Genomic DNA, 50,052 nt, shown 5'->3' on the forward strand with positions numbered 1-50,052 from the left:
ACGGCGCCCCCGCCGCCGAGCAGGAGGGCGCACCGGTCGAGGAGGTGGCTCCCGCTCAGGAGGCGGCCCCCGCCGCGGACGGGGCCGGCTCCGCCGCCGAGGGGGTGCCGGCCGACGCGCCCGCCCCCGACCAGTCCGAGGCCGCCGCCGCCGTCGACCCCGCGGTCGACCCGGCCAGCGCCCCCGAGACGCTGACCGACACCCCCGACGAGCCCACCGGCGAGGCCGCTGCCGAGCCTGCGGCCGAGGCGCCGGCGGAGGCGTCCGAGCCCCGCCGCCGAGGCCGCTGCGGCCCCGGCCCCGGCCCCGTCCGGCGGCTCGCCGCGCCCGCGCCCCGCGCCGGGCCCCAAGGGCGGCCGTCGCGGCCCCAAGCCGCACGCCCCGTCGGTGCGCCCCGCCGTCCGTCCTGCGTCCGACCCCACCCCGTGGGGCCGCATGGGACGCCGAGGGCGTCGTCTGGGTCCGCACCGCCGAGGGCGAGCGCCAGGTCGGCACCGTGGTCGACGCCTCCGAGGCCGACGCGCTGGCCCACTACGGCCGCGAGTTCGACGCGCTGGTCGCGCAGGTCGACATCGCCGAGCAGCGCCTGATGTCCGCCGAGGTGGCTCCGGGTGAGGTCGTGGGCCAGCTCCGCGCCCTGCGCGGCACCCTCGCCGACGTCCAGGCCGTGGGTGACCTCGAGGGCCTGGCCCAGCGCACCCGCGACCTCGAGGCCGTGGCCGCGGCCCGCCGCGAGGAGGCCGACGCCGCCCGCTCCGCCGCCCGCGAGGCCGGGCTCGCCTCGCGCACCGCGATCGTGGAGGAGGCCGAGCAGATCGCGGCCACCGACCCCGAGCGCATGCAGTGGCGCCCCAGCGGTGACCGGCTCCGCGAGCTGCTCGACGCGTGGAAGGAGGCGCAGCGCACGCTCCGCCTCGACAAGAAGTCCGAGGACGAGCTGTGGAAGCGCTTCAGCGCCGCCCGCACGACCTTCGACCGCGCACGCCGCGCGTACTTCTCCCAGCTCGAGGACCGCAACGCCGACTCGCGCTCCGTGAAGGAGGCCATCGTCGTCGAGGCGGAGAAGCTCTCCACGTCGACCGAGTGGGGCCCCACCTCCACCGCCTACCGGGTCCTCATGGACCGCTGGAAGGCGGCGGGCCGCGGCTCCCGCAAGGACGACGACGCCCAGTGGGCGCGCTTCCGCGCCGCGCAGGACGTCTTCTTCGCCGCGCGCACCCAGGCCAACGAGGCCGAGGACGAGGAGTTCCGCGGCAACCTCGTGGTCAAGGAGGAGCTGCTGGTCGAGGCGGAGAAGCTGGTCCCCGTGACCGACTTCCGCTCGGCGCGCAAGGCCCTGCGCGACATCGGCGAGCGGTGGGAGGCGGCGGGCAAGGTGCCGCGCGCCGACCTGCAGCGGGTGGAGAAGCGGATGCGCGCCGTCGAGCAGGCCGTCAACGACGCCGAGCGCGCCACCTGGAAGCGCACCAACCCCGAGGTCAAGGCCCGGGCCGACAGCGCGGTGGAGCAGCTGGAGCGCGCGGTCGCCGGCCTCGAGGCCGACCTCGCCGCCGCGCAGGCCAAGGGCGACGCGCGCGCCGAGTCGCAGGCCCAGGCCGCGCTGGAGGCCCGCCGCCTCTGGCTCGACGCCGCCCGCCGCACCGCGGAGGAGACCTCCGCCTGAGCGACCCCGTCGCCGGCTGACCGCCCGCCGGCGCCGCCCGCACCACCCGCTCCTCGGAGCGGGCCTGTGGACGGCGCCAGCGGGCGGTCGCCGTTCCGGGGCAGGCTGGCGCGGTGGTCGCTCCCGCCCTGGCCTGGCTCCTCCCGCCGCCCGCCCGAGGGCTGCCGCTCGACGCGCTCCCCGAGCGCGAGCTGGCGGTGCTCGTGCGCGAGGGCCTGGTGGTGCGCGCGGCCGGCGCGCACCTCCCCGCGGACGCCGCCGGCTGCAGGGCCGCCCGGGCCTCCGTGCTCGCGGGCAGGCTCGAGCCCGGCGACGTCGTGGCGGGGGCCGCGGCGCTGTGGCTCCACGGGGCCGTGGAGGGCTGCGGGGTGGTCGACGTCCTCGTCGCGGGCCGCTCGGGGGGCTCGCGCCGCGACCCCGCGTGGCGGCGCACCCGCACCGCCGCGCTCCCCCGGGCCCAGCGCACCCGCGTCTGCGGCGTCCCGGTGACCACCCTGGAGCGGGCCGCCGCCGACGTCGCGCTGTGGCTGCCTCCCGGTGAGGCCGAGCCGCTGGTCAGCGCGGCGCTCGCCGGGGGCGCCGACGCCGGGCTCGTCCTGCGCGCGCTCGAGGTGGGCCCGCGCCCGGGGCTGCGCCGGGTCCGGCGGCAGCTGCGGGGACGCCTGGGCGCCGGCGGCCCGGCGGGCTCAGGCCTGCCGGCTGCCGGTGATCCGGTAGACGTCGAACACGCCGTCGACGCGGCGCACCGCGTTGAGCACGTGGTCGAGGTGGGTGGCGTCAGCCATCTCGAAGGTGAAGCGCGACACCGCGACCCGGTCGCGCGAGGTGGTGACCTGCGCCGACAGGATGCTGACGTGGTTGTCGGAGAGCACCCGGGTGACGTCGGACAGCAGCCGCGACCTGTCCAGGGCCTCGACCTGGATCTGCACCAGGAAGACGCTCGCCGAGCCCGGGTCCCACTCGACCTCCAGGATGCGGTCGGGCTCGGTGCGCAGGCGACCACGTTGCCGCAGTCCTCCCGGTGCACCGAGACGCCGGCGCCCCGGGTCACGAAGCCGACGATCGAGTCTCCGGGGACCGGGGTGCAGCAGCGGGCGAGCTTGACCCACACGTCGTCGGCGCCCTTGACCACCACGCCGGGGTCGCCGGTGCGCGGGCGGCGGACCGCCGGTGAGGGGGTGGTGGCCTCCGCGATGTCCTCGGTGGCGCCCTCCTCGCCGCCGAGTGCGCTGACCAGCTTCTCCACCACGGACTGCGCCGAGACGTGGCCCTCGCCGACGGCGGCGTACAGCGACGAGACGTCGACGTAGCGCATCTCGTTGGCGAGGCCCAGCAGGCCCTCGTGGCTCATCAGCCGCTGGATCGGCAGGTGCTGCTTGCGCATCGCCTTGGCGATGGCGTCCTTGCCCTGCTCGACGGCCTCCTCGCGGCGCTCCTTGGAGAACCACGCGCGGATCTTGTTGCGCGCCCTCGGGCTCTTGACGAAGGTCAGCCAGTCGCGGCTGGGCCCGGCGCCCTCGACCCGCGAGGTGAAGATCTCCACGACGTCGCCGTTGTCGAGCGCCGACTCCAGCGGCACCAGACGCCCGTTGACGCGGGCGCCCATCGTGCGGTGGCCCACCTCGGTGTGCACCGCGTAGGCGAAGTCGACCGGGGTGGAGCCGGCGGGCAGGCCGATGACCTCGCCCTTGGGGGTGAAGACGAAGACCTGCTGGGCGTTGATCTCGAAGCGGAGGCTGTCGAGGAACTCGCCGGGGTCGGAGGTCTCGGACTGCCAGTCGACCAGCTGCCGCAGCCAGGACATGTCCTCGAGGCTGCCGCCGTCGGCGCCGACGGAGGGCTGGCCCCCGGCCCCGCGGGCGCCGGCGTCCTTGTACTTCCAGTGAGCGGCCACGCCGTACTCGGCGCGGCGGTGCATGTCGTGGGTCCGGATCTGGATCTCCACGGCCTTGCCCTCGGGGCCCACGACCGTCGTGTGCAGCGACTGGTACATGTTGAACTTGGGCATCGCGATGTAGTCCTTGAACCGGCCCGGCACCGGGTTCCAGCGCGCGTGCAGCGCACCGAGGACGGCGTAGCAGTCGCGGACGGTGTCGACCAGGACGCGCAGCCCGACCAGGTCGTAGATGTCGGTGAAGTCGTGGCCCCGGACGATCATCTTCTGGTAGACGGAGTAGTAGTGCTTCGGGCGGCCGGAGACGGTGGCGCGGATCTTGGCGGCCCGCAGGTCGGCGGTGACCTGCTCGCGCACGGTCGCGAGGTACTCCTCGCGGGCGGGGGTGCGCTCGGCGACGAGGCGCACCACCTCCTCGTGCATGCGCGGGTAGAGGGTGGCGAAGGAGATGTCCTCCAGCTCCCACTTGATGGTGTTCATGCCCAGGCGGTGGGCCAGCGGCGCGTAGATCTCGAGCGTCTCGCGGGCCTTCTTCTCGGCCGAGGCCGCGGGCACGAACTTCCAGGTGCGGGCGTTGTGCAGCCGGTCCGCCAACTTGATGACCAGCACGCGGATGTCCTTGGCCATCGCCACGACCATCTTGCGCACGGTCTCGGCCTGGGCCGCGTCGCCGTAGGTGACCTTGTCGAGCTTGGTGACGCCGTCGACGAGGTTGGCCACCTCGTCGCCGAACTCGCGGCGCAGCTCTGCCAGGGCGTAGCCGGTGTCCTCGACGGTGTCGTGGAGCAGCGCCGCGGCCAGCGTCGGCGGGGTCATGCCCAGCTCGGCGAGGATCGTCGCGACGGCGACGGGGTGGGTGATGTACGGGTCGCCGCTCTTGCGGCGCTGCCCGCGGTGGGCCTTCTCGGCGACGACGTAGGCGCGCTCGAGGACGGCGGTGTCGGCGCGGGGGTGGTTGGCCCGCACGGCCTTGAGCAGCGGCTCGATCGCCGCGGGGCTCGTGGGCGGGCGGGTGCCGAGGCGGGCGAGGCGCCGGCGGATGCCGCTGCCCGGGGCAGGGGCTCCGGGCCCGTCTCGTCCGGGGCCTCGCTCGCGCGCGGGCTCGGCACGGTCTGCTCAGCCACGAGTCACCTCCGGTTCCGGTCCGCCGGGGGCCCGTCGGGCCCGCACGAGCGGTCCGGACGATCCTACGGCGCGAGGACCCGGGTGGGACCGCGCCGGGGTCGAGCGGGTCGAGCGGGTGGTGCGGGCCTCAGCCCGGGGGCACCTGCAGGAGCGAGACCACCGGGACGTCCTCCCCGGCGGCGGCCCGCAGCACCGTGCGCCCGCCGAGGGCCGGCAGCTCCATGAGGAAGCCGGCTCCCGCCACGGTCCCGCCCAGCCGCTGCACCAGAGCGCAGGCGGCGGCGGCCGTGCCACCGGTGGCGAGGACGTCGTCGACGACGAGCACCCGGGCGCCCGCGGGCACGGCGTCCTCGTGCGCCTCGATGACGGCCTCGCCGTACTCGAGCGAGTACGCCTGCCGCACCGTGCGCCACGGCAGCTTGCCGGCCTTGCGCAGCGGCACGAACCCGGCGCCGAGGGCGAGGGCCAGCGGGGTGCCGACCACGAAGCCGCGGGCCTCGACCCCGGCCACGAGGTCGACGGGCCCGAGGGTCCGTGCCAGCTCGGCGATGCCGTCGGTCGCGGTGCGCAGCGCGGCCGGGTCGGACAGCAGCGGGGTGATGTCCCAGAAGGTGATGCCGGGTGAGGGGTGGTCCGGCACCGAGCGGAGCAGCCCCGCGAGGTCGGCCGGGGTCACCGGCGGCGGCCGCCGGGACGGCGCGGCTGCTGCCGCTGGCCCCCCGAGGGGCTGCGGGTGCCGCGGCGGGCCGGGCGCTCCAGGACCGCCGTGGTGGTGGCGGCCCCCTCGGTCGCCTCGCCGCCCGGGGCGGTGGCGCTCGCCGCACCCGCGCCCGCGCCCGCGGCCACCGGCACCGAGGAGCCCGTGCGGCGCGACAGCACGCGCTCGCGCTGGCGGGCGATGTCGGGCTCGCGCTCGCGCATCTGCACGTACAGCGGCGGCGCGAGGAAGACCGAGGAGTACGTGCCGGCGATGATGCCGACGAAGAGCGCGAGGGAGATGTCGCGCAGGGTGCCAGCGCCGAGCAGGAACGCACCGATGAAGAGGATCGAGGCGACCGGGAGCAGCGCCACCACCGAGGTGTTGATGGAGCGCACCAGCGTCTGGTTCACCGCGAGGTTCGCGGCCTCGGCGAACGTCCGGTTGCTGCTCGACAGCACGTGCTCGGTGTTCTCGCGGACCTTGTCGAACACCACGACCGTGTCGTACAGCGAGTACCCGAGGATGGTCAGGAAGCCGATCACGGTGGCGGGTGTGACCTCGAAGCCCGACAGCGAGTACACGCCCGCGGTGATGACGACGTCGTGCACCAGGGCGACCAGCGCCGCGGCCGACATCTTCCAGGTGCGGAAGTACAGCCCCAGCACCACCGCGGCCAGGACCACGAAGATCAGCAGTCCGCGGACCGCGTTGGCGGTGACGTCGGCGCCCCAGCTCGGGCCGACGAAGGACGAGGTCACCGACGCGGGCTGCACGCCGTAGCCCTGGGCGAGGGCGGTGGCGACCTGGTCGGTCTGCTCCTGGCTCAGGCGCTCGGTCTGGACGCGGACGGCGTTCTCGCCGACAGAGGAGATGCGCGGGGGCTCGCCGTCGGGCACCACGGAGGTGACGGCCTGCTCGGCCGGCTCCTGGGAGGTGGTGGTGACGTCGGAGACGCGGAACTCCGAGCCACCGCGGAACTCGATGCCGCCGTTGAGGCCCTTGGTGAGCAGCAGGACGACGGAGAGGCCGACGAGCAGTGCGGCGACCACGTACCAGGTGCGGCGGGTGCGCATGACGTCGATCCCGCGCTTGCCGGAGTAGAGGTCGTTGCCGAGCTGGGCGAAGGACGGCATGTCAGCGCTCCTCGCTGGTCGGGCCGGACGGCGTCTGCGGGTCCGCGGAGGGCGGGTCGCCTCCGGCCTCCCGCTGCCGGGCCGCCTCGGCGGCGCGGCGCTCGGCGATGGTGGCGCGGCCGCCGCCGGCGCTCACCGACTGCCGCTCGCGCTCGGGCGCGGCGCTGGTGTCGAGGTCGTCGGCGCCGTGGGCCTCCTCCGCCGGGGCGGAAGCCCGCGACGGGCGCGGCCGGCGCTCGACCGGCGTGCGCACCCGTCCGCGGCCGGCGTAGGCCGGGACCGGGGCCCGGCCGAGCCGCTCGGCGTCGAAGCCCGAGAGCCGGTGACCGCTGGCGAAGAACTTCTTGCGGGCGATGAGCACCAGCACCGGGTGGGTGAAGAGCACCACGACGAGCAGGTCGATGACCGTGGTGAGACCCAGGATGAAGGCGAAGCCCTTGACCCCGCCGACGGCGAGGAAGTACAGCACCGCCGCGGCGAGGAAGTTCACGACGTCGGAGATGATGATCGTCCGCCGGGCGCGGGCCCAGCCGGTCTCCACCGCGGAGGTCAGCGAGCGGCCCTCGCGACCTCGTCGCGGACGCGCTCGAAGAACACGATGAACGAGTCGGCGGTGATGCCGATCGAGACGATGAAGCCCGCGACGCCGGCCAGGCTCAGGCGGTAGCCGTAGCCCCAGCCGAGGAGCACGGTCAGCAGGTAGGAGATCCCGGCGGCCAGGAAGAGGCTCGCGACGGTGACCAGGCCGAGCGCCCGGTACTGCGCCATCGAGTAGACGACCACCAGCACCAGGCCGATGGCACCGGCGAGCAGGCCGCGCTCGAGCTGCTCGGAGCCGAGGACGGCCGAGATGCGCTCGACGGACTGCTGCGTGAAGGAGATCGGCAGGGCGCCGAACTTCAGCTGGTTCGCCAGCGTCCGTCGCGGTCTCCTGGGTGAAGGAGCCGCTGATCTGGGCGTTGCCGTCGGTGATCGGGCTGTTGACGGACGGGGCCGAGACGACGGTGCCGTCGAGCACGATGGCGAACTGGTTGCGGGGGCTCTCGAGGCCGAACAGGCGCGTGGTGGTGGTGCGGAACTCGTCACCGCCCTCGCTGTCGAAGCTCAGGTTGACGACCCACTGGCCGTTGCTCGCCCCGGTGCTCGTGGTGCCGAGGCCGGCGGTCGCGTCGTCGATGTCCGTGCCCTCGACCTCGACCGGGCCGAGCAGGTACTTGGCCGCGCCGTCCGAGGAGCAGGTCGCGATGGGCCCGCTCGGGTCGTCGTCGAGCTCGCGGCCGACCTGCACCGGGTTGCTGCAGTCGAGGGCCTGGAAGGCGGCGCCCAGCTCGGGGGTCACCTGCGACAGGTCGCTCGGGTCGGTGGAGCTCGCCGAGGGCGTCGCGCCGTCGGTGGCGGCCGCCGCGTCGGTGGTGGTCGGCGTCGCCGCGGCGTCCGTCGCCGCCGGGGTGGCTGCGGCCGCGTCGGTCGCGGCGTCGGTCGCAGCGGGCGTCGAGCCGGCCATGAGCGCGCCGGGCAGGCGGCTGCCCTGGGCGCTCTCCGTCGCGGCGGGCGCGGCGGTGTCGGTCGCCGCGGGGGTGGCCGCGTCGGTGGCGCCCTCGGTGGCAGCGGGGGTCGACCCGTCGGTCGCCGCGGGCGTGGCCCCGTCGGTCGTCGCCGGGGTCGCGCCGTCGGTGGCGGCCGGGTCGGCCCCGTCGAGGGAGGCCGCCGGGACGGGCGCGCCGGAGGCGACGGCCAGGACCGGGCGGAAGCGCATCTGCGCCGACTGCGAGACCAGCTCGACGGCACCGGCCTGCTCGCCGGGTCGCCGGGGAGGCTGACGATGATGTTGTTGCCGCCGGAGCTGGTGATCTCCGCCTCGGTCAGGCCCGAGGAGTCGACGCGCTGGCGGATGATCGTGATCGCGTCGGCGATCGTCTGGTCGGTGATCTGGTCACCGCTCTGACCACCGCGCAGCTGCGGCGTCAGGATGATCTGCGTGCCGCCGGCGAGGTCGAGCGCCAGCTTGGGCGTCAGCCCCGCACCGCCCCACTGGACGGCGGCGCCGAGACCGGCGACGAGGGCGACCACCAGGGCCGTCAGCCAGAGCAGCGAGCGCTTGGCGCGGGAGGTGGAGGAGCGGGAACGGGCCAACGGGGTCTCTTCCGGACGGGGGCCGGCGCGGAGCCGGCCAGGATCAGCGCTCGGGGCGCTCCGGCGCCTCGGCGAGCCCCCCGGTCGTCCCGCCGTCAGCGGCGGTGGTCCCGGGGGTGGTGTGGGTGGAGGACGTCGACGCCGCGGACTGCTCCGACGGGTCGGTCACGACGGCGTCCTCGACCTTGCGGGCCCACGGCCGCGCGCGCCCAGGTGGTGCGCACGCCGTCGGCGACCTCGAGGTCGATCGTGGTGTCGCCGACCTCGACGATGCGCGCGTACAGGCCCGAGGTGGTCATGACGCGCTGGCCGACGGCGAGCGTCGACTGCATGTCGGAGACGGCGCGCTGCTGCTTGCGCCCGCGCAGGACGAGCCAGAGCAGGAGCAGGACCGGGAGGAGGAGGATCAAGGCGTCCATCGGCAGCGACCCTACCCGCCGTGGCTGGGCGGTTCCGGGCTTCGGCCGGACTGCCCGGGATCGTCGGCGCCGAGCGCTCCCCCGCCCCAGCCCCCGCCGGGGCGGGCCAGCGGGGGCTCGAGGCCCAGGTGGCGCCACGCGGCCTCGGTGGCCACGCGCCCGCGCGGCGTCCTGCCGATGAGGCCCTCGCGCACCAGGAACGGCTCGACGACCGTCTCCACGGTCTCGCCCTCCTCCCCCACCGCGACGGCCAGCGTCGACAGGCCCACGGGACCGCCGCCGAAGGTGCGGCACAGCGCGCGCAGCACGGCCCTGTCGATGCGGTCGAGCCCCAGCGGGTCGACCTCGTAGACCTCCAGCGCGGCGCGCGCGGCAGCCTCGTCGACCACCCAGCCCGAGGGGTCGGCGGCGGCGCCCCCCGCCCCGGGGCCGCGCACGAGCGTCCAGTCGCGCACGCGCCGGAGCAGGCGGTTGGCGATGCGCGGTGTGCCGCGCGAGCGCCGGGCGACCTCGCGGGCCCCCTCCGAGGTCAGCGGCACGCCGAGCAGCGCCGAGGAGCGGTGCAGCACCCGCTGCAGCTCCTCGGCGGAGTAGAAGTCGAGGTGGGCGGTGAAGCCGAACCTGTCGCGCAGCGGCGCGGGCAGCAGCCCGGCGCGGGTGGTGGCCCCGACCAGGGTGAACGGCGGCAGGTCGAGCGGGATGGCGGTGGCGCCGGGCCCCTTCCCGACCACGACGTCGACGCGGAAGTCCTCCATCGCGACGTAGAGGAGCTCCTCGGCGGGGCGGGCGACCCGGTGGACCTCGTCGACGAAGAGCACGTCGCCCTCCTCCAGCGAGGTCAGGACGGCCGCGAGGTCTCCGGCGTGCTGGATGGCGGGCCCGCTGGTGATGCGCAGGTTGGTGCCCAGCTCGGCGGCGATGATCATCGACAGCGTGGTCTTGCCCAGGCCGGGCGGGCCGGACAGCAGCACGTGGTCGGGCGCCCGGCCGCGCGCCCGGGCGGACTCGAGGACGATCGAGAGCTGGTCGCGGACCACCTGCTGGCCGACGAAGTCGCGCAGGCTCTTGGGGCGCAGGGCGCTCTCGGCGGCGCGCTCGGTCTCGTCGGCACCGGGGCCCACCAGGCGGTGGTCCACGAGGTCGGACGCGGTGTCCGGCCCGTCTCCGGAGAGCTCGCGCGACCCGTCGCCCGGGAGGGAGGGGGCCATCAGTGCCGCCCGAGGTGGCGCAGGGCCGCCCGCAGGGTGGTGGCCAGGTCGGGCTCGCCGCCGTCGGCCGGCGCCGCGGTGCCGCCCTCGCCGGTGACCGCCGCGACGGCGTCCTCCGCCTGCTTCGCGTTGAAGCCGAAGCCGACCAGCGCCTCGACCACCGGCGACGGCGCGGGCCGTGCCGCGGCCGGCGCCGCCGCTGCCGGCTTCCCGGCGCGGCTCGCGGGCAGCTCGTGCGGGGGGCCGAGCCGGTCGGCCAGCTCCAGCACCATCCGCTGCGCGCCCTTGTGCCCGATGCCCGGCACGCGCTTGAGGGCCGTCAGGTCCTCCGCGGCGACGGCGACGCGCAGCTCCTCCGGGGAGTGCACCGCCAGCACGGCGAGCGCCAGCTTGGGGCCGACGCCGGTGACGGTCTGGAGGACCTCGAACACCTCGCGCTCGTCGGACTCGGCGAAGCCGAACAGGGTGAGCGAGTCCTCCCGGACCACCAGGGACGTGTGCAGCAGGGCCTCCTGGCCGCGCCGCAGGTCACCGAGGGTGCGGGGGGTCGCGAGCACGAGCATGCCGACGCCGCCCACCTCGACGACGGCGCCGTCGAGCCGCAGCGACAGGACCGTGCCGCGCACAGAAGCAATCACGGGGCGCAGCCTCGCACGGCCCTCCGACAGCCCCAGCAGCCCCGGGACGCCCGCGCCCTGGACGCCCGCGCGTGACTCTCGGTCATGTCGCTTCACCCGAACGGGCGTGCGACGTGCGAGGCTGGCGGGGTGCGCGTGATGGGTGTCGACCCGGGGCTCACCCGGTGCGGGTGGGGCGTCGTCGACGGCCTGCCCGGTCGGAAGGTGCGCCTGGTCGACGTCGGCGTCGTCCGCACCGACCCCGACCTGCCGCTGGCCCAGCGCCTGCTGCAGGTGGCGGACGGCCTGACCGCCGTCCTGCGCGAGTGCCTGCCCGACTCCGTGGCCGTCGAGCGGGTCTTCGCCCGCAACGACGTCTCCACGATCATGGGCACGGCCCAGGCCAGCGGCATCGCCATGATGCTCGCCGCGCAGCACGGGCTGCCGGTCGACAGCCACACCCCCAGCGAGGTCAAGGCCGCCGTCACCGGCAGCGGCCGCGCCGACAAGGCCCAGGTGACCCTCATGGTCACCCGCATCCTCGGGCTGGCCGAGGCCCCGAGGCCGGCGGACGCCGCCGACGGCCTCGCGCTGGCCATCTGCCACCTGTGGCGCGGCGGCCCGTCGGCCGCCCACGACGAGACCCTGCACCCCACCACCCCGTGGGAGCCCTGACCGGGACCGCCGGCGCCCCCACGGCCGCGCAGACGGCGTGGGCCCGCGCCGCCGCAGCGGCACGGGCCCAGCCGAAGGGGTGGCGCGTCCCCGTCCGGTGAGGCGGGTCGCGCTCCCGGTCTCGAGGAGCCGTCAGGCGTCCTCGAGGACCCCGTCCGGGATGTCGAGGTTGGCGTAGACGTTCTGCACGTCGTCGAGGTCGTCGAGGGCGTCGATGAGCTTGAGCACCGACTGGGCCTTCTCGGCCTCGACCGGCACCTGCATCGACGGGACGAAGGCGGCCTCGGCCGAGTCGTACTCGATGCCGGCCTCCTGCAGCGCGGTGCGCACCGCGACCAGGTCGGTGGCCTCGCTGATGACCTCGTAGGTGTCGCCCAGGCGGTTGACCTCCTCGGCGCCCGCGTCGAGGACCGCGGTGAGCACGTCGTCCTCGTCGAGCTCGCCCGCGGGGACCTCGACGACGCCCTTGCGGGTGAAGAGGTAGGAGACGCTGCCCGGGTCGGCCATGGTGCCGCCGTTGCGGGTGAAGGCCACGCGCACGTCGGAGGCGGCGCGGTTGCGGTTGTCGGTGAGGCACTCGACCAGGACGGCGACGCCGTGGGCGGCGTAGCCCTCGTACATGATCGTCTGGTAGTCGGCCCCGCCGGTCTCGGCGCCCGAGCCGCGCTTCACGGCGCGGTCGATGTTGTCGTTGGGGACCGAGTTCTTCTTCGCCTTGGTGATGGCGTCGTAGAGCGTCGGGTTGCCGGCCGGGTCACCGCCGCCGGTGCGGGCGGCGACCTCGATGTTCTTGATCAGCTTGGCGAAGGCCGAGCTGCGGCGAGCGTCCTTGACGGCCTTCTGGTGCTTCGTGGTAGCCCACTTGGAGTGGCCTGACATCAGCACGTCCCTCTGCGTCGTAGCGGCGGCTGCAGCGCACCGGCGGGTGGCCGGGCGGCGGCAGCGCAGGATCTGCCCAGATCTTACCGCTGGTGGTGCTCCCGGCCCTCCTGAGCACCAGCCGGCGGTCAGCCGGTGATCATGGAGACGAACAGCGCGTGCACCCGGTGGTCGCCGGTGATCTCCGGGTGGAACGACGTCGCCAGCAGGTGCCCCGACCTGACGGCCACGACGCGCCCGCCGCCGGCCCCGCCCGCGCTGGTCGTGGCGAGCACCTCCACGCCGTCGCCGACCTCCTCCACCCAGGGGGCGCGGATGAACGCCGCCCGCACGGGCCCGCCGTCGACGCCGGCGACGGCGAGGTCCTCCTCGAACGACTCCACCTGCCGCCCGAAGGCGTTGCGGCGCACGAGGACGTCGAGCCCGCCGAAGGTGCGCTGGCCGGGGATCCCGTCGACGAGCCGGTCGGCGAGCATGATCAGACCCGCGCACGAGCCGTAGGCGGGCATCCCGCCGGCGATGCGCTCGGTCACCAGCTCGTGCAGCTCGAAGGTGCGGGCCAGCTTGTCGATGACGGTCGACTCCCCGCCGGGGAGCACCAGCGCGTCGACGGCGCGCAGCTCGCTGGGCCGCCGCACCGGCACCGCGCGGGCGCCGGCGGCCTCCAGGGCGCGGGCGTGCTCGCGGACGTCGCCCTGGAGGGCCAGGACTCCGACCAGGGGGGCGGACGCCGAGGGGGTGCTGGTGCTCACGGCCACGATCCTCCCAGCGCGCCCCCGGAGGCAGGATGGGCCCCGTGACGACCACCTCCGCGCAGCCCCGGCCCGACGTCGCCGACCTCGCGCAGCGCGCGGCCGAGCTCGAGGCCGCCGACCCCCTGGGCTCCCTGGCCGACAGGTTCGACCTCCCCGACCACGGCTCGGTCTACCTCGTCGGCAACAGCCTCGGGGCGCTGCCCCGCGCCGTGGCCCCCGCCGTCGCCGACGCCGTCGGCCGCCAGTGGGGCCGGTCGCTCGTCGCGGGGTGGAACACCGAGGGCTGGTGGACGGCGCCGCTGCGCGTCGGCGACCGCGTGGGAGAGCTGGTCGGCGCGGCCCCGGGGCAGGTGGTGGTGGGTGACACCACGAGCGTCCAGCTGCACAAGGCCCACCTCGCGCTGGCCGCGCAGGCGCGCCGCCGCGACCCGGCCCGGCGCGTGGTGGTGGCCGACCCGGGCTCGTTCCCCACCGACCTGTACGTGCTGGCCTCCGACGCCCGGCTCGCCGGGCTCGAGGTGGTGCTCGCCTCCCCGCCCGACGTGCCCGCCGTGCTCGCGGAGCGGGGCGAGGAGGTGGCGCTGGTGACCCTGAGCCAGGTCGACTACCGCACCGGCGAGCTCTGGACCTGCCCGGCCTCACCCGCGCCGCTCACGGCGCCGGCGCCCTGGTGCTGTGGGACCTGTGCCACTCCGCCGGCGTGGTGCCCGCCGGCCTCGACGCCCACGACGTCGACTGCGCCGTGGGCTGCAGCTACAAGTTCCTCAACGGGGGCCCCGGCGCGCCGGCCTGGATCTACGTGGCCCGGCGCCTGCAGGACGGCTTCGCCAACCCGGTGCCGGGGTGGCACTCGGCGGCGCAGCCCTTCGCGATGAGCCCCGAGTACTCCCCCGCCACCGACGCGTCGGTGGCCCGCACCGGGACGCCGCCGGTCCTCAGCCTGCTGGCCCTCGAGGCGGCGCTCACCGCCTACGACGGCGCGGCGGTGGAGGAGGTGCGGGCGCGCTCGCTGTCGCTGACCGGGTTCGCGCTGGAGGCGCTCGACGCGCTCGTGCCCGAGGTCGACGTCGTGACCCCGCGCGCCCCCGAGCGGCGCGCCAGCGCGCTGGCGCTGCGCCACCCCCAGGCGTGGGGGCTCTCCCGCGCCCTGGCCGCGCGCGGCGTCCACGGCGACTTCCGCGCGCCCGACGTCGTGCGCTGGGGCGTGGCACCGCTCTACCTGACGCACGCGGACCTGCTCACCGCCGTCGTCGCCCTGCGCGAGGTGCTGGACGGCGGGGAGCACCTGGCCGCCGAGGCCGGCGACCGGCCGACCGTCACGTGAGCGAGGCCCCTCCCCCGCCGCTGGCGTGGCTGCCCCCCGAGGAGGAGCCGTGGGCGCTGTCGCTGGTGGTGCGCGTCGAGCGCGAGAGCGCCGGTGGGCCGCCCGCCCACACGGACGTGCTGGTGGCGACCGCCCGCGCCGTGGTCGCGCTGCTGGTCGACGAGCGCACGGCTGACCCCGAGGGCGTCTTCCACGACGCCGTGGAGCGGTGGCGGGGCCAGCGGATCCGCAAGATCGGGCGCCGCGCGCGGGGCGCCCGCTGGGACCGGACGGCCGACCTCCCCCACGTCGAGGCCCGCTCCGGGACCGCACAGGTGCGCGCCTTCGCACCCCACCCCCGCGACGACGCCCCGAAGGTCCTCCGCGACCTCCAGGTCGGCGGGCTCGAGCTCACCGACCCCTCCGAGCGTGATCATGGGCGTCCGCCACCCTCGAGCGGTCCGGTGCTCACCGTCCGACTGGCCCCCGGGGTGTCCATGAGCACCGGCAAGGCCGTCGCCCAGGTGGGGCACGCGGCGCAGCTGGCGCTCGAGCGGCTCGACCGCCGCACGGTGCTCGCCTGGCTCGAGGGCGCAGACCCGGACGTCGCCACCGGCCTCGGCGTCCGGGTGGTCGAGGGGGGACCCGTGCTGCCCGCGTCGCGCCGGGTAGACGTCCGCGACGCCGGCTACACCGAGGTGGCCCCCGGGACGGTGACGGTCAGCGCCGGCTTCGAGGGCTGACCGGCGCGGCGGCCCCGCCACACCGCGCCCAGCGCATTTATTGACTGATCGTTCATCTATGAACGATGATGGGCGCATGGCGAGACCCCGCAGCTTCGACGAGGCGGTCGTCGTCGACGCCGCCGCACGGTGCTTCACCGAGCTCGGCTACGCCGCCACCTCCGTCGACGACCTGGTCAGCGCCACCGGCCTGCACCGCGGCAGCCTCTACGGCGCCTTCGGCAGCAAGCGCGGCCTCTTCCTCGCGGCCCTGGCCCGCCACACGGCGCCCGCCGGCGAGCGCGCGCTCGACCTGCTGCTCGTGGCCGCGCTCGAGCTGGCCCCGCACGACGAGGAGGTGCGCGCCGTCGTCGAGCGCTCCTGCGCGGCCCTCGGGGAGAGCGCTGCCACCTCGCTGGGCCACCGCCTCCTCGAACGCGCCGGGGTGCAGAGCGCCGCCCCTCCAGCACCGCAGCCCCACCCGACACCCAGGAGGTCCTGATGGCCCGCATCCGCGTCAGCGACGCACACCTCGAGGTCCGGCTCACCGGCCTCGACGCGCTCTGGGCTCTCCGGCGCGGCCTGACCGTGCCGCTGAGCGCCGTGCGCGGCGCGACGGCCGACCCCGGCGCGGCCGCCGAGCCCAAGGGCGTGCGCGCCCCCGGCCTGCACCTGCCGGGCGTGGCCGCCGTCGGCACGTTCCACCGCGGTGGCGACAAGACGCTCTACGCCGTGCACTCGGGGCGGCGCACCGTGGTGGTGCAGCTCGACCCGGGGCCGGAGACGTCGGGGTTCGCGCGCGCCGTCGTCGAGGTCGCGGACCCCCGAGCCGCCGTCGACGCCGTCAACCGGGCGCTCGCCCGGCGATAGTCGCCCCGCCGCGAGCCCCGCCGCGAGCCCTGCGGCCAGTGATCACGGGCGTCCCGCCACCGATCACGGGGTCCGGTGGGTCCGTGCTGGGCGAACGCCTCCGGCAGACCGTGATCACGTCGTCGGGCGCGCGAGCGCCGCGCTGCCCGGAGCGCGACGACGTCGGCGGCTGACCGCGGTCACCTCCCGCGCTGACCGCGGTCACCTGGCACCCCGGCCTCCTGGACCGAGGCACCGCCAGGTGACCGCGGTCAGGACGGGGACTGACCGCGGTCACCTGGCGACGGGGGGGGCTCGGAGGGCACAGCCCCTGGGCGCCAGGACGACGAACGGCCGGCACCCCTCGCAGGGATGCCGGCCGTTCGTGCGCGAGCCCGGCGCTGGTCAGCGCCGGAGCGTCACCAGCCGCGGGTGGCGAGCCGGTGCGGCTCCGGGATGGCCTCGACGTTCAGGCCGACCATGGCCTCGCCCAGGCCGCGGGAGACCTTGGCGATGACGTCGGCGTCGTCGTGGAAGGTCGTCGCCTGGACGATCGCCTCGGCGCGCTGCTGCGGGTTGCCCGACTTGAAGATGCCCGAGCCCACGAAGACGCCGTCGGCACCGAGCTGCATCATCATCGCGGCGTCGGCCGGGGTGGCGATGCCGCCGGCGGTGAACAGCACGACGGGCAGGCGGCCGGCCTCGGCGACCTCGACGACCAGGTCGTACGGGGCCTGGAGCTCCTTGGCGGCGACGTACAGCTCGTCCTTGCTGAGCGAGGTCAGCCGCTGGATCTCGGCGCGGATCGTGCGCATGTGCGTGGTGGCGTTGGAGACGTCACCCGTGCCGGCCTCGCCCTTGGAGCGGATCATCGCCGCGCCCTCGGTGATGCGGCGCAGCGCCTCGCCCAGGTTGGTGGCGCCGCAGACGAAGGGCGCCGTGAACTTCCACTTGTCGATGTGGTGCGTGTAGTCGGCCGGGGTGAGCACCTCGGACTCGTCGACGTAGTCGACCCCGAGGCTCTGCAGCACCTGCGCCTCGACGAAGTGCCCGATGCGCGCCTTCGCCATGACGGGGATCGAGACCTCGGCCTGGATCGCGTCGACCAGGTCGGGGTCGCTCATGCGGGCCACGCCGCCCTGAGCGCGGATGTCGGCCGGGACGCGCTCGAGGGCCATGACGGCGACGGCGCCGGCGTCCTCGGCGATGCGCGCCTGCTCAGCGGTGACGACGTCCATGATGACGCCGCCCTTGAGCATCTCAGCCATCCCGCGCTTCACGCGGGAGGTGCCCACCTGGGACGGGGAGGTCTGGGAGGTCTCGGACATGGGTCCATCGTAGGCCCGGCCCGGATCGCCCCGATCAGTCGCCGATGTCGCGCTGGTCACCGTCCCAGCCGCCCAGCAGGCCCTCCACCAGCGGCACCAGGCCGTGGGGGTACACGACGGCGCCGGCGGCCTGGGCGGCGGCGAGCTCGGGCAGCGACCACCAGCGGAGCTCGTCGAGGACGTCGCCCTCCAGCGCCGTCCACCCGGCCGTCGAGACGCCCCGCTCCTCGGCCCCGGGCACGACGGCGAGGTAGAAGAGCTCGTCCTGCCGGCAGGTGCGCGCGAGGAAGTCGAAGACGGCGCTGCGGCTGCCGACCGGGCCGACCAGGTGCGCCGGGTCGAGGTCGAGCCCGGTCTCCTCGCGCAGCTCGCGGGCGGCGGCGGCGCGGGGGTCCTCGCCGTCGGCGATCCCGCCGCCGACCGTGAACCACCAGGAGCGCCCGACCTCGTCGGCGTCGTGGCCGCGCACCAGCAGCAGCCGCACCTCCTCCGGCCCGGCACCGCGGGCGGTGTCGACGAGGAGCACCCGGGCGCCGCGGCGGAACCACAGGCCGTCCTCGCCCAGCACCCACTCGTCCGCCGGCTGCTCCGGCGCGTCAGGCTGGTCCGGCTCGTCCTGCTGCTCGCTCACGCAGCTCCCTCCTGGCCGGCGGCGCGCGCACCCCGGCGGTGTCCCGCGCGCGGCCCGAGGGCCGGCGGCTCGTCGTCGACGTCGAAGGTGCGCGGCAGCGGCGCGTGCCCGGCCAGGTGGGCCAGGCGCACCACGGCCCCGCGGCGCACCCGGCGGGCGGCCACCACCGAGTCGTTGGCGAAGCGGCGCGCCAGCACCACCCGGTCGCAGGCCGTGGACAGGTCGGCGAGCAGCTCCTCCACCACCTCGTCGCGGCGGTCGTGGAGCTCCTGCACCGCGCCGGGGGTCAGCACCGCCCGCAGCGCCCGCGAGAGGTCGGACTCGGCCACCTCCCGCTCGACGCGCTCCATCGGCGCGTCCAGCGGGGCGGTCGCCTCGGCGGCGGCGCTGGCGAGCAGCAGGGCGCTGGCCGGGTCGAGCGCCCCCGACGCCGCGAGCGCCTCGGTCGCGGCCGCGCGCCGCAGCAGGGCGGCGTCGAGCGCGGCGCGGGTGGTCTCGACGCGCACGTGCAGCCTGTCGAGGCGGCTGGCGCGCGCCGTCAGCCACCACGCGAGCCCGCCCAGCACGACGACGGCGGCGAGCACCAGGGCGACGTCGCCGGCGGTCACGCGCCCCCCTCGAGGCCCGGTCCGCGCCACTGGGAGAGCAGCCGCCCGGCGGCGGGGTCCGGCGCAGCGGCGGTGGCCGAGGCGCCCTGAGCGGCCACCTGGACCCCCGACAGCACCGTCTCGTAGACGGTCTGCACCTCGTGGGCCACCACCGACCAGTCGTAGCGGCGCACCGCGGCGGAGGCCTCGGCGGCGACGGCGGAGCGGCGGTGGGGCCGGGCGAGCAGCGCGCTGGCGGCCGCCGCGAGGGCGGCCGGGTCGTCGACGGGCACCAGCTCGCCGAGCCGCCCGCTCTCCAGCACCCGCGAGAAGGCGGGCAGCGCGCTGGCGACCACCGCCGTCCCCGCGCTCATGGCCTCCACGAGCACGATGCCGAAGCTCTCCCCCGCGGTCTGCGGGGCCACGTAGAGGTCGACCGACGCCAGCAGCGAGGCCTTGTCGGCCTCGGAGACCGACCCGAGCAGCTCCAGGGCGCCGGCGTGCTCGCCGGCAGCGGCCAGCGCGGCGCGGGGGTCTCCGCTGCCGGCGACGAGCACCCGCAGGCCCGGGTGGTCGGCGCGCAGGGCGGGCAGCGCCCGGGCCAGCACCCCGAAGCCCTTGCGCGGCTCCTCGAAGCGGCCCAGGAAGGCGATGACCGGCGCCCCCGGGCGCCCCTGCCACTCCGGCCGCTGCGGCGCGGTCGCGTACCTGTCGACGTGCACCCCGTTGGGGACGACGACGGCGTCGCCCCCCAGGTGCTCGACCACGCGGCGGCGGGCGTCCTCGCTGACGGCGATCCGCGCCGAGAGCTTCTCCAGGCCCGGCCTGACCAGCGGCAGCGCGGCCTGGAGGGCCCGGGAGCGGATCGAGGCGGTGTGGAAGGTGGCCACCAGGGGCGCGTCGGCCCCGAGCATGGCCAGCAGGGAGATGCTCGGTGTGACGGGCTCGTGCAGGTGGACGACGTCGAAGCGGCCCTCGGCCAGCCAGCGGCGCACGCGGAGCCCGACGACGGGCCCGAAGCTCACCCTCGCCACCGAGCCGTTGTACGAGACGGGCACCGCGCCGCCCGCGGAGACCAGCCACGGCGGCGGGGGCCGGTCGGGGTCGGGCGCCGACTCGGTGAGGGGCGCCAGCACCGAGGCCTCGTGCCCCTCCGCCAGCAGCACCTCGGCGAGGTCGGCGACGTGCGCCTGCACGCCCCCGGGGACGTCGAACGAGTAGGGGCAGACCAGCCCGACCCTCACGGCGCCCCTCCCGCGCCGACGGCCGGGCCGCCGTCGGTGAAGATGCGCTGCAGCGCGTGCCAGTCCTCCGGGTGGGCGCGCACGCCCGCCTCCAGCACCGCCACGCAGGCGCGGGTCATGGCGGGCACCTGCTCGCGGCGGCCCAGCGCGGGGTCGGGGAGCACCTCGGGGTGCACCACGGCCACCGCCGTCCAGGTGCGCCAGGCCCGGCGCCGGCCCGGACGGCCCGGACGGCCCGGACGGCCCGCGGCGGGCTCGTAGTGGACGGTCACGGGGAACAGCGGGGCCCGGACGGTCAGCGCCAGCGCCGCGGGCCCGGCCGCGGCGCGCGAGGCCCGGCCCAGCAGCTCGACGTCGACGCCGCTGCCGGTGAGGTCGCGGTCGGCGAGCAGCGGGACGAACGCCCCCGCGCGCAGCCCGCGGACCAGGGCGGGGAAGCCGCCGCCGCTCCCGCCGACCTCGACGGCCACCGCCTGCAGCCCGAGCCGGGCGCGGAAGGCCAGGAACGCCTCGAAGACCTCCCGGGGCTCCAGGCGCTCGACGGCGGTGATGACGGGGCCGTACCCGGCGCCGCGCTCCCCCCAGTGCGCCGCGGCCCACGCGCCGACCTGGTCCCAGCTGCCGCTGTGCCCCAGGAAGGCGACGGCCCCGCGCCCGGAGGCGAGGGCCTCCACGAGGGGGCCGGCGCCCTCCACGCGCGTGCGCCGGTCCAGCTGCTCAGCGGTCCAGGTGTGCAGGCGGAACGCGTCGCACCAGTAGCGGGCGTAGGACGCCAGCCCCGCCCGGGAGCGGGTCCGCAGCGCCCGGCCGGACTCACCGGTGGCCGCGGCCAGCTGCTCCTCCAGGCGGCGCACCCCGGCGCCGCGCCGCAGCCAGGCCAGGTCGGCGCCGGCCGCGAAGGCCAGGCGGGCCACCACCTCGGGCAGCCGCGGAACGACGGCGAAGGCGGCGCGGTACCCCGCGACCGCGGCGCGCTCGCCCCAGCTCGGCCGGGCCGGGCCAGCGGCCGGGCCAGCGGACGGGTCAGCCACCGGCGGGGACCCGGTCGCGCAGCTGGCTGCGCACCAGGGACAGGCGCTGCACGAGCGTGGTGGCGCTGCCGGCGGCGAGCAGCGCCAGCGCCGCCACGAGCACCCCCTGCGGCAGGAAGAGCCCCGTGAACCCGGTCACGACGAGCGTGACCACGAGGCGCTCGCTGCGCTCGACGATCCCGACGTCGGCACGGGCCCCGACGGCCTCGGCGCGGGCCCGGGCGTAGGACACGACGAACCCCAGCACCAGGTTGGCCAGGGCGAGGACGGCGAGGGCCCGCGCCCCGGAGGTGCCGGCGCCGGAGCCCGTGGCGTACAGCAGCAGCCCGCCGAAGACCGCGGCGTCGCCGAACCTGTCGAGCGTGGAGTCGAGGAAGGCGCCCCACGCGCTCGTGCGCCCCGACAGGCGCGCCATCGTGCCGTCGAGGGCGTCGGTGAAGACGAAGCAGGTGATGGCGATCGTGCCCCAGAAGAGCTCGCCGCGGGGGTAGAGCACCAGCGCGGAGACCACCACCCCGACGGTTCCGGCGACGGTGACGGCGTCGGGGGTGACCCGCAGGCGCAGCAGGAGCAGCGCCACCGGGGTCAGCAGGCGGGTCAGCCCGGCCCGGGCGTAGCGGTTCAGCATGGCGTGGTCGAGGGTAGCCGCGAGAGGACCCCGCGCCCGCCGCGCCGCGACCGTCCGGGTCGCCGGGGCGAGGGGATCAGCCCTGCTGGACCCGGCCCGGCTCCCCCGTGCGGGCCCACGCGTCCGCGAGCTTGGCGCGCGTGTCGCCGAGCAGCTCGGGCAGCGCCTTGGTGCGGCCGACCACGGGCAGGAAGTTGGCGTCGCCGCTCCAGCGGGGCACCACGTGCTGGTGCAGGTGCGCGGCGATGCCGGCGCCGCCCGCCTCGCCCTGGTTCATGCCCAGGTTGAAGCCCGCGGGCCGGCTGACCGCGGAGAGCACCCGCAGGGCGCTCTGGGTCAGGGTCGCGACCTCGGAGGTCTCCTCGGGCGTCAGGTCGACGTACCCCGCGACGTGCCGGTACGGGCAGACCAGCAGGTGCCCGGGGTTGTAGGGTAGAGGTTGAGCACCACGAAGCACGCCTCGCCGCGGGCGACGACGAGCGCGTCGTCGTCGTCCAGCGACGGGGCGCGGCAGAACGGGCAGCCCGACCCGGCGTCGGTGCTCGGCGGCTTGTTCTCGCCGCCGATGTACGCCATGCGGTGGGGGGTCCAGAGCCGCTCGAAGCCGTCGGCCTCCCGGGCGAACCCGGCAGGGTCCTCCGCGCCACCCGGGAGCCCGCCGGAGCCGGGCTCGCTCACACCTGGACCCGGGACCGGACCGCCTCGACGATGCGCTCGACGGCCTCGGCCACCGGCACGCCGTTGTCCTGGCTGCCGTCGCGGTAGCGGAAGGAGACCGCGCCCGCCTCGACGTCGTCGCCGCCCGCGATGAGCACGAACGGCACCTTCGCCTTGGAGTGGGTGCGGATCTTCTTCTGCATGCGGTCGTCGGAGTCGTCGACCTCGGCGCGGATCCCCTGCGCCTTGAGCTGGCGGACGACGTCGTGCAGGTGCGGGGCGAAGTCCTCCGCGACCGGCACGCCGACCACCTGCACGGGCGCGAGCCACGGGGGGAAGGCGCCGGCGTAGTGCTCCACGAGCACGCCGAAGAACCGCTCCAGGGAGCCGAACTTCGCCGAGTGGATCATCACCGGCTGCTGGTGGGAGCCGTCGGCGGCGGTGAACTCCAGGCCGAAGCGGGCCGGCTGGTTGAAGTCGTACTGGATGGTCGACATCTGCCAGGTGCGGCCGATGGCGTCACGCGCCTGGACGGAGATCTTCGGGCCGTAGAAGGCGGCGCCGCCCGGGTCGGGCACGAGCTCCAGGCCGGTGCGCTCGGCGCAGCCGCGCAGCACCTCGGTGGCCTGCTCCCACTCCTCGTCGGAGCCGATGAACTTGTCACCGGAACCGCGGGTGGAGAGCTCCAGGTAGTAGTCGTCCAGGCCGAAGTCCTCCAGCAGCCCGAGCACGAAGCCGAGCAGCTTCTCGACCTCCGCCGGCGCCTGCTCGGGGGTGCAGTAGCTGTGGGAGTCGTCCTGGGTCAGGCCGCGCACGCGGGTGAGGCCGTGGACCACGCCGGACTTCTCGTAGCGGTACACCGACCCGAACTCGAAGAAGCGCAGCGGCAGCTCGCGGTAGGAGCGCCCGCGCGACCTGAAGATCAGGTTGTGCATCGGGCAGTTCATGGCCTTGAGGTAGTACTGCGCGTTCTCGAGCTCCATCGGCGGGAACATCGTGTCGGCGTAGTACGGCAGGTGGCCGGAGGTCTCGAACAGGTGCTGCTTGGAGATGTGGGGCGTGCCGACGTAGTCGAAGCCCTCCTCCACGTGCCGGCGGCGGACGTAGTCCTCCATCTCGCGCTTGATGACGCCGCCGCGCGGGTGGAACACCGCCAGGCCGGAGCCGATCTCGTCGGGGAAGGAGAACAGGTCGAGCTCGGCGCCCAGGCGGCGGTGGTCGCGCCGCTCGGCCTCGGCGAGGCGCTCCAGGTGGGCGCGCAGCTCGTCCTTGGACGGCCACGCGGTGCCGTAGACGCGCTGAAGCTGCTGGTTGGCCTGGTCGCCGCGCCAGTAGGCGGCGGCCGTGCGGGTCAGCTGCCAGCCGTTGGCCAGCAGGCGGGTGCTGGGCACGTGCGGGCCGCGGCAGAGGTCCTTCCAGGCGACCTCGCCGCCGCGGCGGACGTTGTCGTAGATGGTGAGCTCGCCGGCCCCGACCTCGACGGAGGCACCCTCGGCCACCTCGTCACCGGCCTCGGGGCTGCCGGTGCCGCCCTTGAGGCCGATCAGCTCGAGCTTGTAGGGCTCGCCGGCCAGCTCGGCGCGGGCCTCCTCGTCGGTGACGACGCGGCGGGCGAAGGTCTGGCCCTCCTTGACGATGCGCTGCATCTCCTTCTCGAGGGCCTTGAGGTCCTCAGGGGTGAAGGGGACGTCGACGTCGAAGTCGTAGTAGAAGCCGTCGCGCACGGGCGGGCCGATGCCGAGCTTGGCCTGCGGGTGCAGCGACTGGACCGCCTGGGCGAGCACGTGCGCGGTGGAGTGGCGCAGCACGTCGAGCCCGTCGGGGCTGCCGACCTCGACGGCCTCGACGGCGTCGCCGTCGGCGAGCTCGCGAGACAGGTCGCGCAGCTCGGGCGCGCCGCCCGCCGCCGTGGTGCGGACGGCGACGACGTCGCGCCGCCCCTCGTACAGCGCGGCGCCGGTGGTGCCGGCCGCGACCTCGCGCTCGGCACCGTCGACCACCACGCGCAGGACTGCAGGCTCAGACACGGCCAGGACTCTACGGCTCGCCGCCCCACGGCCCTCTGCCAGCCGCCCGTCGACCGCCCGTCAGCCGTCGAGGAGCACGACGTCGTCGCCGACGGCCACCTCACCGGTGACGAGGACGTCGGCGTAGACGCCCAGGCACCGCCGGGGCGTGCGCGTCAGCAGCAGCACCGCTCCGGCCGCGCCGCCAGCGCCGCCGATGCCCAGCCGGCGCCCGACCCACCCGCGCTCGGCGCCGGGCTCCGCGACGGCCGGGTCGAGCGCGATGACGGCGTTGGCCCGGCCCCCCGGGTCGCAGCCGCCGGGCAGGGAGCCGTCGTCCTGGAGGAGGGCCTCGGCCGCGCCCGCGGAGACCAGGTGCACCGGGGCGTCAGGGCGCGCCCGCTCGCCCTCCCCTGCGCCAGAGGCACCGGCGCCGTCGGCGAAGCGGGCGCCGGGCCCCGCCAGGTGCTCGGCGGGCGCCGCGCCGCCGCCCGTGAGGTGCAGCTCGCCGTCGTCGCCGACGGACGCGGTGAGGGCGGCGATCCCGGGGGCGTCACGGCGGTGCACCGGGACCCCCGACGCGTCGACGAGCTGCCAGCGGCGGTCGTGCTCGAGGCCCCCGGCCAGCAGCAGTGCGCGCAGCGGCTGGTCACCAGCAGCGGAGCGGAGGGGGAACCGGCGCAGGAGCGCCACGGTGCCGACGACGACGCCGGACGGGGTCTGCAGCGGCACGGGCGACCTCCTGGAACGCCGACGGGCCGCCCCTCGGTGAGGGACGGCCCGTCGGACCCGGGTGGGCGATACTGGGATCGAACCAGTGACCTCCTCGGTGTGAACGAGGCGCTCTACCGCTGAGCCAATCGCCCGGGTGCTCGAAGAACACTACAGGGCCCCGAGCGGTGCTGTGCGTCAGGGGTCGACGCCGGGGATCCCGTCGAGGAAGGCCTGGGCGCCCGAGGGCAGGACGGTGGGCGGGCCGAGGACGACCAGCCACAGGTAGACGCCGCCGACGACGCAGGCGGCCGTGCCCAGCGTGCCGGCCACGCGGAGCCAGCGCGGCTGGCGCGCGGCCCAGCGCGTGAACCGGTGCAGGGCGAGGCGCGCCCGCTTCAGCAGCCGGTGCGCCCAGACGAACTCGCTCGCGAGGACCGCGAGCCCGGCGAGCACCAGGGGGATGCCCCCGGGGCCGGGCAGCCACCCGGTGGCGGCACCCAGCAGGATCAGGAACGCGCCGACGCAGCCGACCACGACCCGGTACACGCGGTGCTTCTTGGGGTCGGCGCGGATGCGCGCGCGCCACTCCCAGCGGTCGCGACGGGCCGCGACAGAGGATCCGGGGCCCCCGCGCGTCGCCCCCGTGCGCCGCTTCTGCCCACGTCCGCGCCGGTCACCGGGGGTCGCGGAGTCCTCGGGTGCGGGAGGGACCGGCGGCGCGTGCTGCACCCACCTAGGCTACGTCCGGTACGACACGCCGCCTCCGGGTGTTTGATCCGTCCGGGACGCGGGAACAGAGACCACAGGAGACCCGACCGGGTCGAGACGTCGACGGCCGCCAGCCGCCGCCCAACGGGAGGACCACCGTGCCCAGAGGCTCAGCTCACGTCGACGCCGAGGTCGAGCTCCGCCTCGTCGTCCCCGAGTCGGGCAAGGTCCCTGTGGCGGTCCAGTTCGGCTACGGCGTCCACGACCCGTTCGCCGTGACCGCCGCCTTCCGCGGAGACGGCGGCTCCATCGAGTGGGTCTTCGCGCGCGACCTGCTCCGCGAGGGCCTGCGCCGCCCGACCGGTGAGGGCGACGTGCAGGTGTGGCCCGGCGAGGTCGACGGCGTCGAGGTCGTCCTGGTCTCGCTCAGCTCCCCCGATGGCCACGCCGTCCTGGAGGCCGACGCGGCCGACCTGCGCGACTTCCTCGACCGCACCCACGCCCTCGTGCCCGCCGGGGCCGAGAGCCGCCACGTCCACGTCGACGACGAGCTCGCCGAGCTCCTGGGCCGCGCTGTCTAGCTCGAGACCCAGCTACCGCTCGGCGAGGAGGGCGCCACCCCGATGACGGGGTGGCGCCCTCCTCTCGTCTGCCCTCCGGCACTCCCCAGGCGCCACGACCTCCTCGACGATCATGCGCCTGAGCGCCACATCAGCCGCAGACCGGGGGGATACCTGTGCGGCAGACGCCCCATCGATGCGGCGGACGCCCCTTCGACGCGCTCATGGCCCCATTGAGCTGGCCGATGGGGCCACGACTGCACACAAGGGGCCGCGGCGGCGCCGCGCATCTGACGAGCAGCACACCCGACCACTCCCCCAGCGACGATCATGCGCCTGAGCGCCACATCGGCAGCAGACCAGCGGGCGCTTGTGCAGTTGACGCCCCTTCGACGCAGTTCCCGCCCCATCGAGGTCGCCCATGGGGCGGGAACTGCACCGAGGAGTGCCGGCGGCGACCACATGGCGCTCAGGCGCATGATCGTCAGGGGTGGTGGCGCCGGCGGCGTGGCGCGGCAGACGAGCAGCACACGCCCGACCACTCCCCCAGCGACGATCATGCGCCTGAGCGCCACATCGGCAGCAGACCGGGGGGCCACCTGTGCGGCAGACGCCCCATCGACGCGGCGGACGCCCCTTCGACGCGCTCATGGCCCCATCGAGCTGGCCGATGGGGCCACGACTGCACACAAGGGGCCTCGGCGGCGACCACATGGCGCTCAGGCGCATGATCGTCAGGGGTAGTGGCGCCGGCGGCGTGGCGCGGCAGACGAGCAGCACACCCCCGACCACTCCCCCAGCGACGATCACGCACCTGAGCGCCACATCAGCAGCCACCTCGGAGGGGACCTGTGCAGTTGACGCCCCTTTGACGCAGTTCCGGCCCCATCGAGGTCACCCATGGGGCGGGAACTGCACCGAAGAGTGCCGATGACGACACATGGCGCTCAGGCGCTTGATCGTCGCGGGGGTGGGGGCGCGACAGGGCGCCGGGTACGCGAAGACCCCGGTCCGCGAGCGGATCCGGGGTCTCTCTGGTGGGCGATACAGGGTTCGAACCTGTGACCTCTTCCGTGTCAAGGAAGCGCGCTACCACTGCGCCAATCGCCCGAGCTGCACCGAGGTGCTGCAGAGAGGTGGAGACGGGATTCGAACCCGTGTACACGGCTTTGCAGGCCGTTGCCTCGCCTCTCGGCCACTCCACCGAGGAGGCCCTTCACGGGGCCTGAACGGTGCACTGCGAGCGGATGACGGGATTCGAACCCGCGACCCTCACCTTGGCAAGGTGATGCTCTACCACTGAGCCACATCCGCATGTCGACCTCGCGGCCGAACGATGAGAACACTACCGGACCGTCCCGGGCTCCGTCGAACCACCCTCCCCCCGGTGGCCCCCGACCGGCCTCCCACTGGTGGGCGGGCCGTCACCGCGCGGTCGCCCGGCGGTCACCGCCCTCCCCCGCGGAGGGCACCGGGAGGTCTCGCGAGGCGCGCCACCCGCGGCTCGGCCAGGATGACCGTGCTCCTCGACACCGCGGGGACTGCTCGAGAGGACGCCATGCAGGTCTGGCCAGGACGCCCCTACCCCCTGGGGGCCACGTTCGACGGAGCGGGCACCAACTTCGCGCTCTTCTCCGAGGTGGCCAGCAGGGTCGAGCTGTGCCTCGTCGACGAGCAGGGCCGCGAGTCCCGCATCGACATGCCCGAGGTCGACGGCTTCGTGTGGCACGCCTACCTGCCGCGGGTGCAGCCCGGCCAGCGGTACGGGTTCCGGGTGCACGGCCCGTACGACCCGTCCGCCGGGCACCGGTGCAACCCGAGCAAGCTGCTGCTCGACCCGTACGCGAAGGCCATCGACGGCCAGGTCGACGGGCACGAGTCGCTCTTCAGCTACTCCTTCAAGGACCCCTCGCGGCGCAACACCGCGGACAGCGCGCTCCACACGATGCTGAGCGTCGTCGTGAACCCCTACTTCGACTGGGGCACCGACCGCCCGCCGCGGCGCGACTACCACGAGACGGTCATCTACGAGGCGCACGTCAAGGGCCTGACGATGACGCACCCGGGCCTCCCGGAGGAGGTGCGCGGCACCTACGCGGGCATCGGGCACCCGGCGATGGTCGAGCACCTCACCGACCTCGGCGTCACGGCGATCGAGCTGATGCCGGTGCACCAGTTCGTGCAGGACACCCACCTCCAGGAGAAGGGGATGTCCAACTACTGGGGCTACAACACCATCGGCTTCTTCGCGCCCCACAACGCCTACTCCTCGACCGGCACCCGCGGCCAGCAGGTCATGGAGTTCAAGTCGATGGTGCGCACGCTGCACCAGGCCGGCATCGAGGTCATCCTCGACGTCGTCTACAACCACACCGCCGAGGGCAACCAGATGGGCCCGACGCTGTGCTTCCGCGGCATCGACAACGCGGCGTACTACCGCCTGGTCGACTCCGACAAGGCGCACTACTACGACACCACCGGCACCGGGAACAGCCTGCTCATGCGGCACCCCCACGTGCTGCAGCTGATCATGGACTCGCTGCGGTACTGGGTGAACGACATGCACGTCGACGGCTTCCGCTTCGACCTCGCGAGCACCCTGGCGCGCCAGTTCCACGAGGTCGACAGGCTGTCGGCGTTCTTCGACCTGATCCAGCAGGACCCGGTGGTCTCGCAGGTCAAGCTCATCGCCGAGCCCTGGGACGTCGGCGACGGCGGCTACCAGGTCGGCGGGTTCCCCCCGCTGTGGACGGAGTGGAACGGCAAGTACCGCGACACCGTCCGCGACTTCTGGCGCGGCGAGCCCAGCGCGCTGGCGGAGTTCGCCAGCCGCATCTCCGGCTCCTCCGACCTGTACGAGCACAACGGCCGCAAGCCCATCGCGTCCATCAACTTCGTGACGGCGCACGACGGCTTCACCATGCGCGACCTCGTCTCGTACAACGAGAAGCACAACGAGGCCAACGGCGAGGGCGGGCGCGACGGCGAGAGCCACAACCGCTCCTGGAACTGCGGCGTCGAGGGCGAGACCAAGGACAAGGACGTCAACGCCCTGCGCGCGCGCCAGCAGCGCAACATGCTCGCCACGCTGCTGCTCAGCCAGGGCGTGCCGATGATCCTCCACGGCGACGAGCTCGGCCGGACGCAGAAGGGCAACAACAACACCTACTGCCAGGACAGCCGCATCGCCTGGGTCGACTGGAACCTCACCGACGAGCAGCGCTCCCTGCTCGACTTCACCCAGCGGCTCATCGCGCTGAAGATGGACCACCCGGTGTTCCGCCGGCGGCGCTTCTTCGCCGGTGACGCCGCGCACGGCGGCGAGAGCTCCCTGGGCGACATCGCCTGGTTCACCCCCGCCGGGCACCACATGACCCACAGCGACTGGTCGACGGGCTACGCCCGCTCCCTGGGGGTCTTCCTCAACGGCTGGGCGATCCCCGAGCCCGACCCCCGCGGCGAGCAGATCGTCGACGACAGCTTCTACATCATGTTCAACGCCTCCCACGAGGACGTCGCGTTCACGCTGCCCCCGCAGGAGTACGGGCGGGAGTGGACGGTGGTCATCAGCACCGCCGAGGAGCAGACCGTCGAGGTGGAGGTGGCCGGCCGCGGCACCACGCGCGCCGTCCTGGCGCCGCAGGTGCACGCCGCCGGGGCCGAGGTCGTCCTGCCCGGCCGCAGCATGCTCGTCGTGACCCGTCCCTCCGTGGAGGCCCTCCTGTGACCGCCCAGCACCAGACCCAGAGCTCCGCCGGCAGCCAGCAGGCCAGCCAGCAGGCCAGCCAGCAGGCCGGCCAGCAGGCGGGCTCTGCGGAGCAGCACCGCCCCGCCCCCGGCCGGCCGGTGCCGGTGTCGACGTACCGCCTGCAGGTGCGCCCGGAGTTCACCTACGACGACGCGAGCGCCGTCGTCGACCACCTCGACGCCCTCGGGGCCTCGCACGCCTACCTGTCGCCGCTGCTGGAGCCGACGCCCGGGTCCGCGCACGGCTACGACGTCGTCGACCACTCCCGGCTCAACTCCGAGGCGGGGGGGCGCCAGGCCTTCGACGTCCTCGTCGACAGGCTCCACGAGCGCTCGCTGGGCGCGGTCGCCGACGTGGTGCCCAACCACATGGCGGTGCCCACCCCGGCGCGGCTGAACAGCGCGCTGTGGTCGGTCCTGCGCGACGGGCCCGACTCGCCCTTCGCCCGGTGGTTCGACGTCGACTGGTGGGCCTCGGGCCACGCCGTCCTCATGCCCGTGCTGGGCTCGCGCATCGGCCAGGTGCTCGGCTCGGGCGAGCTGGAGCTCGACACGAGCGGCAGCGAGCCCCTGCTGCGCTACTACGACCACGTCTTCCCGGTCCGGCCCGGCACCGAGAGCCTGCCGCTGGCCGAGCTGGTGGACCGGCAGTGGTACCGCCTGGCGCACTGGCGCGTGGCCGACGAGGAGCTGAACTACCGGCGCTTCTTCGACGTCGACACCCTCGCCGCGATCCGCGTGGAGGACCCCGAGGTCTTCGACGCCACGCACGAGCTGCTCCTCGGCCTGATCGAGGAGGGGAAGCTCGACGGCCTGCGCATCGACCACCCCGACGGCCTCGCCGACCCCCGCGGCTACGTGCGCCGCCTGGCCGAGCGCTCCGGCGGCGCGTGGGTCGTCGTGGAGAAGATCCTCGAGGGCGCCGAGGACCTCCCCGACGACTGGCCCGTCGCCGGGACCACCGGCTACGACGCCCTGCTCCGCGTCGGCGGGCTGTTCGTCGACCCGGCCGGGGCGAGCCCCCTGTCGGCGCTGATGGCAGAGGTCACCGGCTCGTCCGAGGGCTTCCCCGCCGTCGTCGAGCAGGCCAAGCGCGAGATGGTCGAGGGCGGCCTGTACGCCGAGGTGCACCGCCTGGTGCAGCTGCTGGTGCAGATGGTCGCCGTCGACGTGCGCCTGCGCGACCACACGAGCGCGCCCTGCGCGACTGCGTGGTCGAGCTGCTCGTCGCCTTCCCCCGGTACCGCGCCTACGTGGTGCCGGGCGAGCCCGCGCCCGCCGAGGCCGTCCGCGTCATGGACGAGGCAGCGGCGCACGCCAGGGCGCACCTGCCCGAGGAGCGCTGGGACACCCTCGCCGTCGTCGTCGACCTGCTGCTGGGCCGGGAGGCCGGCAGCGCCGGCCGGATCGCCGACAGCGACCGCGCCGAGCTGATCATCAGGTTCCAGCAGACCTGCGGACCGGTGATGGCCAAGGGCGTCGAGGACACCGCCTTCTACCGCTGGTTCCGCCTGGCCGGGCTGAACGAGGTCGGTGGCGACCCCGACCGCGTCGGCGTGGCCCCGGAGGAGTTCCACGCCTTCGCCGCCCAGCAGGTGCGCGACTGGCCGCTGGCCATGACGACGCTCACCACGCACGACACCAAGCGCGACGAGGACGTGCGGGCCCGCCTGGCCGTGCTGTCCGAGCTGCCGCTGGAGTTCGCCGAGGCGCTGCGCTCCTGGCGCCGGCTGGCCGCCCCGCACCGCCGCCAGGAGCTCGACGGCCAGACCGAGCACCTCATCTGGCAGACGCTGCTGGGCACCTGGGGCTCCGGCGTCCGCGACGGGCGTCCGGGCGGCCCGATCAGCGGCGAGCGCCTCCTCGCGTACCTCGAGAAGGCGATCCGCGAGGCCAAGCGGCACACGACGTGGACGAACCCCGACGAGGCCTACGAGGACGCCGTGCGCGCCTTCGCCGTCGGCGTGCTGGGCGACGAGGCCGTGCTGGCCGCCGTCGAGGCGTTCAGCGAGCGGATCGCGGGGCCGGTGCGCGTGGGCGTCCTGGGCCAGAAGCTCGTGCAGCTGACGATGCCGGGCGTGCCCGACGTCTACCAGGGCACCGAGGTCGTCTCGCTGTCGCTGGTCGACCCCGACAACCGGCGCCCCGTCGACTACGCCGAGCGGCGCACCCGCCTGGCGCGCCTCGACGCCGGCGCCCGCCCGCAGGACCTCTCCGATGAGAAGCTGCTCGTCACCTCCCGGGCGCTGCGCCTGCGGCGCGAGCACCCGGAGTGGTTCACCGGCACCACCGAGGCCCCGGCCACCTACGCGGCCGTGGCCACCTCGACCGGCAACGCCGTGGCGTTCGGCCGCGGCAGCGCCGCCGTCGACGGCGGGGCGCCGCAGGTGGTCGTCGTGGCCACCCGGCTGGCCGCGTCGCTGGAGCGCCTGGGCGGCTGGGGCCAGCACTCCGTGGTGCTCCCGGAGGTGGTGCGTCCCGACGGCAGCGCCGGCGGGTGGCGCGACGTCATCACCGGTGCGCGCACCCCGGGCGGCTCCGTGCCGCTGGCCTCGCTGCTCCAGACGGTGCCCGTCGCGCTGCTCGTGAGGGACCTGGGGGAGGATGCTGCGCCGTGAGCATGGCCCAGCAGTCCAGTCCCACCAGCGTCGTCGACGGCATCCGCGCCCCATGAGCAGCAAGGACCTCCGCAAGGCGGTCGGCAAGCTGCTCCGCGGCACCCAGCCGCTGCCCATCGTGCAGGCGGGCCACCCCGTCCTGCGCGAGGTGGCGCAGCCCTACGACGGTGAGCTCTCCCCGGAGCTCATGGCCGACCTCGTGGAGGCCATGAAGACCTCCATGCACGCGGCGCCGGGCGTGGGGCTCGCGGCCCCCCAGGTGGGCCTCGGCCTCGCCCTGGCCGTCGTGGAGGACTCCGGCGACGACGAGGACGACCCTCGCGAGCGCACGGACCTGCCCCTTCCGGGTGATCGTCAACCCGGTCTACGAGCCGGTGCTCGTGGACGGCGCGGAGGACCTCGTGGTGTTCGAGGAGGGCTGCCTGTCGGTGGTCGGCTACGAGGCCGAGCGGGCGCGCCACCACAGCGTCCGGGTGACCGGCCAGGACGAGGCGGGGCGCGCCTTCGACGAGGTCCACTCGGGCTGGGCGGCCCGGATCATGCAGCACGAGATCGACCACCTCAGCGGCGTGCTCTACGTCGACGGGGCCGACCCGCGCACGCTCAGCTGGACGGGTCGCGTCTGACCTGCGGGCCCGCCCGCCGGCTGGCATCCTCGGAGTCCACCGGTGATCACTTGACCATCTCTTGACCTCCCGGTGACCGTCCCTTGACCGACCGGTACCGTGGGAGACCTCATGTGGGTGCTGCAGCTGCTCCTCGGGATCGTCGTCGTCCTGGTCATCACCGCCGGCACCGCGTACTTCGTGGCGCAGGAGTTCGCGTACATGACCGTCGACCGCTCGCGCCTCAAGGCGCGGGCGGCCGACGGCGACGCGACCGCTGACCGCGCGCTCGGCGTCACGAGGCAGACCTCGTTCATGCTGTCGGGCGCCCAGCTCGGCATCACCGTCACGGGCCTCCTCGTGGGCTACGTGGCCGAGCCGCTCATCGGCCAGGCCGTGGGCACCGCCCTAGGCGGCGTGTCCGTGCCGCAGGCGGTGGGCGTGGGCATCGGCACCGCGGCCGCGCTGCTGCTGGCCACGGGCCTGCAGATGGTGCTCGGCGAGCTGTTCCCCAAGAACCTCGCCATCGCGCGGCCCGAGCCGGTGGCCCTGTGGCTGGCCCGCTCCACCCGCCTGTACCTGTCGGCGTTCGGCTGGCTGATCCGCATCTTCGACGCCTCGTCGAACCTGCTGCTGAAGGCCCTGCGCATCGAGCCGGTGCACGACGTCGAGCACTCGGCCACGGCCCGCGACCTGGAGCACATCGTGGCCGACTCGCGCCGCAGCGGTGACCTCCCGGAGGAGCTGTCGGTGCTGCTCGACCGCGTCCTCGACTTCCCGCAGCGCGACGCCGACCACGCCATGGTGCCGCGCACCCGCGTCGACACGCTGCAGGCCGACGCGCCCGTCGCCGAGGTGCTGGAGCGCATGGCCACCGGCCACTCCCGCTACCCCGTCGTGAGCGGCACGGGCGCTGACGAGGCCGTGGTCGGCGTCGTCCACCTGACCGACCTGCTGGGCGTCGGCGCCGAGCAGCTGGGCGACCCGGTCCGCGACCACGCGCGCCGCGCGGTGCTCGTGCCGACGACGATGGAGCTGCCCGACGTGGTCGACGCCCTCGCCGCGGCCGGGGAGCACATGGCGGTCGTCCTCGACGAGCACGGCGGCATGGCCGGCGTGCTCACCGCGGAGGACCTCGCCGAGGAGCTCGTCGGCGAGATCGCCGACGAGCACGACGACGCCGCGGCCGAGCCCGTGGTCACGACCTCCGGCGAGGACGGGCCCTGGACCGTCCCGGGCGAGGCGCACCTCGACGAGCTGGAGCGCGCCGTGGGCCGCGACCTGCCCCGGGGCGACTACGAGACGGTCGCCGGGTTCGTCATCGCCCAGCACGGGGCGCTGCCGGCCGTCGGGGACGCGGTGGAGGTCGAGCCGCCGGACGACCCGGCCCGCCCCGACGACGAGCCCGCTCCCCCGGCGCTGCGCTTCGAGGTGCTGGCGGTGCAGCGGCACGTGCCGTCCAGCGTGCGGGTGAGCCAGGTGGCGGAGCAGGACGAGACGACCGAGCGCGAGGAGGTGGCGTCGCTGTGAGCGGTCCCGTGGTGGCCGTGGCGACGGTCGCGCTGATCGGCCTGAGCGCCTTCTTCGTGGCCGTCGAGTTCGCCCTGCTGGCCGCGCGCCGGCACCGGCTCGAGGACATGGCCCAGCACAGCCGCGGCGCCCAGGTGGCGCTGCGCAACTCCTCCGAGCTGACGGTGCTGCTCGCCGGCAGCCAGCTCGGCATCACCGCCTGCACCCTCGGGCTCGGTGCGGTCACCAAGCCCGCCGTCCACTACGCGCTGACCCCGCTGTTCACCGACTGGGGCCTGCCCGGCTGGGCGGCCGACGTGTCGGGCTTCGTGCTGGCGCTGGTCGTCGTCACCTTCCTGCACCTCGTGGTCGGCGAGATGGCCCCGAAGTCGTGGGCGATCGCGCACCCCGAGGAGTCGGCGGTGCTCCTGGCCCGCCCGATGCAGCTGTTCATGCTGCTCACCCGCCCGCTGCTGCGCGCCATGAACGAGACGGCCAACTGGTGCCTGCGCCGGGTCGGCGTCGAGCCGGCCGACCAGGTCGCCTCCGGGCGCTCCCCCGCCGACCTGCGCCAGCTGGTCGAGCACTCCGCGAGCACGGGCGCCCTCGACGCCGCCTACTCCGCCCAGCTCTCGGGCGCCCTCGACATGCAGCGCCTCCAGCTCGCCGAGGTGGTGCGCCCCGGGCGCCCCGCCGCGGTCCCGGCCGGCGCCGCCGTCGCCGACGTGCGGCGCGCCGCGCAGCGCAGCGGGCACCTGCGGATCCTCGTGGGCGACCCGGCCGCGCCGTCCGGCGTGGTGCACGTCCGCGACGTGCTCGCGGAGCCGGTCGAGCGGCCCGTGGCCGACCTCGCCCGCCCGGTGCTGTCGCTGGCGGCGACGACGCCGGTCCACGAGGCCCTCACGACGATGCGCGAGACGCGCAACCACCTCGTCGTGGTCACCGGCGAGGGGGGCGGGGCCGTCGGCGTCGTCACCCTCACCGACCTGCTGCGCCGGCTGTTCCCGCGCGACGCCGCGGCCCCGGTCGCCAGCGCCGCCGCGCCCGCCCCCGCCTGAGGGGCGGCGCCCTGCGCCCTGCCCCGCGTCCCGTGCCCCGCGTCACGGGTGGCGGACGCCCATGATCACGGAGAGGGTGTCAGCCGTGCACCGCTTCGCCGTCTGGGCGCCCTCTGCTGACCGCGTCGAGATCGACGTCCACCTCCCCTCCGGGGTGACCACCCGGTCCCTGGAGCGGGTCGACGACCCGGCCCCCGGCTGGTGGGCCCTGGAGGTGGCCGAGGCCGGGCCCGGCACCGACTACGCCTACCGCGTCGACGGCTCCGACCCCCGGCCCGACCCCCGCAGCGCCCACCAGCCGCACGACGTCCACGGGCCCTCCCGCGTCTTCGACCCGGAGGCCCACACCTGGGGCGACGGCGCCTGGGAGGGCCGCGACGCCCGCGGAGCGGTCGTCTACGAGATGCACGTCGGGACCTTCACGCCGGAGGGCACCCTCGACGCCGCCGTCGACAAGCTGCCGCACCTGGTGGGGCTCGGCGTCGACGTGGTCGAGCTGCTGCCGGTGGCGGCGTTCCCGGGCCGGCGCGGCTGGGGCTACGACGGCGTCGACCTCTACGCCGTGCACGACGCGTACGGCGGCCCGGAGGCGCTGCAGCGCTTCGTCGACGCGGCGCACCAGGCCGGCCTCGGCGTCGCCCTCGACTGCGTGTACAACCACCTGGGCCCGGCGGGGAACTACCTGGGCGAGTTCGGGCCCTACTTCACCGAGGAGCACCACACCCCGTGGGGCGCGGCCGTCAACCTCGACCAGCCCGGGTCCGAGGGGGTGCGGCGGTTCGTCGTCGACAACGCGCTGCGCTGGTTCCGCGACTTCCACGTCGACGCGCTGCGCCTCGACGCCGTCCACGCCCTCGTGGACACCTCCGACGAGCACGTGCTCGCCCAGCTGGCCCACGAGACGGCGCTCCTGTCAGCCGAGGTGGGCCGCCCGCTGACGCTCATCGCCGAGAGCGACCTCAACGACACCGGCATGGTCACCCCGCTCGGGGAGGCCTCGGCCACCGACCTCGCCCCCCGCGGGATGCAGGCCCAGTGGGCCGACGACGTGCACCACGCCCTGCGCTCGGTGATGACCGGCGAGCGCGGCGGCTACTACAAGGACTTCGCCAGCCTCGAGGTGCTCGGGGGCGTGCTGGAGCGGGTCTTCCACCACGCGGGCACCTACAGCCCCTTCCGCGGAAAGACGTGGGGCGCGCCCGTCGACACCGCGCGCTTCGGCGGCCACGCCTTCGTGGCGTACACCACCACGCACGACCAGACCGGCAACCGCGCCACCGGTGACCGCCTCTCCGCGTCGCTGGACGACGCCGCGCTGGCCACCGCGCAGGCCGTCGTCCTCACGAGCGCCTTCACCCCGATGGTCTTCATGGGCGAGGAGTGGGGGGCCACCACGCCGTGGATGTTCTTCACCGACCACGACGCCGAGCTCGGCACCCTGGTGAGCAAGGGCCGCGCCGAGGAGTTCGCCTCCCACGGCTGGGAGGGGGACGTCGAGGTGCCCGACCCGCAGGAGCTCTCGACGTTCGAGCGCTCGCGCCTCGACTGGTCCGAGCCGGAGGGCGGGCGCGGGGCGCGCCACCTGGCGTGGACGCGCGACCTCGTGGCGCTGCGCCGCTCCGAGCCCGACCTCGCCGGTGACGACCTGCGCGCCGTGCGCGCCACGACGAGCGGTGACGCCTCCCTGGAGGGCGGTGACCCGTGGCTGGTGGTGCGCCGCGGCTCGCTGGCGCTGGTGGCGAACCTCGCCGAGACCGCTCAGGAGGTGCCGCTCGACGGCGCCGGCGCCGCCGCCGTGGTGCTGGCGTGGGACCCGGAGAGCACCGGGGTCAGCGACTCCGGCGTCCGCCTGCCCGCCCGCGCGTCCGCCGTCGTCCGCCTCGCCTGACCCCGGGGCCCGACAGGTGGCCAGCGCCCATGATCACGGCGATCATGGGTGCTGGCCACCGCCGGCTCAGGCGGTGGCGCCCTCGCGGGCCAGGGCCGTCAGGCGCGAGACGGCGCGGGCGTACTTCTTGCGGTAGCCGCCGCGCATCAGCTCCTCCGGGAAGAGCTGGTCGAGCGGGGCGCCGGAGGCCACCAGCGGCAGGTCGCGGTCGTACATGCGGTCGCCGAGCACCACCAGGCGCAGCGCCACGCTCTGGTCGGAGATGGGCCGCATCCCGGTCCAGTGCACCGACGTCACGCCGTCGAGCAGGGCCCCGTAGCGGCTCGGGTGCACGGTGGCGAGGTGCCCCGCCAGGGCGTCGAACGCGTCGAGCACGGCCCCCTCGCCGCGCTCCTGCGCCGCCTGCGCGCGCTCGCGCACCTGCTCGTCGGTGGCGGGCGCGGGCGGGGTGGGCAGGCCGCGGTGGCGGTAGTCCTCGCCGTCGACGCGGAAGACGTCGAACCGCGAGGCGACCGCCTGGATCTCGCGGAGGAAGTCCTCCGCGGCGAAGCGCCCCTCGCCGAGGGCGTCCGGGAGGGTGTTGGAGGTGGCCGCCAGCGCCGTCCCGGCGTCGGAGAGCTCGCGCAGCAGGCGGCTCATGAGCACGGTGTCGCCCGGGTCGTCGAGCTCGAACTCGTCGATGCAGACCAGCCGCTTGGCGCTGAGCGCCTCGACGGCCTGGCGGAACCCGAGGGCCCCCGCGAGGTTCGTGTACTCCACGAAGGTGCCGTACGCGGCCGGCGAGGCGGGGCCGTCGACGGCGTGGAAGAGCGAGGTCAGCAGGTGGGTCTTGCCGACGCCGAAGCCGCCGTCGAGGTAGATGCCCTCCTTGCCACCGCCTCCGCCGGAGCCGCCCGAGCGGCCGAAGAGCTTGGCGAGCGCGCCCCCGCCCCCCTTGGCGCCGCCCTTGGAGCTGCTCTTGGCGCCGCTCCACCGGCCGGCGCGGTCGCGCAGCGCCTCGACGGCCTCGGCCTGGGTCGGCTGCGAGGGGTCGGGGCGGTAGGTCTCGAAGCGCGCGGCCGTGAAGTGCGGCGGGGGGACGAGGTCGTCCAGGAGGCGCTGCGGGCTGGGGCGCGGGTCGCGCTCGACGAGCGAGGCGGCGGGGGCGTCGGGCACCGGCCGAGCCTACTGAGCAGAGGGCATCCCGCCTGGTGAGGCTGCCCTGGGTGGTTGGGGCACGCCGGTCTGACCTAATGTCGCGGCATGGCCGTCGCGCACGACACCTCGCCCCGCTCCGCCGAGTACGCCCACCCCGAGCGCCTCGTCAGCACGCAGTGGCTGGCGGAGCACCTCGGTGACGCGGGGCTCGTCGTCGTCGAGAGCGACGAGGACGTGCTGCTCTACGAGACCGGGCACATCCCCGGCGCGGTGAAGGTCGACTGGCACACCGACCTGAACGACCCGGTCACCCGCGACTACGTCGACGGCGCCGGCTTCGCCGCCCTCATGGACGCCAAGGGCATCTCCCGCGACGACACCGTGGTCATCTACGGCGACAAGAACAACTGGTGGGCCGCCTACGCGCTGTGGGTGTTCACCCTCTTCGGCCACGAGGACGTGCGCCTCCTCGACGGCGGCCGCACCGCCTGGGAGGCCGAGGGCCGCGAGTACACCACCGACCCCGCGCCGCAGCCGGCAGCGCCCGCCAGCGGCTACCCGGTGGTCGAGCGCGACGACGCCCCCATCCGCGCCTACAAGGACGACGTGCTCGCCTTCCTGCGCACCGACGCCCCCCAGCTGGTCGACGTCCGCTCCCCCGACGAGTACACCGGCGCCCGCGTGTCGATGCCCGCCTACCCCGACGAGGGCGCCCTGCGCGGCGGCCACATCCCCGCGGCGCAGTCGGTGCCGTGGGCCCGCGCCGTGGCCGAGGACGGCCGCTTCAAGCCCCGCGCCGAGCTCGAGGCGGTCTACGCCGAGGAGAAGGGCCTGAGCGCCGGCGCGCCGACCATCGCGTACTGCCGCATCGGCGAGCGCTCCAGCCACACCTGGTTCGTGCTGAAGCACCTGCTCGGCTTCGAGGACGTGAAGAACTACGACGGCTCCTGGACCGAGTGGGGCAACGCCGTGCGCGTGCCGATCGCCACCGGCGAGGAGCCGGGCACCCCGCCCCGCTGACGGCTGCTAACCGACTGCTGATGAGCCGCACCGACGACCTGCCCCCGGCCCTGGCCGGGATCGTCGACGACTTCGCCGCGCTGACCGAGCCCGACCGGCTCCAGCTGCTGCTGGAGTTCAGCCGCGAGCTGCCCGAGCTGCCGGAGCGCTACGCGGAGCACCCCGAGCTGCTCGAGCCCGTGCCCGAGTGCCAGTCGCCGGTCTTCGTGGTCACCGAGGTCGCCGACGCCTCCTCGGACCCGGGCCGCGCCGTCCGCGTCTTCGCGACGGCGCCGCGCGAGGCCCCCACCACCCGGGGGTTCGCGGGGATCCTGCGCGAGGGCCTGGACGGTCTCCCTGCCGCTGAGCTCCTCGCCGTCCCCGACGACATCAGCGACCGCCTCGGCCTCGCCCGGGCCGTCAGCCCGCTGCGGCTGCGCGGCATGGCCGGGATGCTGGGCCGCATCAAGCGGCAGGTGCGCGAGCGCACCGCCTGACGCCTGACGCCTGACAGCAAGAGCCGGTGCCCCCTCGTCGGGTGGCACCGGCTCTCCGCCGTCTGGTGGCTGCGCGGCCTCAGCGCGCGGCCGCGCCCTGGCGCCGGGCCTGCACGTCGTCGGCGTTGGAGCCCTGCTCGACGTCGTCGTGCGCGCGCTGGCCCGCCGGGTCGCGCAGGTTGCCCGTGGCCCAGGCGCCCGCCCACACCGCGATGCCGCCGATCGCCATGCCGGCGATGTCGTCGACGATGTAGTGCCAGCCGAAGTAGATCGTGGCCGTCACCGTGAGGGCGAAGAACAGCCACATGCCGCGGCGCACCAGCGCCGGCATCCGGACCAGCTGCACGATCAGCGCGGCCGTGAAGACGACCGAGACGTGCAGCGAGGCGAACGCCGCGATGCCCGAGACCGTGCCCGTGACGTCGGGGTCGGCCATGACGATGGAGCGGTTGCGCACCAGCGCCGCCTGCAGGCCCGTCACCTCGGTGCGGGTGAGGTCGGAGAAGTCCCAGGGGAGCGCGTAGAACGGGCCCGACGCCGGGATGAGGTAGTAGCTGGCGGCCCCGAGCGCCCAGTTCAGGCACAGGGCGGTCACGTACCAGAGGCCGTGCGAGAGCTGCCGGGAGAAGATCAGCGCCACCGCCACCGAGACGGGCACGAAGATCAGGTAGCCCATGTACACGGACGACAGCACCTGCGCGGCGACGCCGGTGCCGAGCACGGTGTGCAGCAGCTCGGCGGGGTTGTTGCCCAGCGCCAGGAGCCGGTCGCTCGCCACGAGGGCGAGGTCGTCGGAGCCGTGGTGCACGAACGGCAGGAAGTTCTTGAGGTTCCGGTAGCCCACGTACGTGATGTAGAAGCTGGCCACCGCCACGAGCACCGGCACCAGCCGGCGCCACGGCCACCGGGCCGCGGCCACGTCGCGCACCGACAGCGCCAGGCCGCGCGGCGAGCGCAGCTCCGGGTGCGCCCGCAGGCGCCACGCGGCGCGGGGCAGCACGTCGACCAGGAGGCAGAACCCGACGATGGCGGGCATGCGCACCCAGCCCGGGCCGAGGAAGCCGTCGGGGTCGCGCAGGGGGACGCCCAGCACCAGCGCCCCGATGACGGCGAGCCCGCCGGTCACCGCCGCGGTGCCCGCCGCGAGCAGGAGCACCCGCTGGCGGTAGCGGGCGCTGGGCACCTGCACCGGGGTGGCCAGCGCCGCTGCGGACTCAGCGCTGGACGTGGTGTCGAGGGCCATGGCCCTCATTCTGGCGCAGCCGGAGCCGTCTCGCGTCCACGGAGCGGACACCCGTGCGTCACCTGGTGGACGGCTCCCGCCCGGCGGCCTGCGGCCGGAGCGCGCCGCCTGTGAGACTGCCGGGGTGTCGAGCACCCCCACTCCCCCCGCCGAGCAGCGCCCGCACCAGCCGAAGCGCAACCTGGTCGGCGTCGGCTTCGCCCTGCTGGGCGGGTACTTCGCCTACAACCTGTGGGGCATCCCGATGTCGCTCTGGCTCAAGGTCCCGCTGCTGGCGCTGTTCGCCGCCGTGGCCGTCTACGGCCTCGTCCAGCTGTGGCAGAACCGCCGCCGCTGACGGCTGCCCGAGCCCGTCGGCGAGACCTCAGAGGTGCTCGAGCAGGAACCTCGCGACCTCCCGCTCCCAGCGGTCGGGGTCGGTGTTCCACTCGCGGCAGTGCCCGGCGCCGGGGAACTCCAGCAGGGTCACCAGGTCGGGCCGGGAGTCGGCCAGGCGGCGGCTCGGGCCGACCGGCACCACCGCGTCGGCCTCCCCGTGCAGGAGCAGCAGCGGCACGCGCAGCTCCTCGGCGCGGGTGACCCAGTCGAGCCTGTCGAGGTCGAGCGGCGCCTCGACGCCGAGCGCGGCGCGCGCCAGCGGTGACCCCATGAGCGCGGTGCCCGCCCGCCCCAGCGGCCGCGGCACCCGGTGCAGGCGCGCCTGGTGGTCGAGCACGGTGCGCCAGTCGAGGACGGGCCCGTCGAGGACGACGGCGCGCACCCGGTCGGCGGTCCACGACCGCGACAGGTGCGACAGCACGATCGCCCCGCCCATCGACCAGCCCAGCAGCACGACGTCCCGCGCGCCGGCGTCGAGGGCGTGGAGGACCGCGGCCTCGACGTCGGCCCACTCGGTGTCGCCCAGGCCGTAGCGGCCCGAGGGGCCGCCCGGGGCGTCGGGGTCGTTGCGGTAGCTCGGGACCAGCGCCGGGACGCCGAGGCGGTGCAGCAGCGGCAGCGCCCGCAGGCACTCCTCGCGGGTGCCGCCGCGGCCGTGCACGAGCACCGCCCAGACCCGGCCCTGCTCGCCGGGGCGCTCCCCCGGCGGCTCGCCGGCGTCGTCGCCGGGCGCGGGGTGCACCAGCCAGGCCGGCAGCTCGCCGACCGGGGAGGTCACCACGACGTCGTCGAAGGGCAGCCCCAGGGCGCGGCCCGGGTCGCCGGCGTGGAACCAGCCCGAGAGTCGGCCGGGTCCGGGGCGCAGGACGCCGGCGTCGGTGCCGAGCAGCTCGCGGACGACGGCGCGCCGGCCCCCGCGGCGGACGGGCACCTCCACGCCGACCACGTCGCCGAGGCGGGAGTGGGTGGTGCCGCCGTCGGTCCACAGGCCGTAGCGGCCGGGTGCGGTGGACAGGTCGTCGGCGGCGAGGACCACGCGGCCGTCCTCGACGGCGAGCACGTGGACGTCGTCGGGGCGCACCCGCTCGGGGGTGACGACGCGGCGGGCGAAGTGCGTGGCGAGGGCCGACGCCGCGGCCGAGGCCGCCAGGCCGACCGCCGTCCCGACCACGGCGCTGCGGGCCACGGCGCGGGTCACCGCCGCGGCGCGCAGGGCGGCCGCGGCGACGTCGTCGGCGCTGGGGGTGCTCACCTGGAGGCTCCGCGGGCGGGTCCAGCGGCTCCGGCGGCTCCGGCCGCGCGGAGGGCCCACAGGACCAGCGGCACCTGCAGGGGCAGCCGGGCGAGCGCCACGGCCCGGTACCACCCGGGTGCCCGCTCGCTGCGGAGCGCCTGCGCCGCCATCACGAGGTTGGCCGGGTAGACCGCCACGAAGAGCCCCGCCGCCGCGAGCGCCGCGGCGCGCCGGATGCGCGGCGCCAGGAGGCCGGCGGCGCAGGCGAGCTCGGCGACGCCGGAGGCCGCGACCCACGGCTCGGGCCGCCCGAGCACCCGCGGAACGATGCGGGCGAAGGGCGCCGGGGTGGTGAAGTGGGCCACCCCCGCGACGCCGAGGAGGCCCACCAGCCCGGCGCGCGCCCCGCGCCCGGCCCCGAGGGCGACCCCGCCGGCGGGAGCGGGGTGGTGGGCCCGAGCGCGTGCCGGCATGCGGCTGATCCTGCCAGCGCCCGCTGGGAGCGGCCCGACGACCGGCGGCGCAGGCCGCTCACCGGTCGCCGGCCGGCTGCTGGGCGGGGGCTGGGCGGGTGCTCGTCGGCCGGTGGGGAGACGCTCGGGTCGCGCGTGATCGTGCTGACCCCCACGATCGTGGCCTGTGAGCCCTTCCCGCACCTCGCGCTCCTCCAGGAGCGCCACCACGACGTCCTCGTCGTCGTCCTCCTCGTCCTCGCCGAAGAAGGCCGCCTCCCGCGGCCCGGCCCGCCGCCGCCGCTCCCAGGCCCGGCCGCTCGCCTCCCGCATCGAGCCCGGCCTGCCGTACCCCCTGGGCGTGCACGTGCGCGACGGCGGCATCAACGTGGCCGTCCCGACCGAGACGGGCGACTGCGTCGAGCTGTGCCTGTTCGACGACGGCGGCCGCGAGACCCGCGTCGAGCTGCCGGAGCGCTCCGGCCACGTGCACCACGGCTTCCTGCCGGGTGTCGGCCCCGGGCAGCGCTACGGCTTCCGCGTGGGCGGCACCTGGGACCCGGCCCGCGGTCTGCGGCACAACGCGAACAAGCTGCTGCTCGACCCGTGGGCCAAGGCCGTCGAGGGCTCCTTCGGCGCGGGCGAGGAGGTCTTCGGGCACCACTGGGACGACGGCGCGAAGCTCAACGAGGCCGACTCGGCCGCGTCGATGCCGCGCTGCGTGGTGGTCGACGAGTCCTTCGACTGGGGCGACGACACCCCGCCCCGGACCCCCCTGCACAGCGCCGTCATCTACGAGACGCACGTCAAGGGCCTGACGCACACGCACCCCGACGTGCCCGAGGAGCTGCGCGGGACGTACGCCGGCCTCGCGCACCCGGCCATCACCGGCTACCTCAAGGACCTCGGCGTCACCACCGTCGAGCTGCTGCCGGTGCACCAGTTCGTGCAGGACTCCCACCTCGAGGAGAAGGGCCTGCGCAACTACTGGGGCTACAACTCCATCGGGTTCCTGGCCCCGCACGGCGAGTACGCCGCGGCCGGCGACGGCGGCGGCCAGGTGGCCGAGTTCAAGCAGATGGTGAAGGACCTGCACGCCGCGGGCCTCGAGGTGGTGCTCGACGTCGTCTACAACCACACCGCCGAGGGCAACGACCAGGGCCCGACGTTCAGCCTCAAGGGCATCGACAACAGCTCCTTCTACCGGCTGGTGGAGGGTGACGAGGGCCACTACTTCGACACCTCGGGCACCGGCAACAGCCTCAACGCGTCGCACCCGGTGGCGCTCGGGCTGGTCATGGACTCGCTGCGCTACTGGGTGCAGGAGATGCACGTCGACGGGTTCCGCTTCGACCTGGCGACCACCCTGACCCGCCAGGACGGCGACATGAGCGCCCACAGCGCGTTCCTGACGCTGGTGAACCAGGACCCGGTGCTCGCGCCGGTCAAGATGATCGCCGAGCCGTGGGACACGCAGGGCTACCAGGTGGGCGGCTTCCCGGCCCGCTGGAGCGAGTGGAACGGCAAGTACCGCGACGACGTCCGCGACTTCTGGCGCGGCGAGGACGGCGTGCTCGGCGCCGTCGCCCACCGCCTCACCGGCTCCGGCGACGTCTACACCGAGGGCGGCACCACCGGCCGCGACCCGCTGTGCTCGGTCAACTTCATCACCGCGCACGACGGCTTCACGCTGCACGACCTCACCAGCTACGACGAGAAGCACAACGACGCCAACGGCGAGGGCGGTGCCGACGGCGAGAGCGACAACAAGAGCTGGGGCTGCGGCGCCGAGGGGCCGACCGACGACGCCGGCGTCAACGAGCTGCGCGAGCGCCAGCGCCGCAACTTCCTGGCCACGCTGCTGCTGTCGCACGGCGTGCCGATGCTCCTCGGCGGCGACGAGATGGGTCGCACGCAGGGCGGCAACAACAACGCCTACTGCCAGGACAGCGAGATCTCCTGGTTCGACTGGTCGGCCGTCGACTCCGACCTCGTCGAGTTCACCAAGGAGCTCACCGCCCTGCGCCGCGAGCACCCGGCGCTGCGGCCCCGGCACTTCGGTGACGTCGACGTGGAGATGCGCCGCGCCGACGGCCCCGAGATGGGCGACGGCGACTGGGCCGACGGCGCCAACAAGGCGCTGACGGTCCACCTCACCGGTCCGCGCTCCGACGGGGCGAACGACACCGAGGAGTTCATGCTCATGGTGAACGCCTCGGCCGGGACGGTGGAGTTCACCGTTCCGACGCGCACCGACAACGGCCGCGACGCCGAGGCCGAGGGCCTGCCGGGCTGGAAGCTCGTGCTCTCGACCGACCCGGAGCAGCACGTGAAGAAGCGCGGCCTGGCGCCGGGCCAGCAGATCCTGGTGCGCGACAGGTCGCTGACGCTGCTGCACCGCGTCGACTGACCCACCCCCCTTCGCAGCCGAGCGCCCGGTCGCGGTTCCCGCCCCCTCCGGAACCGCGACCGGGCGCTCGGCTGCGCTCCGGAGGGGCGCGGCTGCGCCACGCGGGTGGCAGACGCCCATGATCACGAGGAGGTGGGGGCGCGTCGGGGGCACCCTGGGAGGCGTGCAGCTGCCCGTGATGCCGCCCCTGGCGCCGATGCTCGCGAAGTCCGTCAACGACGTCACCACCGTCCCCGTCCCCGGCTCGGTGGACGGCGGGCTCCTGTACGAGCCGAAGTGGGACGGCTTCCGCGCCGTGGTCTTCAAGGACGGCGACGAGGTCGAGCTGGGCAGCCGCGGGTCCAAGCTGCTGACCCGCTACTTCCCCGAGCTGGTCGAGCAGCTGCGCGCCCAGCTGCCGGACCGCTGCGTGGTCGACGGCGAGGTCGTGGTGCGCCGCGGCGAGCCGGGGGCCGAGCGCCTCGACTGGGAGGCCCTCGCCCAGCGCATCCACCCCGCGGCGAGCCGCATCAGGACCCTCAGCGAGACCACCCCCGCCTCGTTCGTGGCGTTCGACCTGCTCGCGCTCGATGACGACGACCTCACCAGCCGTCCCTTCTCGGAGCGCCGCGAGGCGCTCGAGCAGGCGCTGGGCGCCGCCACCGCGCCCGTCCACCTCACCCGGACCACCACCGACCCGGCGCTCGCCCAGGAGTGGCTCCAGACGTTCGAGGGGGCGGGGCTGGACGGCGTCGTCGCCAAGCCGCTCGCCGCGGTCTACCAGCCGGGCAAGCGCGTGATGCTCAAGGTCAAGCACGCGCGCACGGCCGACGTCGTGGTGGTGGGCTACCGCGTGCACAAGTCGGGCCGCGGCGTGGGCTCGCTGCTCCTGGGCCTGCACGACGACGAGGGCCAGCTCCGCCAGGTCGGCGGCGCCTCGGCGTTCACCGACGCCGCGCGCCTGGAGATCGAGGAGGCGCTGCAGCCGCTGGTGCTGCGCGACGACGACGGCGCGCCCCGCCGCCAGGCCGGTGAGAAGAACCGCTTCGCGGCCGCCGACAAGGACGCCAGCTGGGTGCCCCTGCAGCCCGACCTGGTGGCCGAGGTCAGGTACGACCAGCTCGAGGGCGACAGGTTCCGCCACACCGTGCAGCTGGCCCGCTGGCGGCCCGACCGCGAGCCGGCGTCGTGCCGCTTCGACCAGCTCGACGTGCCCGCCGACTACGACCTCGCGGACGTGCTGACGGGCGGATAGCGTCGCGCCCGTGGAGATCGGCACGGAGACCAGCAACACGACCAGCAGCACGACCAGCAGCACCCCGCAGGCCCCGGCCGCGGGTGGCGGCGCCGCCCGCGACGTCGTCGTCCTGCTCACCGAGCAGCCCGTGGAGGCGCAGGACGCCGAGCGCATCCTCGCCCTGCACGAGGGCGAGGAGCTGGTCTACCGGGTGCTCGTGCCGGCGGACACGCGCCGCAACGTGCTGGTCGAGGTGGTCGACAGGCTGAGCCTGGCCCACTGGCGCGAGGCGCTCGACGCGCTGCGCGAGGGCAGCCGCCGCGACGGCCAGGAGGCCCGTGCGGAGGCCGCCGAGGTGCTCGAGAGCACGCTGGCCGCCCTGCGCGCCCTGGGGCGCGACGCCGAGGGCCTGGTCACCGACGACGACCCCGTGCCCGCGCTGGAGGCCGCAGCGGCCCAGCACGGGGCCCGCGAGGTGGTCGTGGTGACGCGTCCGCACGCGCTGGAGGAGACCTTCGACAGGGACTGGGCGAGCCGCGCCCGGGAGGTCCTGGGGCTGCCCGTGCTCCACACCTACGCGGGCACCGGACGGGTGGGCTGAGCGGTCCGCGCACGGCGTCCTGAGGGAACTGATCGCACGCGACGGTTGTTGGGAGAGGCATGACGACGAACGCGCAGAAGACCGGCCAGTACCCCGTCGCGAAGTCCGACACCGAGTGGCGCCAGCAGCTCTCCCCCGCTGAGTACCGCGTGCTGCGCGAGGCCGGCACCGAGCGCGCGTGGGTCGGTGAGTACACCGACACCGAGACCGAGGGCGTGTACCGCTGCAAGGCGTGCAGCGCCGAGCTGTTCCGCTCGACCACCAAGTTCCACTCGAACTGCGGCTGGCCCTCGTTCTACGCGCCGTCGGAGAACGACGCCGTGGAGCTTATCAGCGACCGGTCGATGGGCATGGTCCGCACCGAGGTGCGCTGCGCCTCCTGCGGCTCCCACCTCGGGCACGTCTTCGAGGGCGAGGGCTTCCCCACCCCGACCGACCAGCGCTACTGCATCAACTCGATCAGCCTCGACCTGGAGCCCGGCGGGGCCGGCGCCGCGCCGGCCGCCGAGCGCTGACCCACCGCCCCACCAGGCCCGCCGCCAGGACCGCCAGCCCGGCGGCCACGGCGGTGGGCGGCAGGGCCGCCACGAGCACCGCGCACCCGAGGAGCCCGAGCCCGGCCACCGGGCGCTCCCAGCGCCGGCGCTGAGGGTCGCGGCTCGCGCGGGCCCACGCCGCGAGGTTGGCGACGGCGTAGTAGACGAGCACCCCGGTGGAGCTCGCGGCGATGGCTCCCCGCAGGTCGGTGGTCAGCACGAGGACGACGACGACCGCGCCCACCACCAGCTGGGCCACCACCGGCGAGGCGCTGCGCGGGCCGACCGCGGCCAGGGGCGCCGGCAGCTCGCGGTCGCGGGCCATCGCGAGCGCCGTCCGTCCGACGCCGGTCATGACGGTGAGCAGCGAGCCGAGGGCGGCGACCGCGGCGCCGGCGGTGACGAGCGCAGCCAGCTGCGGTGCGGGTCCGGCCGCCACGGCGTCGCGCAGCGGCAGGGAGCTCGCGGCCGTCGCCGTCGTCCCGAGGACACCCAGCACCACCACGACGACCAGCGCGTACACGACGAGCACGGTGGTGAGGGCGATGGCGACGGCGCGGCCGATCGTGCGCTGCGGGTGGCTGACCTCCTCGCCCAGCGTGGCGATCCGCGCGTACCCGGCGAAGGCGAAGAACAGCAGACCAGCGGCCTGCAGCACGCCCGCCGGAGAGGCGCTGCCGCTCGGGACGAGCGTGCCGGGGTCGAGCCCCCCGCCCGCCGCCGCGACGAGGGCCACCGCGAGGACCGCGAGGGTGACGACGACCAGCACCGCCGTCACCCTCGCGGTGCGCTGCACCCCGGCGCAGGTCAGGGCGGTGAAGACCCCCACGGCGAGGGCTGCGGGCACCCCGGGGTGCTCCGGCAGGACCGCGGCGCCGGCGACGAGGGCGATCGCGGCGCAGCTGGCCGTCTTGCCGACCACGAAGGCCCACCCGGCCGCGAAGCCCCACCACTCCCCCAGCTCGCGGCGCCCGTAGGCGTACGCGCCGCCGGCGAGGGGGTGGACGCCGGCCAGCCGCGCCGTCGACGCCGCGTTGCAGGTGGCGACCAGCGCCGCGAGCGCGAGCGCGGCGAGCAGCCAGCTGCCGGCGGCCGCGGCGGCGGGACCGACGGCGCCGAACACCCCCGCGCCGAGCATCGCCCCCAGGCCGATGACGACGGCGTCGCGCAGGCCCAGGTCGCGGCGGAGCCCCCCGGCGGGCGGGACTCCGCCCGGGGTCGAGCTGGGGGTGGTGCCGCTGGTCACCGGGTGACCCTGCCCGGCGCAGGTGAACGCCCGGTGTCCCCCTCCCCCACGACGATCACGCACCTCAGCGCCACCACCTCGCCACGATCACGCAGCTGAGCGCCACGACGGCGTCGTTGTGGCGCTCAGGTGCGTGATCGTCGCGGGACGGCCGGGCGGAGGGGCGGGCGGAGGGGCGGGCGGAGGGGCGGGCGGAGGGGCGGGCGGAGGGGCGGGCGGAGGGGCGGTCAGAGGGCGCGGGCGGAGAGGGCCACGCGGGCGCCGAACAGCACGAGCACGCCGCCGGTGACGCGGTCGACCCAGCGGGGCGAACGCCGTGGTGGTGAGCCGCGCGCCCAGGGCGGAGCTGCCGAGCACGAGCGCGCCGAGCCACACCGCCCCGATGAGGCAGTGCACCGAGGCGAGCAGCAGGCCCATGGCGAGCGGGGGGACGCCCGTGGCGGAGAACTGCGGGATGGTCGCCAGGTAGAAGACGCCGACCTTGGGGTTGAGCAGGTTGGTGACCAGCC

General features: G+C 75.3%; 45 protein-coding genes, 4 tRNA genes and 5 pseudogenes. 21 read left to right on the forward strand and 33 right to left on the reverse strand.

What is annotated here, in order from left to right; all coding sequences use genetic code 11:
- Positions 1-55 precede the first annotated feature (55 nt).
- Positions 56-202, reverse strand: coding sequence for a hypothetical protein (locus F1641_RS19150; RefSeq protein WP_194908301.1), 147 nt, complete (start codon positions 200-202; stop codon positions 56-58).
- Between the two features lie 294 nt (positions 203-496).
- Between F1641_RS19150 and F1641_RS19155 the strand changes: the two genes are divergently transcribed.
- Positions 497-1,663 (forward strand): DUF349 domain-containing protein, encoded by a 1,167-nt coding sequence (locus F1641_RS19155; RefSeq protein WP_309225730.1) that lies wholly within the window; start codon positions 497-499, stop codon positions 1,661-1,663.
- A 686-nt stretch (positions 1,664-2,349) separates the two neighbouring features.
- Here the strand turns inward: F1641_RS19155 and F1641_RS19160 are convergent.
- From F1641_RS19160 to ruvA, 10 genes and pseudogenes are all read right to left on the reverse strand, one after another.
- Positions 2,350-4,598: pseudogene (locus F1641_RS19160) on the reverse strand (RelA/SpoT family protein).
- A 211-nt stretch (positions 4,599-4,809) separates the two neighbouring features.
- The gene (locus tag F1641_RS19165; protein WP_194908239.1) at positions 4,810-5,358 is read right to left on the reverse strand and encodes an adenine phosphoribosyltransferase; all 549 of its coding nucleotides are present in this window, start codon (positions 5,356-5,358) and stop codon (positions 4,810-4,812) included.
- Positions 5,355-6,515 carry a protein translocase subunit SecF gene (secF, locus tag F1641_RS19170; RefSeq protein ID WP_194908241.1) on the reverse strand — a complete coding sequence of 387 codons (1,161 nt, stop codon included), beginning with the start codon at positions 6,513-6,515 and terminating at the stop codon, positions 5,355-5,357. Before secF ends, F1641_RS19165 begins: the two co-directional genes overlap by 4 nt.
- Before the next feature lies 1 nt (position 6,516).
- Entirely contained in the window at positions 6,517-7,056 is a 540-nt protein-coding gene (locus F1641_RS20270) for a hypothetical protein (protein ID WP_206691539.1), read from the reverse strand.
- A gap of 8 nt (positions 7,057-7,064) precedes the next feature.
- The gene (locus tag F1641_RS23590) at positions 7,065-7,601 is read right to left on the reverse strand and encodes a preprotein translocase subunit SecD (RefSeq protein ID WP_206691540.1); all 537 of its coding nucleotides are present in this window, start codon (positions 7,599-7,601) and stop codon (positions 7,065-7,067) included.
- Positions 7,492-7,854: pseudogene (locus F1641_RS24080) on the reverse strand (protein translocase subunit SecD); the annotation flags it as partial. The pseudogene F1641_RS24080 and the gene F1641_RS23590, both read right to left, overlap by 110 nt.
- On the reverse strand, positions 7,851-8,381 hold the full coding sequence (locus F1641_RS24085; RefSeq protein WP_375541516.1) for a hypothetical protein: 531 nt from the start codon (positions 8,379-8,381) through the stop codon (positions 7,851-7,853). The pseudogene F1641_RS24080 and the gene F1641_RS24085, both read right to left, overlap by 4 nt.
- A 362-nt stretch (positions 8,382-8,743) precedes the next feature.
- Positions 8,744-9,067 carry a preprotein translocase subunit YajC gene (gene yajC / locus F1641_RS19180; protein WP_194908243.1) on the reverse strand — a complete coding sequence of 108 codons (324 nt, stop codon included), beginning with the start codon at positions 9,065-9,067 and terminating at the stop codon, positions 8,744-8,746.
- A gap of 11 nt (positions 9,068-9,078) precedes the next feature.
- A complete protein-coding gene (ruvB, locus tag F1641_RS19185; protein ID WP_194908245.1) occupies positions 9,079-10,275 on the reverse strand; it encodes a Holliday junction branch migration DNA helicase RuvB in 1,197 nt (398 codons plus the stop codon).
- Positions 10,275-10,913 (reverse strand): Holliday junction branch migration protein RuvA, encoded by a 639-nt coding sequence (gene ruvA, locus F1641_RS19190; protein WP_194908247.1) that lies wholly within the window; start codon positions 10,911-10,913, stop codon positions 10,275-10,277. The genes ruvB and ruvA overlap by 1 nt, the downstream gene beginning before the upstream one ends.
- A gap of 129 nt (positions 10,914-11,042) precedes the next feature.
- On the opposite strand from ruvA, the gene ruvC reads away from it, so the two are divergent.
- Complete coding sequence (ruvC, locus tag F1641_RS19195) at positions 11,043-11,567, forward strand: crossover junction endodeoxyribonuclease RuvC (RefSeq protein WP_375541515.1); 525 nt, start codon at positions 11,043-11,045, stop codon at positions 11,565-11,567.
- A 132-nt stretch (positions 11,568-11,699) separates the two neighbouring features.
- Here the strand turns inward: ruvC and F1641_RS19200 are convergent, their stop codons facing one another.
- Positions 11,700-12,446, reverse strand: a complete 747-nt coding sequence (locus F1641_RS19200; RefSeq protein WP_194908249.1) for a YebC/PmpR family DNA-binding transcriptional regulator — start codon at positions 12,444-12,446, stop codon at positions 11,700-11,702.
- 128 nt (positions 12,447-12,574) lie between these two features.
- Positions 12,575-13,198: a pyridoxal 5'-phosphate synthase glutaminase subunit PdxT gene (gene pdxT, locus F1641_RS19205; protein WP_309225731.1), complete on the reverse strand. Its 624-nt coding sequence runs from the start codon at positions 13,196-13,198 to the stop codon at positions 12,575-12,577.
- Between the two features lie 35 nt (positions 13,199-13,233).
- Here pdxT and kynU point away from each other — a divergent pair.
- From kynU to F1641_RS19225, 4 genes and pseudogenes are all read left to right on the forward strand, one after another.
- Positions 13,234-14,525 (forward strand): annotated as a pseudogene (gene kynU / locus F1641_RS24090) (kynureninase).
- Positions 14,522-15,247 carry a hypothetical protein gene (locus F1641_RS19215; RefSeq protein WP_206691543.1) on the forward strand — a complete coding sequence of 242 codons (726 nt, stop codon included), beginning with the start codon at positions 14,522-14,524 and terminating at the stop codon, positions 15,245-15,247. The pseudogene kynU and the gene F1641_RS19215 overlap by 4 nt, the downstream one beginning before the upstream one ends.
- A 76-nt stretch (positions 15,248-15,323) precedes the next feature.
- Complete coding sequence (locus F1641_RS19220) at positions 15,324-15,728, forward strand: helix-turn-helix domain-containing protein (protein ID WP_194908253.1); 405 nt, start codon at positions 15,324-15,326, stop codon at positions 15,726-15,728.
- Positions 15,728-16,096: a hypothetical protein gene (locus F1641_RS19225; RefSeq protein ID WP_194908254.1), complete on the forward strand. Its 369-nt coding sequence runs from the start codon at positions 15,728-15,730 to the stop codon at positions 16,094-16,096. Before F1641_RS19220 ends, F1641_RS19225 begins: the two co-directional genes overlap by 1 nt.
- Before the next feature lie 398 nt (positions 16,097-16,494).
- On the opposite strand, the gene pdxS is transcribed toward F1641_RS19225, so the two are convergent.
- From pdxS to F1641_RS19280, 11 genes and pseudogenes are all read right to left on the reverse strand, one after another.
- Positions 16,495-17,403: a pyridoxal 5'-phosphate synthase lyase subunit PdxS gene (pdxS, locus tag F1641_RS19230; RefSeq protein ID WP_194908255.1), complete on the reverse strand. Its 909-nt coding sequence runs from the start codon at positions 17,401-17,403 to the stop codon at positions 16,495-16,497.
- A 34-nt stretch (positions 17,404-17,437) separates the two neighbouring features.
- Positions 17,438-18,034, reverse strand: a complete 597-nt coding sequence (locus F1641_RS19235) for an NUDIX hydrolase (RefSeq protein WP_194908256.1) — start codon at positions 18,032-18,034, stop codon at positions 17,438-17,440.
- Complete coding sequence (locus F1641_RS19240) at positions 18,031-18,642, reverse strand: NUDIX hydrolase (RefSeq protein WP_206691544.1); 612 nt, start codon at positions 18,640-18,642, stop codon at positions 18,031-18,033. The genes F1641_RS19235 and F1641_RS19240 overlap by 4 nt, the downstream gene beginning before the upstream one ends.
- Positions 18,639-19,865 (reverse strand): glycosyltransferase family 4 protein, encoded by a 1,227-nt coding sequence (locus F1641_RS19245; protein WP_194908257.1) that lies wholly within the window; start codon positions 19,863-19,865, stop codon positions 18,639-18,641. Before F1641_RS19245 ends, F1641_RS19240 begins: the two co-directional genes overlap by 4 nt.
- Positions 19,862-20,896 carry a phosphatidylinositol mannoside acyltransferase gene (locus tag F1641_RS19250; protein ID WP_194908258.1) on the reverse strand — a complete coding sequence of 345 codons (1,035 nt, stop codon included), beginning with the start codon at positions 20,894-20,896 and terminating at the stop codon, positions 19,862-19,864. Before F1641_RS19250 ends, F1641_RS19245 begins: the two co-directional genes overlap by 4 nt.
- Entirely contained in the window at positions 20,889-21,524 is a 636-nt protein-coding gene (gene pgsA, locus F1641_RS19255; RefSeq protein WP_194908259.1) for a phosphatidylinositol phosphate synthase, read from the reverse strand. Before pgsA ends, F1641_RS19250 begins: the two co-directional genes overlap by 8 nt.
- A 76-nt stretch (positions 21,525-21,600) precedes the next feature.
- A pseudogene (locus tag F1641_RS19260) lies at positions 21,601-22,100 on the reverse strand (HIT domain-containing protein).
- Between the two features lie 98 nt (positions 22,101-22,198).
- Positions 22,199-24,208: a threonine--tRNA ligase gene (gene thrS / locus F1641_RS19265; RefSeq protein WP_194908260.1), complete on the reverse strand. Its 2,010-nt coding sequence runs from the start codon at positions 24,206-24,208 to the stop codon at positions 22,199-22,201.
- A gap of 60 nt (positions 24,209-24,268) precedes the next feature.
- Positions 24,269-24,919, reverse strand: a complete 651-nt coding sequence (locus tag F1641_RS22640; RefSeq protein ID WP_194908262.1) for an MOSC N-terminal beta barrel domain-containing protein — start codon at positions 24,917-24,919, stop codon at positions 24,269-24,271.
- A 62-nt stretch (positions 24,920-24,981) separates the two neighbouring features.
- Positions 24,982-25,053: transfer RNA gene (locus tag F1641_RS19275), tRNA-Val, on the reverse strand.
- A 43-nt stretch (positions 25,054-25,096) separates the two neighbouring features.
- Complete coding sequence (locus tag F1641_RS19280) at positions 25,097-25,447, reverse strand: PGPGW domain-containing protein (protein WP_206691545.1); 351 nt, start codon at positions 25,445-25,447, stop codon at positions 25,097-25,099.
- 320 nt (positions 25,448-25,767) lie between these two features.
- Here F1641_RS19280 and F1641_RS19285 point away from each other — a divergent pair, with 320 nt between their 5' ends.
- Positions 25,768-26,190, forward strand: a complete 423-nt coding sequence (locus F1641_RS19285; protein WP_194908266.1) for an SsgA family sporulation/cell division regulator — start codon at positions 25,768-25,770, stop codon at positions 26,188-26,190.
- 1,014 nt (positions 26,191-27,204) lie between these two features.
- Here the strand turns inward: F1641_RS19285 and F1641_RS19290 are convergent.
- From F1641_RS19290 to F1641_RS19300, 3 genes are all read right to left on the reverse strand, one after another.
- Positions 27,205-27,279, reverse strand: a tRNA-Val gene (locus F1641_RS19290).
- A gap of 24 nt (positions 27,280-27,303) precedes the next feature.
- Positions 27,304-27,374, reverse strand: a tRNA-Cys gene (locus F1641_RS19295).
- Between the two features lie 37 nt (positions 27,375-27,411).
- A tRNA-Gly gene (locus tag F1641_RS19300) sits at positions 27,412-27,483 on the reverse strand.
- Between the two features lie 244 nt (positions 27,484-27,727).
- On the opposite strand from F1641_RS19300, the gene glgX (F1641_RS19305) reads away from it, so the two are divergent.
- The 7 genes and pseudogenes from glgX (F1641_RS19305) (at position 27,728) to treZ (ending at position 37,594) form a co-directional block, all read left to right on the forward strand.
- Positions 27,728-29,896, forward strand: coding sequence for a glycogen debranching protein GlgX (gene glgX / locus F1641_RS19305; protein ID WP_194908291.1), 2,169 nt, complete (start codon positions 27,728-27,730; stop codon positions 29,894-29,896).
- On the forward strand, positions 29,893-31,350 hold the full coding sequence (locus tag F1641_RS23595; protein ID WP_219729621.1) for an alpha-amylase family glycosyl hydrolase: 1,458 nt from the start codon (positions 29,893-29,895) through the stop codon (positions 31,348-31,350). The genes glgX (F1641_RS19305) and F1641_RS23595 overlap by 4 nt, the downstream gene beginning before the upstream one ends.
- Positions 31,351-32,586: 1,236 nt before the next feature.
- Positions 32,587-32,787, forward strand: a pseudogene (locus tag F1641_RS24095) (peptide deformylase); the annotation flags it as partial.
- 94 nt (positions 32,788-32,881) lie between these two features.
- Complete coding sequence (locus tag F1641_RS22350) at positions 32,882-33,160, forward strand: peptide deformylase (protein ID WP_309225734.1); 279 nt, start codon at positions 32,882-32,884, stop codon at positions 33,158-33,160.
- A gap of 111 nt (positions 33,161-33,271) precedes the next feature.
- Entirely contained in the window at positions 33,272-34,669 is a 1,398-nt protein-coding gene (locus tag F1641_RS19320) for a hemolysin family protein (RefSeq protein ID WP_194908292.1), read from the forward strand.
- The gene (locus F1641_RS19325) at positions 34,666-35,706 is read left to right on the forward strand and encodes a CNNM domain-containing protein (protein WP_194908268.1); all 1,041 of its coding nucleotides are present in this window, start codon (positions 34,666-34,668) and stop codon (positions 35,704-35,706) included. The genes F1641_RS19320 and F1641_RS19325 overlap by 4 nt, the downstream gene beginning before the upstream one ends.
- 61 nt (positions 35,707-35,767) lie before the next feature.
- Positions 35,768-37,594 carry a malto-oligosyltrehalose trehalohydrolase gene (gene treZ / locus F1641_RS19330; protein ID WP_194908271.1) on the forward strand — a complete coding sequence of 609 codons (1,827 nt, stop codon included), beginning with the start codon at positions 35,768-35,770 and terminating at the stop codon, positions 37,592-37,594.
- 66 nt (positions 37,595-37,660) lie between these two features.
- Here the strand turns inward: treZ and zapE are convergent, their stop codons facing one another.
- Positions 37,661-38,749 (reverse strand): cell division protein ZapE, encoded by a 1,089-nt coding sequence (gene zapE / locus F1641_RS19335; RefSeq protein WP_194908273.1) that lies wholly within the window; start codon positions 38,747-38,749, stop codon positions 37,661-37,663.
- 87 nt (positions 38,750-38,836) lie between these two features.
- Between zapE and F1641_RS19340 the strand changes: the two genes are divergently transcribed.
- Together F1641_RS19340 and F1641_RS19345 are read left to right on the forward strand one after the other, a co-directional pair.
- Positions 38,837-39,751, forward strand: coding sequence for a sulfurtransferase (locus tag F1641_RS19340; protein WP_194908275.1), 915 nt, complete (start codon positions 38,837-38,839; stop codon positions 39,749-39,751).
- A 20-nt stretch (positions 39,752-39,771) separates the two neighbouring features.
- Entirely contained in the window at positions 39,772-40,227 is a 456-nt protein-coding gene (locus tag F1641_RS19345) for a SufE family protein (RefSeq protein ID WP_194908277.1), read from the forward strand.
- A gap of 79 nt (positions 40,228-40,306) precedes the next feature.
- On the opposite strand, the gene F1641_RS19350 is transcribed toward F1641_RS19345, so the two are convergent.
- Positions 40,307-41,470: a phosphatase PAP2 family protein gene (locus F1641_RS19350; RefSeq protein ID WP_194908279.1), complete on the reverse strand. Its 1,164-nt coding sequence runs from the start codon at positions 41,468-41,470 to the stop codon at positions 40,307-40,309.
- A gap of 124 nt (positions 41,471-41,594) precedes the next feature.
- Here F1641_RS19350 and F1641_RS19355 point away from each other — a divergent pair, with 124 nt between their 5' ends.
- Positions 41,595-41,807 carry a hypothetical protein gene (locus F1641_RS19355; protein ID WP_194908281.1) on the forward strand — a complete coding sequence of 71 codons (213 nt, stop codon included), beginning with the start codon at positions 41,595-41,597 and terminating at the stop codon, positions 41,805-41,807.
- Between the two features lie 27 nt (positions 41,808-41,834).
- On the opposite strand, the gene F1641_RS19360 is transcribed toward F1641_RS19355, so the two are convergent.
- Complete coding sequence (locus tag F1641_RS19360) at positions 41,835-43,100, reverse strand: S9 family peptidase (RefSeq protein WP_194908283.1); 1,266 nt, start codon at positions 43,098-43,100, stop codon at positions 41,835-41,837.
- Positions 43,097-43,555: a DoxX family protein gene (locus tag F1641_RS19365; protein ID WP_194908284.1), complete on the reverse strand. Its 459-nt coding sequence runs from the start codon at positions 43,553-43,555 to the stop codon at positions 43,097-43,099. The genes F1641_RS19360 and F1641_RS19365 overlap by 4 nt, the downstream gene beginning before the upstream one ends.
- A gap of 310 nt (positions 43,556-43,865) precedes the next feature.
- Here F1641_RS19365 and glgX (F1641_RS19370) point away from each other — a divergent pair, with 310 nt between their 5' ends.
- The 4 genes from glgX (F1641_RS19370) (at position 43,866) to msrB (ending at position 48,276) form a co-directional block, all read left to right on the forward strand.
- The gene (gene glgX / locus F1641_RS19370) at positions 43,866-45,944 is read left to right on the forward strand and encodes a glycogen debranching protein GlgX (RefSeq protein ID WP_194908294.1); all 2,079 of its coding nucleotides are present in this window, start codon (positions 43,866-43,868) and stop codon (positions 45,942-45,944) included.
- Between the two features lie 178 nt (positions 45,945-46,122).
- The gene (locus F1641_RS19375; RefSeq protein WP_194908296.1) at positions 46,123-47,178 is read left to right on the forward strand and encodes an ATP-dependent DNA ligase; all 1,056 of its coding nucleotides are present in this window, start codon (positions 46,123-46,125) and stop codon (positions 47,176-47,178) included.
- 10 nt (positions 47,179-47,188) lie between these two features.
- Positions 47,189-47,761 carry a hypothetical protein gene (locus tag F1641_RS19380; protein WP_206691549.1) on the forward strand — a complete coding sequence of 191 codons (573 nt, stop codon included), beginning with the start codon at positions 47,189-47,191 and terminating at the stop codon, positions 47,759-47,761.
- Between the two features lie 59 nt (positions 47,762-47,820).
- Positions 47,821-48,276 carry a peptide-methionine (R)-S-oxide reductase MsrB gene (gene msrB, locus F1641_RS19385; protein ID WP_194908285.1) on the forward strand — a complete coding sequence of 152 codons (456 nt, stop codon included), beginning with the start codon at positions 47,821-47,823 and terminating at the stop codon, positions 48,274-48,276.
- Here the strand turns inward: msrB and F1641_RS19390 are convergent.
- Together F1641_RS19390 and F1641_RS19395 are read right to left on the reverse strand one after the other, a co-directional pair.
- Positions 48,221-49,543 (reverse strand): APC family permease, encoded by a 1,323-nt coding sequence (locus tag F1641_RS19390; protein ID WP_309225739.1) that lies wholly within the window; start codon positions 49,541-49,543, stop codon positions 48,221-48,223. The genes msrB and F1641_RS19390 overlap by 56 nt on opposite strands.
- Positions 49,544-49,607: 64 nt before the next feature.
- Positions 49,608-49,916: a PT domain-containing protein gene (locus F1641_RS19395; protein WP_194908286.1), complete on the reverse strand. Its 309-nt coding sequence runs from the start codon at positions 49,914-49,916 to the stop codon at positions 49,608-49,610.
- Positions 49,917-50,052 lie beyond the last annotated feature (136 nt).

It is taken from the genome of Quadrisphaera sp. INWT6, assembly GCF_015390235.1.
Taxonomy (GTDB): domain Bacteria; phylum Actinomycetota; class Actinomycetes; order Actinomycetales; family Quadrisphaeraceae; genus Quadrisphaera.

Bases quoted from the DNA above. Each gene is read 5' to 3' on its own strand.
- F1641_RS19340 (WP_194908275.1), top strand. From the start codon at position 38,837: ATGGCCGTCGCGCACGACACCTCGCCCCGCTCCGCCGAGTACGCCCAC.
- pdxS (WP_194908255.1), bottom strand. From the start codon at position 17,403: ATGTCCGAGACCTCCCAGACCTCCCCGTCCCAGGTGGGCACCTCCCGC.
- F1641_RS19345 (WP_194908277.1), top strand. From the start codon at position 39,772: ATGAGCCGCACCGACGACCTGCCCCCGGCCCTGGCCGGGATCGTCGAC.
- secF (WP_194908241.1), bottom strand. From the start codon at position 6,515: ATGCCGTCCTTCGCCCAGCTCGGCAACGACCTCTACTCCGGCAAGCGC.
- treZ (WP_194908271.1), top strand. From the start codon at position 35,768: ATGATCACGGAGAGGGTGTCAGCCGTGCACCGCTTCGCCGTCTGGGCG.
- pgsA (WP_194908259.1), bottom strand. From the start codon at position 21,524: ATGCTGAACCGCTACGCCCGGGCCGGGCTGACCCGCCTGCTGACCCCG.
- msrB (WP_194908285.1), top strand. From the start codon at position 47,821: ATGACGACGAACGCGCAGAAGACCGGCCAGTACCCCGTCGCGAAGTCC.
- F1641_RS19220 (WP_194908253.1), top strand. From the start codon at position 15,324: ATGGCGAGACCCCGCAGCTTCGACGAGGCGGTCGTCGTCGACGCCGCC.
- ruvB (WP_194908245.1), bottom strand. From the start codon at position 10,275: ATGGCCCCCTCCCTCCCGGGCGACGGGTCGCGCGAGCTCTCCGGAGAC.
- yajC (WP_194908243.1), bottom strand. From the start codon at position 9,067: ATGGACGCCTTGATCCTCCTCCTCCCGGTCCTGCTCCTGCTCTGGCTC.
- F1641_RS19365 (WP_194908284.1), bottom strand. From the start codon at position 43,555: ATGCCGGCACGCGCTCGGGCCCACCACCCCGCTCCCGCCGGCGGGGTC.
- F1641_RS19375 (WP_194908296.1), top strand. From the start codon at position 46,123: ATGCCGCCCCTGGCGCCGATGCTCGCGAAGTCCGTCAACGACGTCACC.
- glgX (WP_194908291.1), top strand. From the start codon at position 27,728: ATGCAGGTCTGGCCAGGACGCCCCTACCCCCTGGGGGCCACGTTCGAC.
- F1641_RS19200 (WP_194908249.1), bottom strand. From the start codon at position 12,446: ATGTCAGGCCACTCCAAGTGGGCTACCACGAAGCACCAGAAGGCCGTC.
- F1641_RS19320 (WP_194908292.1), top strand. From the start codon at position 33,272: ATGTGGGTGCTGCAGCTGCTCCTCGGGATCGTCGTCGTCCTGGTCATC.
- F1641_RS19225 (WP_194908254.1), top strand. From the start codon at position 15,728: ATGGCCCGCATCCGCGTCAGCGACGCACACCTCGAGGTCCGGCTCACC.
- F1641_RS19350 (WP_194908279.1), bottom strand. From the start codon at position 41,470: ATGGCCCTCGACACCACGTCCAGCGCTGAGTCCGCAGCGGCGCTGGCC.